This is a genomic window from Candidatus Melainabacteria bacterium (assembly GCA_003963305.1).
GTDB lineage: Bacteria > Cyanobacteriota > Vampirovibrionia > Obscuribacterales > Obscuribacteraceae > PALSA-1081.
Genome location: RXJR01000015.1, coordinates 173,015 through 230,685 on the forward strand (window position 1 = coordinate 173,015; position 57,671 = coordinate 230,685).

Consider the following 57,671-nt stretch of genomic DNA (forward strand, 5'->3'; position numbering starts at 1 on the left):
AGAGCTACTCTGCCAGCTTAAGTTGCTCAACGATCAAAAAAACGGATCTTACTTCCGTCACGATCAAAGAATGTTTCTCGAAGAGCATGAAAATGCCATCAAATACGCCTGCCCTGGAGTCATTCTCGCACTATCAAGACAAGTGCCGACACTGTCGGAAATCGCCGAAATTCGCCAGGGTCTAGCTACGTCTGACAACGAGCGCTTTATCAAAAAAATCGACGATGTTCCTGCGGAGCTAATCGGCAGCACCTGGGTCCCATACGTAAAAGGTGCTGGTGCAGATCGGTGGTTCAGCCCGGTCGTGCATGTGGTGAACTGGGAAAATGACGGCAGAGAGATCAAAGAAGCAGTGAGCGCAGCGTATCCATACTTAAATGGAAACATCAAATGGGTCGTAAAAAATGAACAGTTTTATTTCCGCTCCGGACTCTGTTTTTCTTTTGTAAATACAGGTAATCTGGCGGTGCGAAAACTGCCTGCCGGCTGTATCTTCGACGTAGGCGCCTCTGCTGTCTTCGTAAATGAAGGCGTTGACGAAGACTTTCTTCTTGCTTACCTGAATTCTTCACTGATTGCGGCGATTGCCAAATCAATCAATCCCACAATCAACTTTCAAGTAGGCGACCTTAAGCGGTTGCCTTTATTTCCGCTCGATCTGGAGCAGCGGCAAAAACTGTCTGACATTTCAAAAGAATGCCAACGATTAGCCAGACGATTGCATGATAAATTACAAGCAGATCCGGTGACGGCTGGGCGCACGCACCAGGCGCAGCAATATGTCGCACCGGACAGGGGCGAAGCACAATTGACTGATTTGGAAAAGCAGAACGACGAAATCGTCTTGAGCGCATTCGTGAAAGCTTTCGCATTGACCTCAGACCAACAAGCAGAAGTAGAGTCATGGGTGCGCCGTGTTACCGGCAAGACAAAATAATCTGTTCGTCTGACACACCTTTGACATAACTTTGCAGTAAGTTCATCTAGTCCACCCCAATTACTAGAAATAAGGCAGTCCTACATCCGCAGATTCGGAACACGATGTCCAGCTGGGTCAACCAGCTGTGCAAATCGGCGCGTTCAATAGATCTGGTCTAATCGACGTGATCATATCGACGTGTTCATATCAACGTTGTTCTGCATGCGCGGGATGATAGCGCGCTGCCTTGATTCTAATAACCCGAGATAACCTATGAAGAAAATTCCGCGCAAGATTCTATTTATATGCAGGCAGGAACAATTACCAATCCATGCTGTTCTAAACCATGCAGCGACCTTACTCATCATCGCTTTATCAACTTTCTACTCCCCAGCCCTGGCCGCCACTTCATCAATCAACGATACTGAGAGCCTCTGCCCAAAGACTGACAACAGTATCCGCGTGCTCATAGCAAATTCACTACCAATGCAAGCAGTGGCTGAAAGTGATGATGTTGTGAATGGAAACAATAATTCCATCGATGCAGCCGATACATCAGATACATCAGATACAGCGGATACCTCAGATACAGTCGACACTGTCGGTACCGTTAGTCCTGTAGCTCCTGGGGTGCAAGGCAATACCGGAGCCAGAGCTCGTATTGCTTCTTCACTACCAATTACGGCAACACCGAAAATTGACATGACAGCGAGACAGAACGTAGTTCGGCCCGACTTCATTCCAATTTCAGCCTTTACTAATGATGAAATGGTGGCACCTTACCACGAACTCACAAGTAGCGCGACCGCGTCTCAAGAATTACCGAAGCGCATCAAACTGGATCCGAAAGTGGCGCGACACTGGACCGGCACGAAAGTGGAGCCATTCTGGGTCACAACCACTCCTGACAAAAGTCACCCGGGCACGTATTCATTTTGCAGCGAGACGGAAGGTGGACCCAGAGGTTGGTTGCAGCACACTGGTGAATGCAGCGCCTGGGGACATCCGGAATACAGATACTGGTTCGATCCAGGCTAAGTCAGAACCTTCAGCGCCCCTTCCACCATAAAAGGACCAGTTGTCGAGGTGCATATGATTTGCCAGACGCCTTAAAATGGAATGGTAAACGTAACGGCGCCTGAAAGTGAACCGAATTAGACAGAAAACACAAACCAAAATCGTCCTGGCGGTGGCAGTTTTTGCAACACTAACAGGCACGTTGTCGGCAGAGGGCGCACCCCCATCTAAAGCAGACAATCAGGCAGCGATTCGACAAATAATTGCTCAATATGCCAATGATGCAAATCAGGATATTGAGGATCCTCTTCACACACCAGATCCCAAAAGTCGTTCTAGAGAACTTGTGAAGTTGGGATGGGAGTTTTTAAAAGTTGGAGACGTTAAAAGTGCCATGAAGAAATTTCTTCTGGCTGTGAAGATGGACGAAGATAACGCCTCGGCATATTTTGCCGCCGGTTTCGAGTGCAGCATCGAAGATTGTCTGGATGAGGCAATCACTTTCTACCGGCTGGCCTTAAAACGCGACAACACCTCTGCTCCGACGTACGCAAACTTAGCCAAAGCACTACTACTGCAAGATAAATATTCGAAAGAGGCTCCACAACTTTTAGACGCGGCAATACAAGCTGACCCAAAGTATCCGGAATCATACGTTACTTATGCACGCTATCTTGCGGATCGTGATGACTGGACCGACGCCGGCTCAAAAATGGAACAAGCTATTGCGTTGGGTCATCAAGTTGATTCATCGGTTAGAAAGGACTTCAAAAAGCACGGCATCTATCTGAGCGGCAGCCACTAGATGGCCTTGTCTCATCAATAGTCGGCGAACTTGAAGCTTAGCCGAAGAGTGTATATATTGTTCAACCATGGAAACATTTTTCGACGGCGTTTTGATCATCGGCGGCAGCCTCGCCCTTGCGCTGGGAGGCATGTGGATTGTCAGGACCAAAATAGCTCGCGAGAGTTTATTGGAAAACCACGAAGTAGCCGGTTACATGCTGTCGATCGTGGGAACCCTATACGCCATTCTTCTGGGCTTGATTGTAGTCAACGTGCAAACAAAGTTTGAAGTTGCGAACCAGATGGCGGTCACGGAAGCAAACTGTCTGTCAGATTTAGCCCATCTCGCCGCTCTTTACTCAGAATCGACACGCAAACAAATTCACAAACATCTTTACGATTATGCATCCGCCGCACGAGACCAGGACTGGTCTGCAGTTTCCACCGGCAAAGCAAAGGAAGCGACAATTCCCTCTTACCGGGCACTATGGAAAACAATCAACAAGATGGAGTTGTCGGGAAACAAACAGGAAAGCGGCTTTTCCAATATTCTCACTACAATGGCGCAACTTTCCGATGCCCGCCGATTCCGCATGGTGGCAAGCCAGAACGGATTGTCTCCGATACTATGGGCGGTGCTGATTATCGGAGAGGTCTTGATCGTCTGGTTCACCTATTTCTTTTTCGTAGAAAACATCAAAGCCCAGGTGATTATGACAAGTTTCGTCGTCGTGTTTTTGTCACTCAACTTGCTTTTGGTTTTTCTCTACGACAATCCCTATAGAAGCGAATTAGGGGCACGAAATGCCGGTGTGACGTTTCATCCCGAATGGTTTCTAGAAAATCCGGAACCAGCAAAAGCTGGCGGAGACACTTTACCCTCGGCTGAACACACAAAATCTGACGTCGACTCCAGGCCAACGGATGAACCATCAAGATAGGCAAGCTAAGAATCTTGAATTCCAACAAAGGCATAACTAATATGAGACTAAATATGCAGAAAGAAGTTTTCGCAATTGCACTTTCTACGGTATTGATGATGGCGCTGCAGGGAACGCCGAGCCTCGCGCAAGCGCAAACACTTGCGCCAACGGCTACGCCAGATTCGGTGCCTGGTCCCACGCCAGCAACTGACGCAGAGTCACTTGCAATCGCTAAGTCCGTCGACCAACTCGTGCTGAGCGAACTGAGTCAACAGAATATTCCCGGATATGCGCTTGCCGTAATCAAAGACGGCAAATTGATTGTACACCGCGGCTATGGCGTCATGGACCTGCAAACGCAACAACCAGTGACACCGCAGACGGTGTTCGGATTAGCGTCTCTGACCAAAACCTTTACAGCATTAACTCTGCTCACCCTTGTTGACCAGGGTAAAGTGGGTCTTGATGATACGCTCGATATGTACGTCTCTGACCTGACCAAGCCGTATCAAAAGCTGACGATACGCCAGTTAGCTTCAATGACGGCCGGAGTGCCAAAAGAACTCGCACAAGAAGTCGAATGGAAAAACCAATTGCCGATTCTGGTTAACACTCCGCTGGTATCCGAACCGGGTACGGCATTTTTATATTCCAATTTCAGCTACAGACTGCTGGGCGATGTAATCCAGAAAGCCTCGAGCAGGCCGTATTTCGAGTTGGTTCGAGAACGAATCTTTACCCCGTTGCAAATGACTTCAAGCGGCACCACGGTGGAGTTTCAATCAAGCGGTTTGCTTGCCTCACCATATGGCGACAATAATGGGCAAGCACAGGTGCACCCTGTTCAATACAAGAGCCCGGCAATTTCTTTTTCAGCAGGAATGCTTGCCAGCACTGTCGATGATTTACTCAAATATTCACAAGCATTATTGAGCAGGCAGTTACTTTCACCAGCATCCTATCAAACCCTCTGGTATCAACGTCCTCCCCTACCAGGAGGCGCACCATCGCCCTGGGCCTTCGGCTGGTCATCGAAAGTCGATCCTAAGTACGGCACTCGCATAGTAGCAATGAATGGTGGCACGCCCGGTGTCGCATCGACAATAATTCTATTGCCCGAAAAAAATTGTGCAGTGGTTTCGCTGTGTAATTTGAGAAAGCCAGCGGTGCCAGCCATTGCAAGAAAAGTAGCGAGTCTCGTATTTTCGGTGGAGCCCGCATCGAGCACCTCCCAAACACCACCATCAGAAGAACAAACTGGCGAATAAAGACCTGCCATATCACTTCATTTGATTAGATATTACTTCTCAGTTTATCTATCACAGTGTGGTCGAAAGCCCACATGCCTGACCAACAAATCATTATCCGAAAGCTCTATCATATTCATGAGCGTGTATAGTGGATACATGGTCGATCGGTTATTGGAGAAATTATGCCGAGCAGTTTCCAGGACGACAAAATCAAGTTAGCAGAAGAAGCAAAATCCAGTCTGGACATGGCTAGAGAACTAGCGGATTCTGGCAAGTACTATGAGACTCTTGAATGTTATCTATTTGCCTTCGACAATAGCTGGGCGGTCGATGAATGGGATGGAGCCAGGCTTTCAATAATCCCAGCCGAGATCATGTTATTGAGTGAGCACTTCCCCGCTGCGCGTCGAGCACTGCAAATCAGACGAGACGCAACGGAAAATCAAATCAGAAACGGTAATCGAGATGAAGCTGTAGTAGCAGAGTGGTCTTCACTAAACCACCATCTAGAAGAACAAGAGCGCGAGATCGCCCTTTTAAATGAACTAGAAGATAAGAGCACCGAAACAGAAGCACTCAAGAAGACTATCGTCAGATCAAACTATGACAAGCTTCTGGACGAAGAAAACTACGCGATTCTATCTGAACATTTTGACGAACTCAGGCATCGCTTAGAATCCACAATATCGCATTACCAAACGCTTCTTCAAAAGCCACCTTATTGGGCATCTCAGCATGAAATGTGGAGAGCTACAATGTGCGCACAAGGTTCAAAATTGTACCAGGTGGCACTATCGACAAACCGACAAGCGCAAGCGGAAGAAATCTGTGAGCAAGTGTTCCGGTACTGCAATAATGCGCTCGCATTCAATCTGTTTATCACAGCCGCTCTCAAGGTCGGAAATCAGAGTAAAGCAGCCGAATTACAGCAACAAGCGAAAAAATCACTCAGCACCGACGAGGCGAGTAAAGTGGTCTGCTAGTTCTGTGCTATCCGTGTGCTAGTGGTCTGCTAGTTCTGTGCTATCTGTGTGCTAGTGATGTGCGAACCACTGTGCTAGTAGCTGTGTTGAATTCGCTCGTAGTCGTTTTTCACCCAGTTGTAGCCTGGTTTGATGTCTGTAGCAGCGACATAGTCCGCTTCAAAACTAACGCTTTGCCTCTCTGACTGGCCTGGGAAAGTGAGTCCTGGATTGCCGTTCAAGGCATTAACTGCGGCGAGTAATCCACGGTCAAATTCATAATTACCGCTGGAACGAACCATGCGTGGTGTAATCTGATGATCGCGAGTAACAGTGATACTCAAAGTAGCTTCACCAGGCACAGAGGCAATATTGCTCCAGGTTTGATAAATTGCAGCACTGAGCTGTTTATGCCAGGCTTCCCAGGCTAGTGTCAATTCTTTCGAACCTCGCTCAGCACCCAGGTCGAATTTCGAATTTGGAATGCTGCCGAATTGCGCTGGTTGAAGAAGTCCCAGCTTTCCATCGCTTCTAACAGCTGAACCAATCAGCGGTTTGAACGCTGAGGTGTCAACAAGACCTGTAATTGTCTTCCCACGGAAATCAGGCGCCGGCATTGGGCGAACTAAACGCAATGGAGCGGTATTCGAAACTCCGCCCGACTGGGAATTGTCCGGGCGACCCAGTCGCAAAATCTCATCGTCTTTAGAGGCGGAGCCATGCAACAATTCGCACTCGCCCGGAACAGCGACGTTAGAGACGATGAACAATACAACAGCAAACAGACTGGTGCTCACAGACTTTCTTTTTACCGTGCCCATAGTCTTCACCCCGACTCTAATATCCGCCCATGAATAATCCCAGTGCAGCTCCCATCAAGGCGCCTTTCATTGCCGAACTTTTCATATTGCCACTGTGCCCCATGCCACTGTACATGGCACCAGCGGCGGCACCAGCCAGTCCACCGATCGCAGCACGTTTGATTCTGGTGCTGGAGCCTCCGTAACGTCCACCGTACATTGAGTTGTAGCCACTGTAGCGAACGCCGCCGCCAAGCATCGAGCCCATGGAACCAGCTCCCAGCAAACCAATGCCCAGCCCGCCGAGACTACCAAGCCCACCGAGTCCGCCCAGACCTCCTAACATGCTGGAGCTTCCCGTCGAACTTATGTTGCCATACTGGATGCCACCAGGAGTGTTGTTGCTGAACTCATCGTCAAAGTTGGTGCTCTGACCGTTGGCAATGCCGGAAAATGGAGTCAACTGTCCGGCAGAATTTCCATTGCCTGAGCTTGCGCCCGAGTTTCCACTATTGCTGCCGTAGGAACCAGTGCCACCACTATTGTTGCCGTAGGATGATCCGGAACTTGCTCCGCCTGTAAATCCAGTCAGCTGCCCGGCACGTCCACGATGGCGATCGGGCGCGGCGGCAGGAAAACCGTCATCAGAAGAATTTTGACTCGAGCCGCTATTCGCAATCTGATTTAAACTTGCCAGCGCATCTTTGTAGAGAGAATTGCCTGGGTCGCTCGCAATCGCATTATTGTATGCAGCTCGTGCTCTTGCGTAGTCCCCCTTCCCTTTATAGGCTTGACCAAGAGCGTACAGTACGTCACCGTCATTTGGTGCTTGCTGCGAAACATATTGTAAATTGGAAATTGCCCTGTCGTAATCATGATTCTTGTAAGCCGTTGCAGCACTGTCAATCATTTGCTTCAAGCTTGCTTGCTTGCGTTGTTCTTGTTGTTCGAGAGCAGCTTGTTGGGCGACCTGCTGCTGACGCTGTTGTGCGCTGGCTTTGTCTTGCAACTTAGTTTCAATGCTTGAAATCGCACTGGCGAGGTCGGTGTCTGAGGGATTGATACGCGCAGCCGCTTTATAGTTACTCAACGCGGATTGCAAGTCACCCCGCCCCTCAGCTATTACGGCCAGGTTGTAATAGGCATCTGCACTGTTTTTATTGATACTGAGCGCTTTGCGAAATTGTTTTTCTGCTTCGTCAGTTTTTCCTTGAGAATATAAACGCATGGCATTACGGAGAGTCTCTTTCTCTGCATCACCAGCGGCGGTGATAGACGGTGCATCACTGCTATAAGAATCAGGCGCAGGAGAAGGAGAAGAATCAGCTCGCCTCCCGTTGGAAGTATCTAGTTGTGGAGCCATGGCGGGCAAAAGCAAATTGTCATTTTTGGAACCACCCAGAGCTTTCGAAATCTCAGACTCACGGTAAGCGGTGCTGCCTGAATGCACCTTTCCAAACAAATTCATCTCCAGGTCTTTCAAGCGGGCGTTTTCGCTCAGCTTCGGATGTGTCTCGCCGAACACCACCTTTTCGAAGTTATCCAAGGAGCTATTGCCCTGGGCAGCGGCATAGACCATCGTCACATTACCGGCCAAAAGCAGCAAGCTTTGTGAAAGACAGATTACAGATCGACTGAAGCGACTTCGAAAGTTCATTCCTACCTGCCCGTAGTAGCGGCCATTGCCATGGGCACACAGCCCGGCGCCGATAAATTTTGAGACGCTACGGCCGATGCGATGTTCCGCTGGCAGAGGCTGAAGACAGAACTAGCGGGTTGTGAGCACTTCCTGGCGCTTTTCATCAGTTGGTTGGGTTTCCGGAGAAGGCGGGACAGGAAAAACGATTCTCACACTCGCACCGTGACCACCGGGTCCTTCACCAACGATGACTTCGGCACGATGAATATTGGCAATTTCTCGTACGATAGCTAGACCAAGACCGCTACCGCTCGCACTGGCACTACGATCGCTCAAACGATAAAACCGCTCGAAGACTCTTTCACGCTCATCAGCGGGGATACCTGGTCCATCGTCTTCAATAATGAGTTCTGGATTTCTCTTCTCGCCATTCTCACGACGAGGCTCGATTCGCACAGTAACATGACCGCCGGGCGGAGTGTAAAGCACAGCATTGTCAATCAAATTCGCAGCCAGTTCGTGCAAGCTCGATTGATCGCCAAGAACGTGTAGAGGTTGTGAAGTCCCTTCAAACCCTAAATCAATGTTTTTGCGAATTGCCTCAGGAACAAACTCTTTAGTGGCATTGCGCGCAATAACATTTAGGTCCACCGGCTGAAACATCTCAAGGTTTGCTGCGCCCGGCTCAGACCGAGCCAGAGCAAGTAATTGATTCGCCAGGCGAGCAGCTCGTTCAGCCCCCGTGCGAATCAATGCAAGCGCATGCTGAACATCAGCCGGGTCAGTCTGTCGCAGCGCCAACTCGGTTTGCGTTTTCAGCCCGGCAATTGGCGTGCGCAACTGATGCGCAGCATTTGCTACGAAACGGCGCTGCGCCTGCATGTCATCTTGCAGGCGTTGAAGTAACTCGTTGATAGCTGTTACTAGCGGTCGAACCTCTTTAGGCACATCTTCGACAGCAATTGGTCCGAGGTCGACAGGCGTTCGGCTAGCGACAGCGTCTCTCAATTTGTTCAGCGGTCGCAAACCACGACGCACACCGAGCAGCACAACCAGACCCGAAAGCGTGACAATTACAAACTGGGTGGTGAGAGTGCCAATCAAAATTTCGTCAGCAATTTGCTCTCTACCATGCAGCGTTTCAGCGACTTGAATGTAGAGATAGGTTCCCGGGTTTGCCGGCAGTTGATACCTGATGCTGGCGACACGAATCGGCTCTCCTTCGATCGTGGCATCGCGATAGTCAGCGGAATGATCGTTTTCATCGGCTTCTTCGAAGTTGGGCAGCGGCAGGTTCGCGTCGCCCGCAACGATGCGATGGTGCTCGTCCAAAACCTGGTACATAACCCGGTCTTTCATGTTGTCTTTGAGAATTGCCAGAGCTGCAGGAGGAATATCTACAGTTAAACGTCCGTCCTGCTTCTTAACGCATCCCGCGATTGAATAAACCGAGTCGAGCAAGGCTTTGTCGTAAGCATCTGTGGCCATGCGGATTGCCAACCCATATGTCAACGCCGCACCAACCAACAAAAGCACCAGAATTGGTACCACAAGCCAGGCGAGAAGCTGGGTCCGAATAGAAGGGTTCAATCGCCGTGTGTATAGCTTCATGACTGACTTTCCAACAAATATCCGAGACCACGAATAGTTCGTATGTTGACACCGGCAGGTTCCAACTTCTTGCGCAATCGATGCACATTTACTTCCATCGCATTATGACTGACTTCTTCGTCCCAGCCGTACATGTGCTCGATCAACTGCTCTTTGCTGACAATGCTGCCGCCACGTTGCAATAAAACTTCCAGGACGGCAAGCTCACGTGCCGATAGTTCAATTTGTTGATCGCCCACAGTGACACGGCGTCCAACCGTATCAAAGCGCAAAGGACCGTACACGACCTCAACGTTTTGATTAGTCCGTCCCCGTCTGAGCAGGGCTCTCACACGCGCTTCCAATTCCGGCAAATCGAACGGTTTAGTCATATAGTCGTCGGCGCCGAAGTCCAGACCGGTGACACGGTCTTCCAGGCGGTCGCGAGCGGTGAGAATCAAAACCGGAAGCATCTGATTTCGTGCTCTCAGACGACGCAAGACCTCCAGTCCATCGACTCGCGGAAGACCGAGGTCGAGAATGAGTAAATCGAAAGCAATCGTTTCCAACGCATGATCTGCATCTAATCCCGAACTGGTGTGATCTAGAGCATAGCCAGCCAGCCGCATTGCCCGAGCAATGCCGTCTGACAAAATCTCATCGTCTTCAACTAAAAGAATGCGCATGTCGAAAAATCCAGAATCGGCGCCAGAACAAAGGTATCACGCCGTTCTTTACAAGTGTCATTCATAAGGAGATCTTATCGATCAATGTTACCAGGCAGGCGACAACCCAGCCACCAGATACATTCACGGTAAGGCAGGAGTAAGTTTAGCTCGTACAATGATATTCGGCGCTGCCCACAACCGGAAACACATGACTGATTCCAATTCAACAGACGATCAAACTCTCGCCCCAAGCTTGAAAACGGGCGTTTTGCTGTTGCATGGGCTGACCGGGATGCCGTCTGAGATGCGCCCGATTGAGAAACATTTGACTCAGCAGGGGTGCATCGTATCCTGTCCGATGCTGGCTGGACATGGCGGCGACCACAACGAACTACTGGCAACCGGCTGGAAAGATTGGCTTGCCAGCGCAAAAACGGCACTTGACGAGCTTTTGAAACAATGCGACCACGTCGTTGTCGGCGGTCTTTCAATGGGTGCGCTGCTGTCGCTTATGCTGGCGATTGATGAACCGCGTGTAAGCGGGATAGTCATGCTTTCTACGACTATTAGTTACGACGGCATGACCTCAACACGTTTTAAAATATTTCTTCCTTTTGTCGATTTGATTCCATGGCTGGGACGCAACTGCTACTGGACGGAGTCACCGCCGTATGGATTGAAAGATCTGCGCCTGCAAAAACAAATTACCAAACAAGTAGAAGCGGCGAAGCGCGGCGAAAGCACCACATTTGGTTTATTCCGTACTTATGCAGGATCTCTGCGTCAAATGGATCATCTCGTGGCGCAGGTAAAAAAGCAGGCGAAAAAAGTACGCTGCCCTGCTCTCGTAATTCACGCGCTGGAAGACACGATCACCACAACAAAAAACGCCGAAACCATTTGTAAGTTGATGGTGGCTAACGACAAGACTCTCGTTCTGCTCGGTGGATGCGACCATGTGTTAACGCTGGATCTGAGACGGAAAGATGTTGCTGCTTACATAGCCAGATTTGCCGCAAAAGCAAGTTGGGAATTCAGCAAGAGCAATGCAGACAGAGTAGTCGCTGTGCGAAGCTGACAAGATCGGGTCAACTGGTGCTGGTATGAAAAAATCCATATGAAGAAACCAGCAACAGGATTGAAGTTCTAACGCGCGGCTATTGCAAGACTGAAACTAAACCGACGTTTTTTCTTTTTCAGTCAACTTCGCAGCGCTCTTGATTGTTCGAGCATTGAGTGGGTTGCCGTCGGCGAAAGCTTCCTCAGGATGAGCTTCGATGTACACTTTCAAGTCATCATCCAGAGTTGACCATGTCACGTCGCGCGTCGCAATTGTGTAGAGCTTATGCATAATCGGGTTACTGTGCTTGCAATAGTTGGTCAGCGGAACAAGCGAATGTCCTACATCGATCTTGGCTCGATAGCCAGTCTGTCCGCTCTGAAATTCGCTTGCACCCGTCGTTAAAACCCAGTCAAGCGCGCCTTCCCAGAGCCTGAAATAAAGTAACCATTCAGATGGTAGGTGGTAGTTGAAACCGATGAATTTATTAATTACACGTTTACCAAGCTGGAAACAAAGCATGAAAGCTACCAATTCCTGGTTATCAGCCTTGCGAATCAAGATAAAGTAAGACTCGTCTAGGTCGGCTATCAAAGAGAAGAATTTGCGATTCAATTTCTCGAATTTCGTTTTGCCTTTCTCATATGTTTGCCAGAAAAGAGCAAAGGCATCATCAAGCGTTTTCGAATCAGGACGATTAACAACTTCAGTAGTCAACTCAATGAGCTGCTTGCTCTTCTTCAACTTCTTCTTCAAGTTGTGACGGCGAGAACTCTTCAAATTTGCGAAATAAGTTTCCTTCTTATTATCGTGCAACTCAATCATGGTGCCGGGAAAACTTACCAGTTCAAACATATTTTGCTGCTTTGCGAGCCTTGAAAGAGCATTGCGATAGCTGTCAGGGAAATCCTTCCAGACAATGAATGGTGCCTTCACCTGCCTCGCCCGGCGCTCGAATGCTGCTTGTAAAAATGGTGCCACCTCTTCGATCGTGGTTTCAGAAAGAAGCCCGACGGTTCCTTCATCAGTGCAAGGCGAACCGATAAACAGGGTGCGCTGATAAAGAAGTGACGGAACAATCTTGCCAATCACCTTCAGAATCGGCACTACTTCCGGTGGCGCTACTAATTCAATCGGAACATCCATCAAAAACGTGGGAGCTATACCAACATCTTTTCCATCTTTGACAATGATGGCATACGCAAATTTGAACTGATCTTGGATATCACAATTTTCCAGGGTTCGATACCACCAGCGACCTTCCACCGGTGGCGCAAAACAAGCCGTCCAGAGATGATCGTCGATTTGAGCCTCGCTATCGACCCAACGAATAGACACCCCGGACGTCATGAGTGTTGTCCTGTTGAATTCAGTCCCAGCAACACGGTCCCGCACAGAATTAGCACTACCCCTATCCATCGTTCTCTTTGCACACGCTCCTTGAGAAATACACGAGACATCAACAGCACCATTACGAAACTCAAGCTGCCCATCGGATAAGCAATGCTTACATTCAGATTCTGCAGCACAACCGTCCAGACAACAGCTTCAATCGACATACAGGCAATTCCACCGGCAAGCCAGAGGCGGCTGCCCAGGTCGCCATCTTCGCTTCGCGTGGACTTCTTCTTGAAACACAGTTGTCCACCCGCTTCAATAGTAGTGGCACATACAACAAGAAGAATGGCGACCAATTGATTCATAAAATGGCACCACTTTTTGATTGTGCATCAGCACCGATGGCACCATTGACGGTGTTGTGATCGGTTTTACTTATAAACCAAACCCCGACAAGTACCAGCGAAATTCCTAGTATTTGCAGAAGAGTAATCTGCTCATGCAAGATCGCTGCAGAAAGAATGCCCACTGAGATGTAACTAAGCGACGTGATCGGTTGCGAGTAACTCAGGTCAGCATGTTCGAGCACTTTGAGCCAATTAGCAAGTTGCAACAGAAACAGAGTGACAACCAGCCAGAAGAGCGGATGTTCAAACGTAGCAATCAAAGGGGAAGGTGCATGCTCAGTCGCTTGAACAGCCATCTTCCAAAACACCTGAACGCCGGTATCCAAAATAATTGCAATCGAGAGCCCCAGACAGATATGCAACGGCACTCGCTTGAACAACGGCAGCGATTCAACTTGCTGGTATAAAGGCAGTTTTCGAAGTTTCTGCAGAAGACTCATTGTCGTACTCTACAAAACCGAAGTTCGTTTCGCCCAGACATATCGCTTCAGCAACGGAGCTGGTCTGAATCGCTCTCCATAGACTTGATTGAGGTTTTCGATCTTCTTCAAACATTCCGCCAGACCGATCTCGCTAGCCAGTGCCAGAGGTCCGCGCCTCATTCCCAGCCCGGCCATCATGGCAGGGTCGAGATCTTGCACATCGCAGACTTTTTCTTGCAGCACGAGAAAAGCTTCGTTGATCATTGGTAAGAAGAGCCGCTCGGCATTGAACGGCGGCGCATTCTCTTTGACTCCACCAATCTTCACCAGAATCTCGGCAATTTTTGCTGAGTTTGGACCGGTGCGCTTACGAGTATTCTCGTCGTATTTGTAAAAGCCTTCTCGCGTTTTTTGCCCCAATAGATTCAACTTGACCATTTCTTCCAAAATAGGAGCGGGCAAGAATCTATCGCCGTATTCCTGGAAATTGAATCGCGCAACAGCCAGCCCGACGTCAGATCCATTCATGTCACGCAGGGCCAGCGGTCCTATTGGCATGACGTAATCGCAGGCAGCTTTATCGATCTCCTCGACCGGTGCCACTCCTTCTTGCAAACAGTAGAGCGATTCATTGATGTAACGACCCAACAAACGATTTACCAGGAAAGAGGCGCACTCCTCGACACGCACGGCGAGTTTTCCCAGGGAAACGCCTAAATCAATAGCGCTGTTCACGGTGTCATGCGAAGTTTCCAAACCAGGAATGACTTCCACTAGCTTCATTAGATGTGCAGGATTGAAGAAGTGCAAACCGACGACTTTATCGGGGCGGCGGGTGAACGCACCGATTTGTGTGATGGATAAGCTGGATGTGTTGCTGCCGAAGATTGCATCGACGTTGCACCATTCGTCCAGGTCCTGGAAAACCTTCTTTTTCAATTCAATAGATTCAGGCACAGCCTCGATTACAAAATCGACATCGGCGAACGTTCCGTAATCCGTGGTCGGCAAGATCAAGGCGCGCTGGGCTTCAGCTTCTTTGGGGCTGAGACCTTTGTCGACCCTGGATTTCAAGAGTCGGTCGATATTGTTCAAACCAGCCTGGACACTCTTGTCATCTATGTCTTTCAGAATAGTTGGATATCCGCGCGAGATCAAAGCAACAGCTATGGACGAACCCATCGTTCCAGCGCCCACGACTGCGACCTTATTAACTTGCATGCCCCTGCTCCTCTCAGTACGCCCATAGGGTATCAACCGTGCGCACCGTCTGCCAGTTCAACATCTTCATATGGAAGACGTCGTCTGGCCGGCGAAATCAAAAAACGAAAGGACTTTGTCGCAGGAGAGAAAAATTCGTTCTTCTGAAGCTGTTTAAAACGCTTTTGAGCGGCGAAAACTGCGCTGAACGCTTTACCACTCATTTCCTTCAAATACACCTTTCCAGTTGGTTATTACCTCTTAACCGAAAGGAACGGAACAAACGCGCCAGGCATCAGTCGCATGACAATTCCATGTGCCACCAATTCAATCATTACAGTTGCCAAGTGAAATTATAAAAACAATTAGTGCAATAAGGAAAACACGAGCGCCGCTTGTCAAGCGATCGGAGGCGCAGCCGGTGAGGTTTGTAGCCAGATAGCTGAAAACGCAGTTTTAGACCTCGATAGCGACTTTTAGATTTAATCGCTTGACAATCAGATAATTATTAAAAACCCGTAGCTTTTTTGTAACCTTTCGTTAGAATACTCACAACCTTAAGCAAACATAAATCTGCTGTCGGACTGGAACCCTAATCAAGAGCTCATGGGAGCTCAGGAGGCGGTTGTGTACGCCTATCTAATCATTGGCTTTGAACTTGCGATTCTATATGCAGTTTTCTGGTACGTGTTCATTCGTGAGCCACGTCCATACACACTGAAAGGTGATCTCTGGGGAACTTATTCCCAGTCCTCATTCACCACAGGTGATGACTATGCATCGTCAAGTGCTCGCCAGTGGGAACAGAACATGGAAGTTTTGAGACAGATTCAGAATGGTCGCACCTTGAATCAGATGCACCAATCTAAATTGCCGATGAAACCCATCGAAAACACAAAGCAGTACGGTTGGGTTTTGAACCAACGTGAAGCCGAAGCTGGTGCAGTCGCCAAGTTGTTCGGACGTTTTAGAGATTCCGTCGAAGTTATGAGCGTCAAGGTTCCATAAGAGCTTCCGCTATAATTTGACAGGCTTTTGCTTGCCGCAGCGATATCGCCTCGGCAAGTTCTTTTTTTAGTCCTCTCAACACTTCTGCGGATATCCAGCCAAACCATGACTCAATCAAATACAACAGCTGCGCAGAGCAATTCGGTTGCTACTTCGGTAGCTCAGCCAGAGAGAGAGAAATTGCTGGAAGTGCGAGATTTGAAAAAGCACTTTCCGATTCGAAAAGGATTTTTCAACAAGCAAGTTGGAGCGGTTCGCGCACTTGATGGAGTTAATTTAGATGTTTACGCCGGTGAGACGCTCGGACTCGTAGGCGAGTCAGGCTGCGGGAAATCAACATTAGGTCGCGTCATGTTGCGGTTGCTTCCGGCGACATCTGGATCTGTAGTTTTTAATGGAACCGATGTTATGAATTGCGACACCGCAACCATGAAAAGTCTGCGGCGCGAAATGCAAATTGTCTTTCAAAATCCCTACGCAAGCCTCGATCCGCGTATGACCGTTTCACAAATTGTCGCGGAACCACTGGAAGTTCACAAAGTTGCTTCCGGAAAAGAGCTAAAAGAAAAAGTTTATTCACTGGTCGAATTGGTTGGACTGTCACGAGAAATGGCCGACCGTTATCCTCATGAATTTTCCGGCGGGCAACGTCAGCGTGTTGGAATCGCCCGCGCGCTGGCGCTAAGACCGAGATTGATCATTGCTGACGAACCGGTGTCTGCGCTCGACGTAAGTGTGCAAGCTCAAATTCTGAATTTGCTGATTGATTTACGCAAGGAATTTAAACTGACCTACGTTTTTATTGCGCACAACCTGGACGTCGTCCGTTACATAAGTGACCGCATCGCGGTCATGTACCTGGGAAGAATAGTAGAACTCGGAAATTGCGGCGAGGTCTACAGTGCGCCGTTGCATCCGTATACGCAAGCACTGATCAGTGCGGCTCCCGTTCCCGATCCAAATTATGATCGCTCTCATCGAATTTTATTGCAGGGAGATCTTCCCAGCCCGGCTAATCCGCCGCCAGGATGCCCCTTCCACACGCGCTGCCCCATGGCGCAAGACCAGTGCAAAGCGGATGTTCCCGCTTTGCGCGAGGTAATTCCCGAGCATTTTTCAGCCTGCCACTTCGCCGAAACGCTTTTGGAACAGCATAAAGCGTCAGGCAAAATTTGATGAATGAAGATACGTCGATTTGTCTTAAAAGCCGAACATGCGATCGATCGATTGCTAGGCGTCTATAACAATCGATTACCGGCAACGACCTATGCTCCACTGAAAGAGCTAGCTCGCCAGTACGGCTTGGAAATCGTCACTAACGCACGCTCGGAAGATGACGAAATAGAATTCGAACAGCCGTCTGCAACACAGATCAAAATCTATGCCAACTTGCTCGCTTCGGAACTGGCAATTTACCCGACTGAGATTTTTCAGCTCTGCAATATTGAACGATTGGTTCTCTGCGCAAATCTGCGCTCTTTGCACCACAAAGTTTCTGGATTGACCGATATGGGTCTGTTCAAGATAGACACGCTATTTTTAGATTTATCGCACGCCTCAAAGTACTGGGACTTCAGTCGTCGCACGTTTCATCACGAGCTCTTTCACGCCATAGACTTCAGCGACTCACTGGAGGGATTTATCGATACTGAATGGCGCAAACTCAACTCTGGAGATTACAAATACTTTGCTAACGAGGACAACTTTCGCGCCACTGAGATCACGACTGCCGGATTTATAACGGCTTACTCAATGCGTTCGGCCATCGAAGACAAGGCAGAATTGTATTCCTACATGGTTATGGCAAGCGAACAAGTTAACACCAGGTGTGCAAGCGATCCGGTTCTCGCACGCAAAGTCGAACGAATGAAGACACTGTTGCTCAAATTCAGTCCAGCATATGACGAGTCGTTTTGGTCAAAAATGCAAAACAGAGCCGATCAAATCGCACGTATCAAGGGCACTAAGAATTAATCAAGTCCTTTACTCGTTCTTAAACGAACAGCTTCTATATTTAAAGCATGAAAATAGAAAACAGAAGAAAGTTAAAAGCGTCACGCAAGCAGACAGAAACAAGAAATAAAAACGTCATGCAAGCACACAGGGGCGAACAGGAAATGGACATGACAGACATAAAAACAGGCGTCATCAGCCAGGAGGTTCTCTAGACCGTTGACAATAAAACATACGGTCTGGATGAGAACCGCGACAGCAGGCTAAAAGAAGAGCAAGAAAAGCTGCTTTCGACACCGAGAAGATTTAGAAAATCAGAAAAACTAAAAGCGCTGTGGGCTATGCAACTATTTCTGCTCCCACATGTGGTGGCGGGTCCTGCCATTATCGGATTTGCGCTGCTTCTGGCTACTATACTTTTAACAGGAAGCACCGTATATGGAACCATCAGCAGAATGGATGAAAAGCCTGGCTCAGAAAGCGGAACCGATTACATTTTGCACTATGACTACAGCGTCAGCGGTCAACAATTTCATGCCAGCGGCAGCACAAGCAAGAGAACATACCAGCACCTGAAGCCGGGTGATTCTTTAACCCTGAAAGTCCTGCCCATATGCCCGGGACTTGCACCGCAAGTCATGGATGGCAATTCACACGCATCCATAGTGGCTTTTACCCTTGGTTTCGGTGTGCTGTGGTCTTTACTCATGTTTCTGCCAGGCTACGATATCTTTATAGGACCGCATAAACGAACGAAAGTAATGACACACGGCAAGGTTCTGACCGGCACAATTACAGAAAAAATTATTTCGGGCGAAGACAATGATCGCTTCTCCTTGCGCTTCCAATACGAGCCGACTCCTGGAAAGCTTCAAACAACGCAGAGAGTGGTCACCAGAGAGCAGTTCACGCAAGCTCAAACTGGCGAAAGAGTCAGTGTTCTGTACGATGCCTCGTGCCCGGCAGAAAGTTTGATCTATCGTTATAGCGATTACGAACTGACTTCCTTGTTATAAGCTGCATAAAAACAAGCTCTGACAAGCCCTAGCAGCTCTACAGCTCTACAGCTCTAACAAGCTCTACAGCTCTAACAAGCTCTACAGCTCTGACAAGCCCCAGCAGCTCTACAGCTCTGACAAGCTCTACAGCTCTAACAGGGCATACAGCCCTAACCAGCTCTAAAACCTCACCTGGTCAATGCAAAGACTGGTGAGCCAGAGCAAGTTTTTCACGATAAGGAGACGATTTGAAAGTCTCTACGAGTTTCGCTTGCCATATTCTGGCGCCAGCCGCATTGAGATGGGCGACATCTCCGTAATCGCTATCTTTGAACTCCGGAGAGTTAAAATCCAGCAGCGAAGCCCCGTATCTGGTGGCAAGCCTGGCAACATCCTTCGAGTAAGAAGCCAAAAGCTCTTTCGGCATAATGGCGACATGCTCTCGCTTCAATGGCATTTCAACGACAACTACTTGCACTCCGATATTTTCCAGGTGTGCTAGAAGCAACTCGAGGAACACGACTTGTCGATTGTATCGCTCGGAGCAATAGGGATTGTAGCGAAAAATAGTGACACCCTTGGAAATTTGCTGCAACAATTCGAAAGCGGCAATCTTCTTCGCCATGGGGTCTGTAGGTTTAACAGCAGCCAGTTGCGCAGGCGTAAAATGATCAACTCTCTTTGGCTTATCACCTGGCTTATCAGGAGCCATAAGTTGCGCCTGTGCCTGCGCAATCTTCTCTTGCTCAGACGCCCTCTCTGATTTGCGGATCGGTCCGGCTGGCACCATATTCGATATCAAAGTCACAGCAGTATCATTTGCAGCTTTTGAAAAGACATTCTTTCTATCGACAAGAAAGGAAACTTGCTTCAACATGCAATTGACGCGATCATCAATAGAAGTGAACGCATCGCCAGGCAAACCAAGCACAGAGTCTAAACTACTCAGATAACGAAAAATATCTGTGCTGACAGGAGATTTGACATTGTTATCGAGCAAATCGCGGGGCGCTATGCCATAAATGAGAAGCTTCGGCTTTTTCTCTTTTGACATCAGACGCTGCGCAATCATGTAAGAATCGGAGGCATTTTCGCCGCCCAGCGCCCAGGAGAATGACGGCGATTCGTTCAAAAAAGTGGGCGAAGAATCTTTCAGTGCGCATTGCATCAAGGACGAGCCCATGAAACAAATTTCCGGAGCTTGAGGTGCAGCCTTCCAGGCCCGCACAAGGTCTGCCAGTAAGGTCTTTTCGCGTGGTTCATATTGCTCTAACATCGCTGAAGGGCAAAGCAGTTTCGCGGTCACATCGAAAACGACAAAACCAAGAAAAGCAACAACTGCTCGACTCGCCCAGAAGCGAAGATCCATTGCGATGGTCCAATTGCGGTGGTCCAACAGCATCGGTCAAGGGATACCCCAATCACCTTTTCCGAATCAGCGCCTAGCGGGCTGACTCCGGCATTGTGCCTTAGTCAGCCCGCAATTGTCATTAGGCTCAGCTTAGTTTGCCCTAACCAGCCTTGAGATCGTAACGGTCGTTATTCATGACTTTGGTCCAGGCATTCACAAAATCACGAATGAATTTTTCTTGCGAATCGTCCGAACCATAGACCTCAGCGACTGCACGCAACTCCGAACTTGAACCGAAAATCAAATCAACCGGACTCGCTGTCCATCTCAACTTGTCAGTCTTGCGGTCATGTCCCTCATAAACGCCCTCGGTTGTGGATTTAGACCACTTCGTAGACATGTCGAGCAAATTGACGAAGAAATCGTTGCTCAACGTGCCCGGGCGACTTGTAAACACTCCCAGCTGGGAATGCCCCTCATTGGCGTCGAGTGCTCTCATTCCGCCGACCAGTACGGTCATCTCAGGAACAGTCAAACGAAGCAAATCAGCTCGCTCAACCAACAATTCTGCTGGAGAACGCTCATTGCCTTTGCCGTAGTAGTTACGGAAGCCATCAAAAGTCGGCTCTAGAACCGCAAAAGAAGTCTCATCAGTCTGCGCTTGCGAGGCATCAGTGCGACCGGGAGCAAATGGTACAGTCACATTCGAACCCGCTTTCTTTGCAGCTTGCTCAACGGCTGCATTGCCACCCAGCACAATCAAATCGGCAAGAGAAACCTTCTTACCGTCAGCTGAATGCTGGCTGTTGAATTCACTTTGAATGCCTTCCAGAGTTTTCAAAACTTTCGCCAGCGATTCAGGGTCATTTACAGCCCAGTCTTTCTGCGGCGCAAGGCGAATGCGTGCACCATTTGCACCACCTCTCTTGTCAGTGCCACGGAAAGTAGCAGCTGAAGCCCACGCAGTTTTGACCAGTTCTGAGGAGGAAATTCCAGATGCGAGAATCTTTGCTTTCAATGCTGAGGCATCAGAATCATCGATCAATTTGTAATCAACTGCCGGAACTGGATCTTGCCAGATCAGCGCTTCCTTAGGCACCTCAGATCCCAGATAACGAGACAGTGGACCCATATCGCGATGAGTCAACTTGTACCAGGCTTTCGCAAATGCAAGTTTGAATTCTTCTGGATTGTCGCGGAAACGTTTTACGATTGGAGCGTAGACCGGATCGAACTTCAAGCCGAGATCAGTTGTGAACATCATCGGAGCATGTCGTTTGGAAGAGTCGTGCGCATCGGGTACCGGTTTCACCTTTGCCGGATCTTTCGGAGTCCACTGGATTGCACCAGCCGGACTCTTTGTCTGCACCCAATCGTTATCAAGCAAATTGTTCAAATACTGCATCGTAAAGAAGATTGGTGAGGACGACCAGGCACCTTCCAAGCCACTAGTGATGGTGTCAGCGCCTTTGCCGGTGCCATACTTGTTTGCCCAGCCGAATCCCTGTTGCTCGATTGGTGACCCTGCTGGTGCGGGACCGAGGTTCGACCCAGCAGCAGCTCCATGAGCCTTACCGAAAGTATGACCGCCGGCAATCAAAGCGACAGTCTCTTCGTCATTCATCGCCATTCGTCCAAAAGCTTCACGCGTATCCTTTGCAGCCAGCAAGGGATCTGGATTGCCGTTGGGTCCCTCTGGATTTACATAAATCAAACCCATTTGAGTTGCAGCGAGCGGTTTCTCTAAGGTTCCGCCTTTGCTGCGATTGTCTGACATAAACTTCGCGCCTGGTCCCCAGTAAACCAGGTCCGACTGCCAGTCGTCAGATCGTCCACCACCGAATCCATAAGGTTTGAAACCCATCGATTCCAATGAAACGTTGCCAGTCAATACCATCAAATCGCCCCACGATAGCTTGCGACCGTATTTCTTCTTGACCGGCCACAACAATCTTCGCGCCTTATCAAGGTTGGCGTTATCGGGCCAGCTGTTGAGTGGCTCGAACCTCTGTTGTGCACCAGCGGCGCCACCACGTCCGTCGAATATTCTGTAAGTACCTGCGCCATGCCACGCCATGCGAATGAAGAACGGAGCATAACTGCCAAAATCTGCAGGCCACCAATCTTGCGAAGTACTCAAAACAGTTTTGATATCTTGCTTAACCGCATTGAGATCAAGGGTCTGAAACTCTTTGCCGTAATTGAACTCATTACCAAACGGATTTGACTCAATGTCGTGTGCTCGCAAAGGCGATAGGTCAAGTCGATCCGGCCACCAGAACTGATTTGGGCGAGCAGCACCATCTGCCCAGGCTGGAATAGCCTGTGCAAGTAAGGAAATCACAACGGACTGGACTATTAAGGCGGCGGTTGTTCGTTTCGTCATCATTGAATCCTTTAATCAGAGGGCACCTTTTGAGATCGCTTCGAGCCACGGCTACACAAAAGAAGCCGATTAGACTTATAATAAGTTTAGACTAACTCTAAACACCACCACTGTCAAGGCTGTCGTTCTCAGCAAGAGCGATGTATATTCTGGCAGCTTTTACCAGAAAATATCGACAGAAGTGACGAGTGATTTTTGCCAATTCTGGGCGATTACAAGGTGAGTTCGTTGCCTGATAGAGCGACCCGAAAAACGTAGCCTATCGGATACGTCCGGTCCGCAGACATCCCTAATGCTGAGTTCGTCAACAGCCGTCGTCAAATCGGTGCTCGCGTCAACACGATCGAACTTCGATATCCCGTTGACTCTGCAATCGCGCGCACTTGTACCTTACAGCGGTCGCCATCTTTGGTCTGGGCCATGAGCATGGTTGGAGATTTGAGAATAATCTTCCATCCCTGCCCTTCGATTTGATCCACATACCAGTCCATGATCTTTTTTGGAACCTGCTGAGAGTAGTATGTTTCACTGGCTGCATTATGCTCGTGAAAACATCCGTCTTTAAAAACGGCACCACTATAAACAGGAATATTTCGCAAGTTGATCGGACCCGCTAATGTAGTCAACGGTACCGTCGGTTTGACTGTCTGCCTCGCGCCTCGGTACTGCGCAAAAGAGGCAGCCGGAGTAAGACCGAGCAGCACCAAACACGCCACCATACATTTGAATTTTAGATCTTGATTCATTTCGCTAATTGATATGAGAGAAGGTTGTACCACTCGCCAGACCAGTTTCTCTGAAAGTCAACCGACCCAGCGTTCTGAGGGCTCCCGAACCCGGCCACCAGAGAGCGCGATCGGTCGCGGTCATTCCAGTTGGAGGGTCCATATCTACATAAGGTGCGATGTGAACATACTCATCGCCCTGGCTCGCGCCTTGATCGATCGTATCGACCAATGTGCTCTGCAGATCGTATTGCACCGTCATGCAGCTGTCGCTGAAGTTGGGTGCTGTACCGTCTGGATCGACAATGGTTGCACTGGCGCCCGGAGGTGGTCCAGCATCGATTTGGAGAGGCTTGCTCAGATCATTGTTCGGCAAATAGATGTACAACTTATTCGCCGTCTGATCTGACGCCTTTGTGGTGGGTGATGTATTAAACGCAGCCATCGGAAATGGCTTATTCAACAGGGCATCAACTTCCGCAGGAGTTGTTCTTGGCTGGATCTGTTGGCAACGAACCAGAATGTCGTGCTTAATGTCATTAAGACATTTTTGACCCATCGTCTGTTGCATCATCTGCCAGATCGTGCCGACATCCTCCAGGGGCAAAGTGTAGCCTTGGTTTGGAACAGGCATGTTGTTCGGTGGATTTGTGATCCGCTGTCCACGCGCACCGTAATCTTTATATACGCCCAAACCGGAATCATCCGTGGCATACATATTGATCGTCACACCGTTATTGATACTCTGTCCATTCAAATCACCCTGGTTATGATTGATCGTCTGCGACGTGACCGACCCAGTTGCAGGGTTATGTGTGACAAATCCATTAGGACCACCCTTTCCCTGGAATGCCACAATCACCGTCGCCTTTGCCCAATCAACTTGTGAAAAGTTTTGACTGGAATTAGCCGTACCAGTTTGAGGAACCGTTCGCTGAAAAGTTGACTGCATGGCTCCGAAACCGGATACACAGGGACCAGTCAAACCATAATTTGGTCCGGTTGCAACTTGCAATCCACAGTCGTTGATTACATTTGGATTGCTCTGATACATCGCATAAATTGCCTTCAGCGTATTTTGAGCTGCCGCCGGAGGAAGATTTCCAGCGTTATATCCCGGCTTCAAATCCGCACCTTTGGCACCGACGAAGATTGTTCCCTGCGGAGGAGTGCCGGTGCCACCATCGTTAGCCCACTTACACCAGGCTGCCAGCAAATTTGCGCTGCCAAAACCAGTAGTAGCATTAGACATGAATGCAACATTCTGAATTGTATTTACGTTGCTTGTGTCCCCGGCGATCCAGGTACTATAAATGCCACCGGGTCCACCGCCGATCTCCTCGTTGAAGATGTTGTCACCGTTGAGAGCATTGGGATCGTAACCAGGAGGCGTCGGATTTGCACGCCAGTTGAGAAACTCAATATAACCATTGGGAATTGCTGCCGGGAACTCGAAACCATTTCCCAGAGGACCGTTTGTACCACCCTGGTTAATAGCTCCCGCTATCGCACAAGCAAGCGCACCACCAAAGACTGCCGACTTTTGCTCAAAGGAACTAGCATCAGCTTTAAGTGCATTTGGCGGAGCAGATCCAAACTTGGCCTTGTTGGCATTAAAATCAGCCAGCGACACTAGATGCGGTGCCTGCTGAGGCATTATCGGTGTGCCGTATAACTGACCTCCGACAGGAGGGTTAATAGGCTTGTATCCAGCCATGTATTTGCCAGGATTCTGAACTCCTCCCGGCACCTGATTGAGCGGACTGAATTGAGTGGGCGACGTAGGAAGCGCAAACCCATCCAGCGAATCAGTATTGAAGTAAACGTTTGTCGCGCCAGGGTCTTGAGACTTCATGTAAGCAACATCACTAACTGCGCCGTTGACACCATGATTGCCCCACATTCTCGTATCATTCTTCAAGTCTGAAAAAGTCGACCCGCTAAGAATCTGAGCAGTCAAAGCGTCGCCCATCTTATTAACTTCAGCGATAACCTGAGCGGCTTTGCCCGGAGCACTGCCACCAACTTTTTGGGCATTAATCGAGATCAGAAGCGCTGTCGCGACCGCTCGATTATACGTGAGCAGTGTTATGCCAGTGGCATTCGGAGGATATACGAGACCAGAAAAGTCATATGGGCTAGTCTCCGGCGGCACAGAAATTTTCAACATTTGCTTGGCTGCGTTGAGAGTGCCGGCGTCTGTCGCGTTGGCTACCTCGCGACCGCCGCCCATGATTTTAGAAAGAAAGAAAACCGCGATACCAATGACGATGATTACCAGAACGCAAATGGCTACCAAACCGAGAGTTGACCCTCTTCTACGTCGGCGCATATCTCACCTCTACTGCCTCGATGGCATCGACCGGACACATTAATAGTGCTTAATAAATAGTATACCCGTATTCCTTTTATACGAATCAGTCAAATAGCCCGAAAGTGCCAACCAGGTACCTTGGAGCTCAGAAATTATCGAATGTAAGGACTTCGGGGGTAAGGAGTTTAGAGCAACAAATTTTTGGGATGCCGAATCAGCTTAAGCACTGATTTCAAAAAAGATACTATCTTCTCGACAGGCCAGTTCGCATGGAAAAAGGCGAATTAGAGACGTTTTGCATCGATTTGCACAGTTCCGCAAGCGGCCCGCATTTACATTATCGACGGGTCCAATTGATATATGATGTCGGCATGGCAAACATCCTGATCATCGGCTGCGCCTCACTCGACACAATTCACATCGAAAAGGACGGCTACAGAACGACATACCAAACAGTCGGAGGAGCAGGGCTCTACACCGCACTGGCCGCACGTATGTCGGTTGATGTCACACTCTACGCCCCAAAGCCGAACCCTATGCCGGAAGCATTGGCATTCCTGGATCGGCTGCTCGATTGGCAGGGTCCCAGTTGTCCGCCGGTCGAATTGCCTTGCCTGGAGATAGTGCATCACGGTGGAGGCAAAGCAACGCTTCTCAACGCCAGCTGGGGCGCTGAAGCACTACTGACACCAGACCAACTGCCAGGGCTGCAAGACACGAATATCGTTCACATCGCCGCCCTCAGTTCCGCGCAGGCGCAAAGAAGTTTTCTCGAAAAATGTCGTCAGGCAAAAGCAAAAGCAATCTCGGTTGGCACGTATGCAAAGCTGGTGTATCAACAAACGCAAGAAGTTCATCAGCTATTTAAGGCTGCCGACTATTTTTTCATGAATGCAAACGAAGCAAACGGATTATTGAAAGAAGGCGAATTAGAGTCCTTAACAGGTGCTCCAAAAGTATTCATTACTGATGGTGAGCACGGCGCCACTGTATATGATGGCGCAAACAAATTCCATGTACCTGCCACTAAAGTCAACGAGTTAGATCCGACCGGTGCCGGTGATACTTTTTGTGGTGCCACCCTTGCTCATATTTTGCACGACATGCCGCTCCAAGAAGCAGCCGAAGTAGCGTGCGACATTGCCTCTCGAAACGTTGAACAGATTGGTCCACAATTTGCTATAAGCGCCCTGAAACGCAGAATCAAATCTGAACCAGCCTTGTAGCACAAGCCAGCGTTCCTGGCACCCTGGCACGGGAAACGTAATTCAAAAGCAAACTACAAGGAAACCATCAAAGGAAGTCGAACGATAAATTCTGTTCCACGACCTAGTGAACTAACACAGTCAACTCTTCCTTCCAGTTTTTCAACCAGAGTCTTACATAAGTGAAGCCCGAGCCCTGTGCCCATGGTCGAATAAGGTCCTCTCTTACTTTGCCAGAATTTTTCGAAAATCTGTTTTTGATCCAGTGCACAAATACCATTACCGTTATCTTTGACCTTAATTATGAGATGCTCGACTTCCAGCTCAGCTGACACCGAAACAATCGAGCCTTCCGGGCTAAATTTGATAGCGTTATCGAGAAGATTCGTGATGATGCGCGCCAATATTTGCTTGTCTGTCAGCACGGGCGGCATTTCGGTCTGAAGTTGTAAATCCAATCCTATGTGGTTGATCGCAATCGAACTCGCCAACTGCTTACTGCATTCTCTGATCAGTTCCGGCACATCAACCGCTTCCAGCCTTAGAAGCAGTGACGACTCTTTTGCTCGATAAGCTTCCAGAATATTCCAAAGAGTGCGCAACATCGATTGATGCGAATCAGTCAAACTATCTAGAAGCTGGCGGTAAGTGGCGTCGGAGATACCTTTCTTGAGCACTTCGAATATTCGAAGTCCGCCTGTAAGAGAGCTCTTCAAATCATGCGCAACAGCAGCCAGAAATTCTTCATTTCTTATAGCCTGCTCTCGTAGTTCTTGATTTTCCTTTTGAAGCTGCGCACACTTAAGCTCTAATTCTCTGATTCTCGTTTTAAGATGTAATTTCTTTCGGTAGTCACGATCGATAGAATCAATTTGCTTGAGGTCAGAGGCGCCGGAATCACTTGAAACGAGCAAGTCGGAGGGATTGATTATGTTTAGAGCATCCCGGCACCCGTCACTAATTACTAATTCAGACGGAATTATTACTTCAATCGCCCTTTCAAGGTCGTGCTCGATATGGTTTTCGTTAGTCCGCTGCATACACTTCACCACATAAGAATTTCGAAGTACGAGAGACCACCGGATTAGCTAGAGAACAATCGAAATTTCATCACAATCAAGATCAGCAAATTGATCGAAATACGCTTTGGATAGAGCTAATTTGAGCTGCATCGGCGTTTGAAACCTGGCGTCAGGGTTCTTGTCGAGCAGCTTAAAAACTATCTCCTCAATGCTGTCGGGCAGGTGCAACTCCGGAGCGACACTGGCAAAAGACGCTGGCATCTCCTGCAAGTGCTTCGAGATGCATTCCATTGCACTGAGACCAGACGCGGCTTGATGCCCAGTAAGTGCCTCATACATGACACAACCAAGAGAGTACAAATCGCTTCGCAGATCCAGGCGTCCGCCTCTGCACTGTTCAGGACTCATATAGGCAGGACTTCCACACAAGTCGAAGCTATCCGTCAGCTGCATCTGAATAGAAGCTTGCGGCGGTGGCAAGATTTTAGCCAAACCAAAATCAATTAGCTTGGTGGTCATTTGCCCATCGTTAGTGCCTAGCAAAACTATGTTGCCGGGCTTAATATCGCAATGGATTACATCTTTAGAGTGCGCGGCAACAAGAGCATTACAAACCTGGTCGAAGATATTATGAAATTCCGGCAGTGTCAGCCGACCCTTTTGCCGCAAAAGAGTTTCCAGGGTCGTTCCCTCGATGTAATCCATCACTATAAAGGATTGCCCCTTTTGGGTGATGCCAAAATCAAAAACTTGAACTGTATTCGGATGCACTAACGCTGCGGCAGCACGTGCTTCGTCTTGAAACAACCGAACGACACGACGATCTGCGGCGAACTGGGGGAGTAAGACTTTGATGGCGACAATCTTCTCTGTATGAATATGCTTGGCTTTATATACTCGCCCCATGCCTCCGCGACCAACATGGGAAAGGATCAGATATTTATCAGCAAAAATCTCTCCAATAGTAAGTATGGATGACTGATGAGTATCTACTGATACATCGGCGATCTTGGCAGCAAACTGCTTCCGAAGCTGTTTGCTACGCTCATTTTTGTCACCCGTCAAGAAGAGCGCCTCCACCGCATCACGCATCATGACCCGCAATTGTTCAGTTGTGGCACCCATTTCCGAGGCAATTTCTTCATTGCTGAGCCCCTGCTCTACGTAACACAACAGATCAAGCATATCGGCATCCAGACTCTTTGACTCAGGCTGTTGATCATAAGATCCCATACGGGTTTGTTGCAGCCGCTCGGCAATTCTCGAATCCAGCCACATTCCATTGTTGTGCACGGTTACAATCGCCTCAGACAGCTGCTCGATTGGGACATCCTTCAAGCAAAATCCATCAGCGCCACTGCCCAGAGCAGCGAGGATGTCTTTGTCTGTGTCATGAGACGTGAGCATTATCACCCGAGTCTGAGGGCATCTACTCTTGATTTGATAGCTTGCTTCGATTCCATCCATGGTGGGCAGAGCGATGTCCATCAAAACAATATCCGGCTTCAGCTCAATCACTTTATCCACAGCCACACGACCATCGGATGCCTCTCCAACCACCAAAAACTTTTCCAAACTCTGGAGCAGTACACGCAGCCCGATACGAACAATTTGGTGATCTTCTACGATCAATATCTTTATCAGTTCAGTCATGGGAGATTCCATTCCTTTGCACCCAACCAGGCAGGCACGTTAACACAGGAAAACTGCGACGCAGCCTACACTGAGAGTGAGACAAAAATCAGCTGAGTCCATCTTTGTCGGACAAATGGACCATTTAAATAAGCAGGAAATTAAGCCCGATGCTTAAAACGCGATTGATGTATATCTACTATAAGTCACGTTACCAATATTAGTAATCACGCTGTTGAGGTATTAATTGCACCAGCGAAATACAGTCAACTCAACAGTTTATCTAAACTCCATCTCGTCTGTCGACTTGATTTATTCTGCCGACAAAGACTCGAATCGCATACATCCGATTCGCTTAAAACCAACAAAACCCTCTATTATTGAGCGTCTTCACAGACAGCCAACGAAGAAGCAGAAAAAACTCTTCGTGATACCGCCCCGCATCTGTTGTATATAATCGACAATGCCGATGCATTATATTCGGCTGAGTTGGCAACCGCACGTAACACTATTGAGGGTGAGAAAGCGCGCTCATTATGAAGTTCAGCGAAATTACCTGACGCAGACTGATGGTGCTTTGAGGCGCTGGATCGGGAAGAATCGACTGCGACGAAAGATCTGTATTATTGTCGACGTGACCTATAGTATGCAGAACATGCCCTTTTCCAAAATCGAAAGTTAGAGCAAGTACTCCTAGACCGACCGTGTCTTGATTGCTCAAGGCGCGACTGCGCGCCAGCACCTGCAGACTTCTGCGTGCACCGGGCTTGACTAACTGACTTTTGTCATCGAGTTTCCATGGGCCCGTTGGGCTGGCTCCTTTAACAAGTGGCGAATCAGGAATGACCACGACGCCATCAATGATTTCACTTGTTGAGTAGGCACCATCCCAATAAACATAGCCTGGACAAATCTTTTGCAGACAACCACTCAAAGACCAATCTGTTGTGAGCAAACAACCACCAGCCTCGACAAATTTTCGCACGACTTCAACACTGCTGTCCGAGAGTTCCCCTGGACAATTGATTATAAGTAAACGCGCCCGATTCAAGCGGTTTGCCAAATTCGAGTTATCGCCTGTAACGTACGGAATTTTGCAGGCATCTAGAACATGCTCGGCATGATCATATCGCCCTTTGATAACAACGACGTCTGATGGTTTGATAGCAGCCACAGGCAGATCAGGATAGTTGACGTTTATCCACCGCCGAAAAACATCCGAAGCCAGATGCACTTGCTTGACGCGACCAAGAACTGGAGCCTGTTTCAAGAGATCGTTGGCAACATCGCCGGTGCCTCGGTTGACACCGTCGTCTAGATTGTCATCTTCACCAACTCGTCCAGTTAGAACTGTCGGCGCTTTTTGAGGCAAGACATGTTGCACCTGCGTGTGCACCACAGGCGGTTTATATCGGGAATATTTTCCAGTATTCGGAACCTTTTGAACGCGAGTAGTGTAGTAAGTTGTTGCAGGCTGCACTTCAATCACTTCCACACGACTTGTGGAAGATTGTCCAGCGCAAGCAGGTAAGATTTCAGACGAAGCGCAGAAAGTCATCATCGCAATACTAAGGATCATCCTGGCTGATCTGGCTTGCGTAAATGATAGATTCAGCAATTTAAAATCATCCTGGCATTTCAACTTGCAAGCGACCTATTCGAAATCAGAATTACTACTTTCTGATCAGCGTGCCTTTGACTTTGAGATCGGTTCCGGGAGAGTGATTCTTTAGCTTATCCTGCTCTGCAGCAGAAGGCTCTCTGACAATGCGGTATCTATTGCCACCGCCTGTGGTATGAGGTTCAAGCAACATCTTCTCAGGAGTGGCCATCAATTCATCAACAAACGGTTCCGGCTTCTTGACTGCTGCGCTGCGGGGGTCACCATACTGGCGGTTATAATAATTAGTTCCAACTGCCTGCAATGCCGGCGTTCCGCGAAGATGACGAGTATCCATCAATTGACTTCGCAGGTTATCTACATCTGAGATCATCTTGTTGGCATCTTTTGCAACTTCTTCCTTCTTGTAATTCGCCTCCTGCTTTGCTAACAACTGCGCTTCTTTAATACGATTCTCGTAATCACGTTTTATTTGTTCAATTTCTGCAGTGTGATCTAAGTAAATGGGATTTCCTGTAATACTAATTGCGTCTGGCTGAAGAAGATTGCGAATCTTCAGATCGCGTTCCATTTGAAGCTGCTGCACATCGTGAACGCCGCGTGTCAACTTATCTTTCGCATCGGCATCACCATTGCGAATCTTATTGTCTTTCGCGAGTTCACTCTGCCGCTTGATTCGCTCCAGTGATTGAGCGACATCACTACTTTGCCTTGAAACGTCGGTGTTCTGCCTTGAACTATCAGGATTTTGGATCGTTGCTCCAGCCTTCGCAGCATCTCGATTTTGACCAACCCCAATTGGTGAAACATGCTCCATGGCCTGTAGGCAATATTGCTTCATTGTCTGGTCTTTAGACAGGTCGTAAGCCTTCCGGTATTCGGCTATCGCCTTTTCGGTCTGTCCAAGCTTGAGCAGCGAATTGGCTAGATAATAATGTGCAACCGCATCATTTTGATTCTTCGAAAGATGAGCATGCAAGTAGGAAACAGCTCTACTGTGATCAGCGGCGTTATAACTGGCGATTCCCTGTTGAAGTTCGGGATAACTCGTCGCGGCAAGGGTGGCCACAACCGGCGAGCACGAGACCGCCAAACTGAGCCAAATAGAACGCATCTTTCGCGGCATAATCATCGAGCACAACAAGCGATTATCCATAAACTGACGACCGTTGAGCGTCTGTGTTCCTCAGTATAGATCCGCATTGTGGAGTACGGATGAAATAACCAATTAATGCGAATGCAATTTCGCTCCATTGAGCTGGCTTCTCAAAAATGCTCCGACACTATAATCCTGATTCATGAATGTGTAGCGTCCGGGCTCAACATCGGGAACCAAATCCTCGAATTGATAGAAGTAGACTGAAACTTCTCGGCCGAAATCGCCCGGGACCTGAGACTTTAATGAATTCATAGACGGTATCGCGCCGCGAACGAGGGTGATTTCCCGAACCTTGTCCCCTGTTTGCAGCTTCAATTTAACGTGAGAACCGCTTTTACCACGAATTTTGGCGACCATCTCGTCTACGGTTTTATAGTTTTCTGCCGCCACGCCGTCTACTGCCAGAATAGCGTCACCGGCTTGCACATTCGCTCTGGCAGCGGGCATGTCCGGCAACACGACTTCCACCCAGAACCGACCTTTCTCCAAAATGACGACCATTCCTACACCAGCCGGCGGAGGCTCTGTCTGCGTTGCCGGTTGCGCAGCCGGTTCAGACGCGATAGCCGACGCGCAAGCATTGCCAATCGCAAATAAACAAACTATTGCAATGAAACTTTGATACCAGACTTTCAACAAATTGAGCCAGACTCACCTGGTGGTCGCCATCAATGTGACAATCATACAGCAGGTTAATGCGTATCTTTACACAACGTACACGTCGTCACCAATCGCCCCAGCAAAGCTTCTGGAGCGACTGGCAACAACCATGTGTGATGGAGGCGCCTGAATTCTGTGCGATAATCACCTCGCTTAAGTCATCAGCCAAGCTCGGTGCGTACGGTATGAATTTAGAAAACAACCAAGAGGAGCCGAAAGCGCTTGCAAAGCACTATTGCTTTTGCCCGCGACAGTTCATGAAACGGCAGAACCGGTTAACCGCCAGGAAACTTGTTGCGCCGTTAGTGCTGGCGCTAGCGATTGTCAGTGTTCAACCCGGTGTTAGCTCGTCCAACGGAGACCTGTTCCTGCGACTGCAGACGACCAGAGACGCATTGTTGACACAGGAGCGCGACATACGCAAGTCTTATGACGACGTGACGCGTCAAATCGACGAACTCAGACAGAAGCAAGCTTTGCTTGATTCATACCTGACTCAGACACGTAACGCCATTCGAGATGTTGAAAGAGCTATGGGGAGTGCGCAATGAAGACGTCACAAAGTAGCAATCCAGTCAACTGGCTGTGCCTCGGATCACAGCGGATAGTAATTGGTGCAGCGCTCGCGGGTTGTTGCATCTCACTTCCGGCGGCACTGTCGGCAAATGCTGAATCGGCTTCAACAGAACCAACAACAACCGAAACTTCCAAATCGGCTAAGTCTGAATCCACCAGAGCTGAATCGGCCAGAAATAAATCGACAAAGACTGAACCGGGAAAAGCCGACCTGGCTGAATCTGAACCTGTCATAAAAGTCGTTAAACCATATGCCACGCAGGAGACCGAATCATCCAAAAGCGAAGCTCAAGACGTGCTCGACGTTCTGCTAATAATGGGCAAAGCCTATGCTAGCGGCGACATAGCCGGATACATCAAGCATCTCGACGATCACTGCAGTGTATTCGACGAGCATAAAAACCAGATGGTGAACGGTAAAGACGCAGTAATTGCGGCACTGAAAGAGAAGTTCGACAAGCGCTCACAGAAGGCCTCTGAACACATCATCTCTTACACTATCGATCAGCCCTACGTAAAAGTGACCGGAAAGACTGCGGTAGTGACCTATCGCGCCATCGAAGAAGTTGGCGGAGCGCATCCCCGAAAGTTGGAAGGGTCGATGAGCGACGTGTTTGAGAAAGAAGATGGGCACTGGATGAAAGTGCACCAGAGTGCTGTCTGGAAACGCATCAAGTAGTCTTACTCACAGACGAACAAAGACACGACGCGGCATTACTCGGCACTAGTCTTCGGGCTTATTCGTTTCATCGACGCGGTTTCTTTTCCGGCGTGGACGAGCCGACGGCTGTTCGCCTCTGTTCAAATTTTTTCGAGAGAACAAATCAAGCTGCACGTCAGGCGCAGGCTCGTTACTGAGCAAAAGAAGCTGAGAATTCTGCCGCGGCCAGAGATCAGAATCTGTCTGTCCCTGAGTTGCTACCTGATCCAGCTCTTCTTCGGCAGATTCATCGATGAGCATATCCTCAAGGGCTTCCTGATCGGCTGGAACCGGGAAAACCTCGACACCAAGCTCCTCTTCAACAAGCCAGAGCGGGAAGTTTTTCAAAGGTTCAGGCTTTTCAGACTCGCCTTTGTCGATCACCGCGAAATTGAAAGGAGACTCATCGTGCAAGTCTTCGCTTAAGTAATCGGGCAAAGCGACCTCGCTCTCGGACAAGACGTCAGCCAGATTCTCAGGCAAGACGTCCAACATATCCTCGGACAAAATGTCTTCCAGGTTATCAACGGATACTTCGTCCTGCTCCTCGGACAAAACGTCGTCGAGATTCTCAACCGGTGCGTCATCCTCGGACAAAACGTATTTCAAATTCCCAGGCGCATCTTGGGCGGAAAGATCGTCCTGGTTCTCAGGCGCATAATATTCGAGACTTTCATAAGCCTGCTTATTGTCTCGAGCCTGATAAGTCGTTTCTCTAGTGAACAAATTTACAGACGGTTCTGCAGTGGAAGGAAAAGGCAATTCAATAACATTGGTCGGTCGGAAAGTATTTTCGTCGAGTGGAACTTCAACAAACGAGCCAGTTTCGCCATAATGAGAGATAGGTACTTCGCTCTGAACTTCCTTAGTCAACTCGGCAGCTTCCGCTTCAACTTTATTGGGATTCAATCCCCAGAATTCGGCCGCTGTTAGATCGGCGCTTGGAAGCATGTTGGCGCCATCGATGACAGCTTCAAACTCAGTTGCGTAACGTGAGGCTTCCGAACAAAAGAGAGCGAGTGCTGAATCAAGCGCAATCTCGTTGCGGCTGACGATGGGCTGAAGGTCTTCATTCAGCCACACAAAACCACGTTGCAAAGGAAGCGGAAGCGCAACATCAGATGGATATACAACCAGCTTATCTGCGCGCAACGAAAAGCCGTTCCAGGACAAAACTTTTGCCAGTGCTTCCTGGACGATGGCACACTTATACGGCTGCGAAAAGAACAGAAAAAGCTGAACATCTCGAGAGCCGGAAGCCATATAGACTCTAGGTTTCAGCCCCAAACCGCCAAGCAATTCGATCAAATTTCGAAAAGCGCTGATTTCGAGATAAGGCGAGTGATCAGGCAATTCAATTGCCGCATACCTCGTTGTTCGATCGAATGAAACCGCCCTTATAACTGAGGAGCCATCACTGAGAGCCGCCATTATTTCATCGTCAGTAAGCAGATGAAATTGACTCATGCGGCGCCAGGAGCCTGACTCAGCGTTTCGAATCATGCTGTCGCCGCGAGCTGAAAACAGACTCAGAAATTGATGCCTGAACGCAGAATCGGGTTCGACATCAGACATGTCCGGATGGTTTTCAAAAGTATCGATTGGCTGCCGTTCTTTCTAGTTTTTAGTTTGGCACCACTGCCGGTGATGCAACCGCATCTCCACGCTACTAGATCGTAGGGCAAGAATGCGGAATGTTCAAGCTAAATTTAGTCATAGATGACGTTTTCGAGGAATTCTATACGCCGCGCATATACATCAAAGATCTAATACGGGTACTCGAGCTCAGAGTTTATCCGAGAGCTTCGGTCGAAGATCTGTGATACTGCCATCGGTGCGCTGCCAGGTCGATCCGAAAATGCCCCGATCGACCAGCTCTTCGTAAACTGTAAAAACGCACTTCCCAGGACCAACGCCCGCCTCTTCCAGCAAAGGTTGAGTCCACTTGCGTAATGTGGCGATACGAGGAGCACTGCCAGTTACCACCCATATTGGATATCCGGTTTTCAAAAAGGCTTTGATTTTTGGCTCCCAATGCCGCGTCTGCCTAAAGTTACCAGTATCGATCTCCAGCAAAACTTTGATTGGATCCAACCCTGGATATCTAAAAGCTATGGTGGCATCCGCCTGCTCTTCAAGATTAGTGAGATCACCAGACAGTTCCTTCCAGAACTCTCGCCCGGTCGTAAACTCTAAATCAAGCAGAAGATTCTTCCCCTCGGCGTCTTCCATGGCCAGACGCACGTCAACAAGACGCAAAAAATGCTCTTTGTGATATGTGTGCGGTGGACCAGTGGGAATTGATTCCCAGGAGATACCCCGGTTTTGCTCCAGCGCCTTGGCACCGGCTGTAGTCAGAAAGTAAATCAGCTCAGGTCTGCCACGACCTTCCATGCGTCCGCTAGAAGTCGACCCGGTAAATCCGGCTTGTTGAAGACGGCGCAAGCGCTTTCTCGCGGTTTCATAGCTGATATCGGGAAAGCAAAGTTTGGCAAGCTGACTGGAAGCCACGGTGCGGTGAAGATAGAGCTGGACAAGAGCCCAAATGTCACGCTGCATGAGCACCAAACTTTTCTTTTTGGGCTTAGGCTTAGCCAGTTTGTCCATAAAGCAAAGGGTCCCTGAAGATCTTTACGTAGAGGGTCAACATTGACAAGTGAGCCTTGCCGATTTACTACCCCACAATTAAATTGTATGCCAACTAATGACGAACTAACCAACTAATTATTCGAATTAGCGAAAATCTGAAATGGCGACCGATAAAATAGCGAGCTGCTGTAATTTCGCACCACAGGTAATGCCAAACGGACAGGATCTCAAGAGAGCACTGCGCACGAAGACCTTGATACCCGCATAAACAGCACAATGAAACATTTGCCTGGCGTAATCAAGACTCAACAATAACGTCCTATACTTGCACGAAAGCTACTGGGCACCCAGCCAGCATCATCTGCATGGCAGCGGCACTTAGAGCGGAAGCGTAAGTGCAAAGGAAATACCGATGAAAACTCCGAAATTGGCTAAAGCGGCAATAGCACTTCTGGCCTTAGCAACTTGTTTGACGTCCACAAACGCGTTCGCCGCCGAAAGCACGATGCCAATGCCTCCATATACTGACGATGTGAGCCCCGACCTCGCCAAGCTCTATGTCTTTACTCAAGACGGAGACTATACAAAAGCATTGAACATGCCAACTTACGAGTGGCTGCCTGCAGATACGACCCAACCCTTAAAAGCGATAATTCTGGGAGTACACGGGCTCACCCTGCACGGACGCCGCTTCAGAGTGATCGCCCGTTCGCTGGCCATTCACGGCGCTGGTTTCGTGTCGCTCGACATGCGCGGGTTTGGTCGCTGCAAATTTGATGACGAGCACAAATTCAGCACCAAAGATGATGACAAAACCCGAGTCGATCACGAGAAAAGCTATCAGGCAATTGTGCAGCTGGCCACTCTAATGAAACAAAAATATCCAGACGTGAAGCTAATCGCGCTGGGTGAAAGTCTCGGCTGTACATTTTGCGTTCGTCTTGCAGCAGAGCACCCTGAGCTGATTAACTCGATTGCAATTTCTGCTCCGGCTGTGAAAGTCAATAAGGACATGTACTACGGAAAAGGTCAGATTAAGCAGGGCGTTAAAGCATTGCTCAACCCCGACCATGAAATCGATCTGAAGCCATTTTTCGCTGATCTCTGCTCCAGTCGTCCAGAGGTTCAAAAGGAAATGATGGACGATCCGTTGATTCGAAAAAAGCTGAGAATCAAAGAACTGCTGTCAACAGACAAATTTGTCGACAAGACTGCGGATTACGGCAAGAATACAAGCCCCGATCTGGGTGTGCTAATTCTGCAAGGCAGTGCAGACGGCTGCGTTTCGCCCAAGCACGTAACAGACTTGATGAATGCCATGCCATCCATTGACCAGACACTTGAATGGCGCGGAAATTATGGACATCTGCAGCTGGAAACAGCGTTTATGCGTGCCCAGACAATTTCAGGCCTAGCCAATTGGCTGATAGCACACGGCAAAGATCAGCAAGCAAAAATTGCCGGATTCCAGAGCGAGATCAAACAGCTCGGCGGAACGCTCTCCAAATAAGACGAGAAGTAGAAGATTTAGAATTCTACGTTTGCGGTCTTACCGCCGCCTCTTTTCGCCTGCTGTGGTTGCTGTTGCGTGTAGCCCAGGCGCGATGGGTCGAGATTGAAGCTCGTCATCGGCTGACGACGTCCGCCTTGCAAGACACTGTTCGGTTGTTCACCGGGAGCTTGATAAGCGTTCCCTGAAAGTGCTTGTTGAGCAGCCTCGGCTATCTGCGCTGGAGTGTGAAATGGAGATTGCTTCCTCGCAGGTGATGACGGACGTTGCGGAATCTCGGCTGTTGCCGGTGGTGCCGCTAGTGCCGGCATTGGAGGTAACTGCGGCTGCCCGACTGCTGCTCCGACCCCCGCTCCAACTGGCTGGGGAGCGTGTTGAGGAGCGGCGATAGTCTGTTGCGCATGGTTCATCACAACGGCAGACGTAGCCAACTCAGCTTGTGGTTGAGGCTGCGGAGCCGCTGACTGAGCGGGTCCAATGAACTGCCCGCATTCGATGCAGAACTTACCCTTACCTGCTGCTTTGCTGCAACTCGGGCAAATGCGCACGCCGTTCACGGTTGTAGCTACCGCTGATGCTGGAGTCGCACCAGGAGCTGGTCCCGGCTGAACGAAGGATGGCATGGCCGGCGGTGCTGCCGGTACCGTGGAAGGGAATGGTGGCAACGCCTGGGCAATTCCGTTTGCCGCTTGTGACGCAGCTGCAGCCAGGTCTGGCATCTCACCCAATTCTGGTGGTGTCATATCAGGCATCGGCTCATTGCCGATTTCCGCACCCGGAGTAGGTTTTCTGCTCGATACGTTGTGCAACAAGTGCAGTCTGGCGATCTCTTCAATTCCGCGCAGGTCGACCATGAGTGGCTTAACTTCACCGAACTCAGGGTCACCGGCAGGAGCCAGATAGACGAGCGCGTGATGTTTTTCCATACGCTTGATTGAGTCTGTGTCGACTCGAGCTACAACTTGTTGTGAGTGAATTCTGTTCCAACTGGTCGGGAAGATACCGAAGCCGGTCGCCATGTAGTGGTCTGAAATACCGGGAACGACTACCGCGTGTTTTCCAATTTCTTGCGAGAAGAATGCCGCCGTGGTTTCGTCTGCGTTGTGCAAGCAAACACGAACCGCACTGTTGGAGAAAATCGTTTTGATTTCCGAACCACCTGCGCCACTGCCGGCCGCATCTTTGCTGCTTCCGCCACCACCGCTTATCTGCGAGATGTTCTGCAGGATAACGGTCAATCCGCCGTTGGCACCACGAACGATAGCTGACAATCTGCCTGCCAGGTCGATATTCAATGTTTGATATTCGTCGAAGAATGCAAACAATGGAAGTACAGATTTCGTACCGTATCTGGTGTGCAATGCTTGTTGGAGCTGATAGACGAAGCAGGCAGCAAGTGACTCTGCGTCTGGACCCATCGATGCAGGAGCACCGAAGATGAGCACTGTCGGGTGGTGCATCGAAGCGCGAATGTCTACGTTGGATTGTTCAGTAACGCGCAGAACGCCTGGGTTCTTGAACATTCTCAAACGACCGCGAACACCCTGAATGTTCTTGTCCCAATCTGAGTCTGTGCGGATGATTGAGGACAACATCTGCGTCAACTCGCTCAACTCGCCAGGATCGATTTCGGGATTGTTCTTCAGGCGACGCAACGACTCAACGATGTTGCGGCGGTTGTTGACGAGACGCATCAGACCGCGCGGGTTGCATGGCAGCGGCGTCACTTCCGAAGCTTGTCCGTTCTCGTCTTCACCTGATACCGAGATAGCACCCCACTTGAGCAATTGAGTCAGACCAAAGATATAACCGTGGTCGCGCTCTGCCCAGTGTTGCTCTTCCGGTGGAAGTGAGTTGACGTCTTGAACGATTGAAGATGCAAATTCAACAGCGCTGAGATCGAGTGGATTCCAGTGAATCGAGCCAGAGTCGAGCGGGTTGAAATAGAGTGTGTCGAAACCGGCGTGTTCAGCTTCCGGCAAAATTGTGTATTTGAAACCTTCGCGCTTTTCGTCGAGATTGGGGTCGTTGGCTTTTGCTTCCAGGGCGATGACAACGCACGGCTTGGCGAGCAAGGCTTTAATCACGGCTCTCATCAAGGTTGTTTTACCTGAACCAGACGGAGCTACGATGAACATGTTCTTGTTTGGAAGTCTGCCCATCGGAATCGTGACGGGAAGGTGGGTGCGCGCAAGGAATCCGAACGGCAAAACGGTACCGTCTTGCTCGGACCAGGTGGCATTAGGATTGCGCTTGCCGAGACGTCCATGTCGACGCAAGTTAGGAGGACATAGATATGAACGCTCGTAGTCGCGTGGATTCATCAAGCCGGATGGCGGATTGAATGTGCGAATTGTCTGCCATGGGAAGAGTCTCTTCTTGTGCGCAGCAGCGATGATCAACGCGAGCAAAACTAGAGTTGGCAGCAAAATTGCAATCGAAGTGGCATCCAAAAATCCGTGACTCGGACGACCAAGCGACATTTGATTGACGTGGTTTGGATTGCCTTCCATACGCAGGTTCTTGCCCTGAATGGCTTGTCCTGCTGTTGGACTGATTCCCACTGTCTGGTTATTCAACGGCGAGGCGCCAGGCGCAGCGAGCGGATTGCTTGCCATCGGGTTGGCTGCCATCGGGTTGGCTGCCATCGGGTTGCCCATCGGGTTGCCTGCAGGCGAGGCTGTGGCTGAGAGCAAGTCGGCTCCGCCGCCAGCAACACTGCGAGCGCCTGGTTGAACCAACGGGTTCGAGCCAGGCTGCTGAGGTAAAGCTTGAGGTGCCATAGGTGCGGGATATCCGCCCATCTGACCGGCTGCACCGGGTACTGGAGCACCAGTCGGGGCCATGCCCATCTGACCTTGAGGGTAGGGGCTCGGCGTTGGCTGATAGCCACCGTAGCTGCCACCCACAGGCATCGCGTATCCACCGGCTGACTGACCAGCACTGAAGCCGGGTGCCATCGACGTTCCGCCCATGCTCGACTGCATCTGCATGCGTCGGTCATATTCCTTGGAACTTATGACTTCATTGGTTTCAGTGTCTTTGTATCGAACGCAAACGCCACGCTCGTCTAACTGTGGTCTCCAACTCATTGGAATGTTGCTCCAGAAGAAACTATTGCACTTTCCCGGTATTGTGCAGAAATTAATATGGGTCGTCTATGGTGGAATGCCCCCAAACTTTCGGTCTCAACTTAATGCTGTGGGAAGCTTACGGCTAGCGCGAATTCGAGCCTGAACGAGGTTCAGGCAGGAAGAGCCCAGAAGGCAAGCAGGATTAGGGTTGCAAGAATCAGCCAGGCTATCGAGATTCGCCTCCCGGCTCCTTGCTCAGAGGAAACAGACTGCTCGGCAGGGAAATTGTCCAAAAATTCCGCCGAGATTTTATCTTCTAATTCCTTATCAATCTCCGCATCAGCGCAGTTAGCTTCTCTTTCGAGCTTCGCTCTTTCGTGCTTCTCCACCATATCTGCAATAGCTCGGCGATCGAGCATGGTTTTGGCGACGTACTTCCTCTTTCTCAAATTTGAGAAGTCAGCTTCGAGAAGTGTTCTTTTGCAATTGGCTTTTACATTGCTCCCGGAAAGCGCTGGCTCACCTGGTCTACCCGGCGGGTTACGCCCTGGCTGCGGTGCTCCGTGCGCTGGTCCCAGGGTTTCCCACTCGGGGATGTGTTGTTCTATCAGTGTTTTCTTGCAAGTAGTTTTTTCGGTGCCCGCGAGACGCGGGCGCGCCAGGTCGTACCTTGCTTCATTCAGCTTATCATCGGTGCCCGCGAGACGCGGGCGCTCCATGTCGTACTTTGCTTCATCGTCGCTGCCTGGACGGCGAGGGCTCTCCATATGAGTCATAATCGGATGCTCCGGCTACAGGCACCGTAAATAAGTGGGGCAACAACTAATCCCGTCCGCCTGTATTCCTATTGTTAGAACAAAGATGTATCAATCGTGTTTATGCCGCAAACCTCTGTGGCGGTACTCCACAGCTTCAATATTTTCTGGCTCTTCCTGACCTACTGCCAGGGCTGAAACATTGGATTAACTGTACTTCGAAGCTCCTAATTACCTCAGGATTGATGTTTCATGAAGTAACGACCCACTCAGGAATGAATAAATGAATTGCCAACACTGTGGATGCTTTATTCAGCAAAACGAGAAAAAGTGTTCCAAATGCATTGGTCATTTTTCTACGTCATTGTTGACTATGGCAAACACAGCTCGACAGACGGAAGAAACAGATTCACTTAAGCGCTCAATTATTGAAAACGACACGAAATTCTCAAAATCGGACAAGGCTTTGCTTGCGGCTCAAACAGCTGCTCTATCAATGACTTTTGAACGGGAGCATGTCACTCATGAGCTTCACTATGCATCATTTGTTGAGCGCGTCTTTTCTGGAGTCATAGATGCAGCGCTCCTGACAGTATCCGAAACTGTATTGATTTGTTCAATAAATTTCCTCTTCCCGCTCGAACGCGACCTCTGGACAATTGCTTTACACACGGCGTTACCGATGCTTATCAGCTTTATGTATTACCCTCTGCTTGAAAGCTCGAACTGGCAAGCAACGTTCGGCAAGAAATTTCTGGGGTTAATGGTGACTGATATAAGAGGCCGCAAACTAACCTTAACGCGAGCACTCTTTAAACAGACCTTACAAGCAGTAACTGCAGCAATTCTTTTTGGATCTATCATTTTCCTGTGCTCTTCCTATTCATTTCACAGCGCGTCGGAGCCAACAGGTCTGCTCTTTGCAGGAGTTTTTGTTGCCAACCTGCTCTACTTCGGCATGCACAGCGCCATCGTTTTCACGGAGAAGAAGCAATCTGTTTTCGACAAGATAACTGGTCGCCTGGTTCACAAGCGCAAACGCATCACTTGAGTCGAAATTGACGCAGGATTGATTTATACGGCGCAACCGTCTAATCTTGCATTACTCAGGCTAGACCCTGGTATTTCCGCTTGGAGGCTTCACTGTGAAAAAGTTCCAACTTTTTATTCTGACTGCACTAACCGCAACGGCAATGTCACCATCTGCGGTGCCAGCTAACGAATTAAAGCCCAGTGCGTCACCACACCCGGTGCAAGGAAATAATTTTGGAGTGATCACGTCTTATGCCTGCGGATCCGGCTCGGCAACATACATGTCGGGACCAGGCAAGGCGGGGTATCTCTTAAAAAACACAAACCATACCTATGGCTGTCAGGGCACGCCCACAGGCGGTGGTGCAGGCGTAAACTATTTCACAGAGAACGTCACCCTGATACCGTTCTCGAACATGTCATTTTCTCTTCGTAATGGCAAAAACGGAACAGTGAATGTTTATTTGATTACGCAAAACGCTCCCTATCCCACCTACTCGGTATCTTTTTCCAACTTGCAGGGCGCCGATTTCACAGTTTCACCGGCTCAATTCAACCCACCGGTAGCCGTCGGTACCCAGGTACTGGGTGTCGTACTGGACGCAAATCCGTGCCAGCAAGTGACAATCAAGAACGTCGCAATAAATGGAACACCCGGCGTTCTGCAAGTGCACGGGGGCACTAGCTGTCCAGTGTTCATTACCTGCCAACAGCCGAATTGACTTCATTCGAATCAGTGCTCTGAGTGTCCATCTTGTTGAACACAAGTCGGACACAACTTGCCTTTAGATTAAGCTGGCTTTCAGTTTCTACGGAGCATACTATGTTTAAAGAGTCGTTCGAAAAATCGGACGGCGGTATCAGTCATGAGCAAAAAACCGCCCTGGCAGCCGACTTTACTAGTAACAACAATGTCCAATTGTTCCGCACCGTCGATCAGAGCTTGAATTTTAGCTCCGACAAAAAGTATCTGGTCTTTGATACAAGATGTATCTATCCAGAGCCAGAACTACCTTCAAGCCCCGAGTTCGACAAACTCAACACTCATCACAGCAGATACGGGGAAGAGTCTCTTTCTCGTCGCGAAATTACAAAAGGTGCATTCGATCTTGTTGTAGCTTCAAACACGAACGGCAACAATAAAGTTGATCTCAACGAATGGCTAAATGTAGCGCCTATGCTCGGATACGACAGACAAGAAGCGATATCAGCCTATGGAGAGGGTGTTAGAGAAGCCAATGAAGGCAAGTCGCTTTACCAAATTACTAAAGACCTTATTACACCAAAGATAATGGATGCCGCTGACATTGATGATGACGGCAGAATCGATCGATATGAATTCGACAACTGGCTAACTGATATTGTCAATCATCGCCACAGACCCTGTCACCCCGAGATTCCAAACTTTCCGCCATCCTATGGACCACCTGAACCGCCGGATTCTCCAGAGCCGTCGGTGCCTCCAATAGACATACCGCCTGTAACTGTTCCCCCCATAGACGTGCCGGTGCCGCCACCAGTTCAAATTCCGATCGAGCCCCCCACAACACCAACCTTACCAACGAACCCGCCTCCCGAGACACCGCCAGTTACTAATCCCAATCCATCACCAAATAAAGGAACAGACCTGTCTTCTCTAATTACAGCGGGTGATTCCGGTGTAACCTCAAATGAACTGCAACACGCTAGAGATATCGCCAACGCAATGCCTGAGGAAATGAAGAAAACACTTCTTGCCAATCGCATAAGACTGAGTGTTCAGAGTGGCTATAGATCAGGCGAAGCTCAAGGTCAGAACTCCGGTATGGATGGAATGTTCTATGCCGACAGCGGTATGGCAGATCAATCCGAAGTACACGAACTCTACGAGATGTATGGTCAACTTACGTCCGGTGGAGCCGGCAGTTGGAGCGATTCCAAGGCTGTTACGCTGGCAGACAACGGCATGAGAGCAGCCGGACCGTCGGTCTACCATGAGGGAGATTTGAACGACACAATCGGAAATTTGACAGGTGACGGCGATCACTTGAGCAATGCTTTCACTGCCGACTTTTTTGCCACTCATCCCGAGCTCTATAAAGATCGCTACGGGCAAGACACACTAGCATTGGTGGCACAAGACGATCCCAATCTCACCGCCTACATCGCCCAGGTAACAGGATTGAGCCAGGCCTAGGTTCCTCCCACACCGGGGGTCTCGGTAATGCCCGCGATTCGGTAGCCCTCGGGCAATTTCTTCACCAGATACTCCATCTTCACAGGTCGGGCTCGCGCTGGTTTGCCAGCCACCTGCAAGATCTGCTCACCTTCGACATAAATTACTACAGAGCCATCAGCCTGATTCTGACCGGCAGAAACCTTCTTCGCGTTGAACGAACTCTGCAAACCAGACTCAACCACTTGCTTTGCGGTATCGGCAGTCCAGATGCTTTGACGATAGGCAGTGGCGCATTCGGGGGTCATGTAAGCAATTGCCTTTTCCTGACTATCTTGCGCAGTGGTTGCACTGAGGTCCCAAACCACCGGTAACCAGGTGGAAACGAGATTGAGAGCCATGTTCGGATCTGCGAGTTCATACTGCTGTCCCGCCGGCGGCTGCCCTGGTTGCGGCGGCACACCAGCAGCGGTGGCGCCATCACCATCGCGTGGCACATAGCCGCTGCGCGGTGCTCGACCATAACCAGCATCAGGGTCTTTAGTCCACGCTGGTCTCTGACGCGCCTTCATAGCACGAGGATCAGGCTGCGGCATAACCAACATTGTGAAGAGCATGCCTGCCATGAGCCCGGCAAATCCAACCATGATCAATGTAAGTTTGTATTTTTCCCCAGCTTGATAGTCGAACATTACCCCGTACCTGACGAATGTTTTCGGTCAATTTCGCGATTAGCTCCTTAACCGAAGGCAAGCTCTTTAGCCTGCTTTTAGAAGATCCGGACTGAACGTCTCCGGTGTTATTCCCTGCCCCAACAAATGGCAGGCCCAACGAGAGTCTCCATTGCACAATTCAATCATACGCGAACGCATAGGTTGATCTGTGTTTGGTTCAGTTGTGGCAACCCAGTACATGAAGCGAGGCACAACCAGCTTTACGACACCTCTCGACAGCTTGTGATAGATAAGGAATGCATCCGAATACTCTCTGTTTTTACGAGTCAAGTGCCCAATCGCTGACATTTCTTGTGGCGTCAAACCGCAAGCATCGCGAATAGCATCGAAGTTGCTCGGGTCGTTACCGAGAATGATCTTCATCGAACTGTTGGTCGCGAGGTTGCGGGCGCGATCGTCTTTCAACAGGTCGCCGAGCTCCTGCGAGATGCCTATGAAAAATAGCCCCAAGTGGCGTGATGTACGTGAAGCGTCTTCAACCAGCGTCTTACCGCCTTCGTAACGAAGCAGTCTCCACAACTCGTCTATACAGAATACAAAACGAGCCGGTTTACCTTGAGCCATCTTTTCAGCCTTATGCTGGGCGGCTCTTCTCAGAACGAAGTCCGAAACGAACAGCGTCACGACACCTTCGAGAGTCTTGTCGTGTGCCAGATCGGAAGTATCGAACACCATCAACTGAGCATCCATTGGAATTGATGTCGGACCGTCGAACAACTTGCCGAAGATTGCGCCTTTGCAGTAGAGACTGAGTCTGTTAGCCAGATCTTCACAGGTCTCAGCGCGTTTACCAGAGTTGGTCATCTGCTCATTTTTGAGCCATGCCACCAGATCCGATTCATAGGGAATACGACCCTGAGCCGCACAACTCTTATAAATTGCCTGAATGCCCTGCATCAAAATCGGCTTTTCGTCTTTTGACATTGACTGCTCGCCGCGCTCTCCCAACATAACCGAGTGGAAGTTGAGAATTTTGATGATGTGCGATTCGGGCGGATTAGCAGGGTCAATCGCCTTGCCGTCATAAGTGGTCAAAGGCAAGTCATAGAGATTTATGCAAACCGAACCATCCGGACCCAAACGAATATAAGCAGTATCGTCATAGACTTCAGTGAGCATGCGATAGCTGCCGGAACGGTCGATAATCACAGTCTTGGCGCCAGCCAGAGTCTTCATTTGAATCAACTGTTGGGCAACCATGGATTTACCTTCCCCTGGTTGACCGAATACGATACAGAGAGCGTTCGGTAATTTTTCATCATAAGCGTTTAAGAAAACCGGTTCTAGAGTCTCTTTCGAGAAGCCCAGCCAGTCTCCCTTTTCCGAACCCAATTTGGCATGAACAAAGGGAAATGAATTTCTTACTGTCGGTGTTCTCACCGCTTTGCCACGGCGGGTGGTGTCAATTCCCAGCCCAGGCAAGCTGCCAATAAAGAGATTCTTTTGCTCGTGATAGCCAACAATGAAGCGAGCACCACGGCATTGTGGTGCGGCAGAACGGACATACTCAGTAGCGCGATTCAATTCTTCGAGCGACTCTCCGTTGAGAGTGAAATAGACAGCGTAATTGAATACTTCCATGTTGGATGTATACAGCTCAGAGCCTATGTTTGCGGCTTCTTGCGCTTTTTCGGCTTCTTCCTGGTTCGGCGCAGAGCGCGGTCCCATGATGCCCTGATAAGTGTTGGCATGAGATTGTGCCTGCTTGCGCTGCATCCTCTTACGGAACAGATCTTTGTCTAGCTTGTGCGCAAAAATATTCATGCGCCATTCGCAATTCAAGCGCAAAAGCGGCTGTAACCAAAGCGGTCCAGTGCGCTCAGGCAGTCTGTTCATGTAGAGCGAACGAATGAACTTAGCTTTCTCTTCCTTGTTCTCGTCGAGTTCGGTCATCTCGGAGATCACGATATAGTCAGGCTTGCTGAAATCATATCGAGACTCGGTCAATTGCTGACGAATCGTAGCCGGCTCCATATCCGGAAAAACGCGACGCAGACCAGGAGGAATTGGTTGTTGCTTCGGTCTCTGCGGAACAGGCAATGTCTCGACAGGATCCGCGCCGGTCTTGGGATTAAGCTCTGCATAAAGCATGCGGAAGTATTCAACGGCACCGATCGGTCGCGCCGTCATCCCGCAGTTACCGAGCTGCGACACATATCCTTGCGCACGTTGAATTAACGTCGTGACGTTCTTGAGGTGACTACCGACTGTCTGTCGCGAGGCCTGGTTTGTGAATACATCAAGTACGTTGCCGACAGCACGGTCGATCCAGCCCTGCTTCGCGGGCTTTTCTTTGGGAGGACGATAACAGAAGGTGACATAGAATTTGAGTTCAGGGATGAAGTTTTTGGAAAGAAGAAACGCTGCATCGTTTTCCACAACTTTTGCGACGTACTTGAGAAACTCATCATTTTCAACAACCTCGACGGGATGACGCTCGAAATACTCTCTTTTACTTATGTTGTGGCAGACGATAGTCAGCTGGACCGATGTATCAATGCCGTTCAAGAAGCCGGTGAAGTGGTTCATCAGAGACACCAGCCGCACTTCATCGAATCCGCTTACATGCACACCATCCAACTCGAAACAGCAACGGTATGTGCCGTCTTTCAAAACTACGACACCGAGCCCTGATTGATCGTCCTGGAACAAGTCCCACAAAGGAATCAGTCCGGGAGCTGATGGGTGCGGTCTGGGCACCGAGAGCGGTGGCAGTTTGGAGAGACCTTCCGCAGAGTATTGCTCTTGCGGCTGTTTCTTAAGGAGGTTAAGTATGCTGCTGGGCTTACGTAAGTTATCAGAGATTGAGGAAACCATGGGGTGATTACTCACTAAAATCGGGGAGTTGTTCATCGAGCAGGAACCTTACCGGATTAGGGTCAGGTCCTGGAATCAGGACTTGAGAGGTCATATAGAAGTTAAGCAAATTTTCCCAGTAACCAGTTGAATGGTTCAGGGTCACCAGTGAATAAACGGGACCGCACAGACCGATGAATATACAGATGTCGAGCCGTAAATCATGGCCGAAGAATGGCGTTTCGTTCATCCAAGAATAAATCTGAGTCGACGCTATCAAGCTAATCAGGATAGCAATGAGTTGATCAAAGCGCATCCCAAAGAGCTTTGGCGAGTCTTCTAAGTTTAGGGGTGTGATATCTTCCATCGACTTATTCTTTCGTTTTTGGATTCTCTGTGGACTGGGTTTCCGGGTTTAGGACTGGTTGGGCTTGGACTGGTTTGGGTTGGGTTGGATGCTTCCTGGGACTCCGTCTATTTAATTTTAGCTGCTTCCGTAGGACACCTGTTCGAATTGACTATGCGGACAAAATTTGCGGAATGTTGATGTAGCCCTCGTACTGCTGGTTTGGCTGGACTCCGCCTGGTCTTGCCGCTCCGCCGGGAGGAGTTGGCATGCCGGGTCTGGCGTAACTTTGAGGCTGGTTGTTGCCATAATTCTGCGGTGGAGTCGGCTGAGCAGGCTGAGCCGGTTGCGGAGGAATCTCATATTTAGTGTATGTCGGTTGCTGAACCGGTTTGGGCAGAAAAATTTCTTCCACCAGATGCGGTGGCAGGGTGACAATCTGTGCCTGGTGGGCAGCCGCCATCTGTTTTTGATGTTCGACGAGTTGCTTTGGCAGCAACGAACGGCGGTCGACAACGTTGAAATAACCAAGAGCCGCATCGAACTCACCCAACTGGCGGAGAATTTCGCCCATTATGTACGAGTAGCGATTACGGTTGCCTGTCCACGATTCATCAAGCAGAGCCTCTTGAAGCTCCTGCGCAGCCAACGTCAGCCAGCGAGTATTATCAGCCTGATACTCAGCAGAACCTGTGGTACCGGCAAGGACGTGACACTCACGGGCACACCAGGCGCCATTAAGAGCCAGATTGGCTCGGTCAAGGCTGTGAGAGCCGTTGTTTCGACCGGTCAAGACGGCATGGGCAAACTTTTTGGAGAGCTCGATATCCGGCGTGTCAGGCACCAGCTCAGGCAATATGTAATGCGATGAGAAAGCGCTGAACCACCAGGCATAGATGCAGGAGGGACAAACCGCTACAAAGGAAGCGCGGATAATCGGGTCGGGAAGAACTCTGTGCAGATCGGCTTCGACCTGGCTATCGCGAGTCATATTGGGCAACCGAGTCACATTCGGGGTGGCGAAAACTGTGTTGCACGCGGGGCAAATCACTGACTCAGGACGTAGAACGAAATTTTCAATAACAAGCATGGTGATACTTCTCGACAGCAATCCGATGCCTATAGATTAGGCGGTACTCAGGCACGGGTAAATCGGGGAAAGTCCCATGATCGGCTGAAATTTATCTTCCAGCATGGGGAAAATACGGCGATCTGTAACGGTTGTCGTTACTGACAGCCAGGTTGTTTTGAAGGTAGTAAGGCAGGATTCCATTTTTTAGAAACGATCTCTTCCAAATCACCCGATGGGCGATGAGCAAAAATGATCCATATATGCTTTAGTTTACCCGCGAATCAAGATCTTTGGGAGCCAAGCGTCTTATAAGATTTCATATTAATTCTGAAAGTCAAAAATTCAGGTTGACGAAATCCCGTTGTGGGTCAGCCAAATTGACCGAAAAGAACTTCAGCTCCAGGTTGCTTGCCGTGCTCAAATCAGCTTCAGCATCGCTGGACCGGCCCAGGTCTTTATAAACAGCCGCACGCTTTTCAAAGACCGGCTTGAATTCGGACAACTTTTCACACGCAAAATTGAGGTTCACTAGAGCAGCATCCAGGTCACCCTGTGCGTGCTGGGCATATGCTCGGCAGAATTCAGAGGCACCCTTCGATGCGCCAAACCAGTCATCGAAGCGCTGAGCATCCTCTAACGCCTCCGCATACCGACCAAGTTCAGTCAGACAAATAGACCGGTAAAACAAGAACACTTTCGAGGCTCTGTGCGAAAGCAAAAAATTGAGGTCGTCGAGCGCAAGCTGCCAGGATTGTAAGTTAGCATAGCCGTACGCACGATAGACCAGAGCCTCATAGCCGTCAGGATCACAATCGAACGCAGAGGTCGCATCTTCGACACAATGATCGAACTGACCGATGGCAAGGTAGCACCCGGCTCTTTGAATATAGGCGTCGAACTTTCCGCCAGTCAGTTCTATGACTCGACTGCAGTCAGGAATTGCTTTCTCTGGGTTACTCTTTCGCTGACAGTAAGCTCTATTGCTGTAAGAGACCCACCGCTCCGGATCAATTTCAATTGCTTTCGTGCACTCGCTGATCGCACTCTCGTTGTCATTCAATCTCTCGAATATTTCGGCGCGACACAAATATCCATCAACATTTTCAGGGTTGTGCTTCAGCGCTTGCTCGACAAACTTGAACGCTCCATCAAAGTCTTTATCGCGGATACTATCATAGGCGCAATCCAGGAGTTTCCGAGCTTGAATTCTGTTGTAAGCTGTGGCCATCATCGTCCCTTTTTCGCCAGTTTGAGCTCTTAGTACACATTTCTAAGTTTACCCTTTGCTGACGATTCTCGAAGGAAGTTAGATCTGGTACATGACGCCACACCACAAAAAACAAAAAAGAAACCCAAGCACTATATTCGATACCAGAATAGATAGTCAGCAAAATTTCGATTCCGAACACCAACTAAATCTTAAACAGCAACCGAAAAGCTCTGCCTGTATACATGCACACGATTTTCGCAAATTCGTGAAATAGAAAAGTATCCAACAAAATTTTATCAATAGTCGAAAGTATCAGATGTGCAAAGCAAAAATTTAAGGCATCACAAATGGTGACATCAATACACAAGCAGATCACTCGAACACAGACTGAGAGCCAGAAAGCAGAATCAGGCTAAAACCAGAAAACAATCACTCAACGATTTCGAAGCAGAGAAATTCAAATTGTATTATTGACATGCGACACAAACATTGCTATGTTCAAGTTGCCCAAAACATAGACCTAGTGCCGAGACATCTGACTCTAAGAGATAGAGTGAGAAATCCATTTCGGCAAGATCAGGAAGGTGCCGAATGTCTCGACCACCCGCAGCTGCTGCGTTGGAACACTGTCAATTACCAATCGAAAATGTTGGTGCACCGCGGTTAGCAGAGCACGTGTACGCGCAGACTGCATCAAACTGGACGCGCGAACGGCCGATTGCACCAGACAATATCGATTGTCTCGATTTCTCACCTTGCATCTATCCACGCGAAGCACCTATCGCTACCGATCAATTGCCTGCTGCAACGCCCGAACAAATACGAAGCTCATTAGACAATGCCACAAGCATTACATTCACCAGCGCAGCAGACAATAATCGAACCGGACAACAGCCAGACTTCTTCCTTGGCGCTGACGGAGTTTTACGTGCTAATCCCAACAAGAAAACACCTAATGCCGATGGCTCCATTAACATTGAATTACAAGCAAAAAACAAGTACGACACTGATGCAAAGAAATTCGCCGATCAGCTGCAGAAAGCAGCCATAAAGGATTTGATCAGCTACTTCAGTAGAAGTAATCCTGGGGCAAAGATTCCACAAGATTGGCTGGATCAACTCAGCAAAGAGCCTGACTTACCACCACCACCGGTGCCCATTGCAATTGACACTCCTGCCCCTTCAGACTTACCAGCGCCCCAACCGCAACAGCAAACACAGGAGCAGCCGCAGCCGATCAATCAGCAGTCTGTACAAAACAATAATTTTGGCGGCGGCGACAACGCTTCGATTAGTAATTCCCAGAGCGGCGGTGGCGGCGGTGGCGGCTACAGCGGAGGAGGCGGCTACAGCGGCGGCGGTGGTGGCGGTGGACACTTCGTTAGTGGCGGTGACAGTGGAAGTGGTTCTTCACACGCCGGTTCGAATGCTGCAAGCGGATCGGACAAACTTAGTAACATCAGAACAATAGTTGAGGTAGCAAAGGAAAAAGGAATCGACCCTGCATTAGCCGTCGCCACTGCCTACATAGAAACGGGTGGCACTTTCGACAACAAAATAGTTGGAGACAATGGACATAGCATCGGACTTTTCCAGCTCAACGACCAGGGCGAAGGCTATAACATCCCTCTGGCAGCCAAGGAAGATCCACGGCAGAATGCCGAAATTGCACTCGGTGTGATGTCGCAATATCTAAACAAGGCAACCGACTATAACGGCGATGGCACCATAAGCGGTGGCGAGATAGCAGCATCAGCACAGCGTCCTGCAGATCAAGCAGGCTATGCGCAGAAAGTCGACGCTGCTATTCCACAAGCGAAAGCACTGATAGACGAGGCGGAAAAAGCACCACAGATCGTCGATATGCCGGTCGGAGCATGGGGTGGTTATTCCAATGGTCAAATCCCAACCTCGGCTCTTGAAAGTGTTTATGGATTCAAAGTTGCGCCAGGAGTTGCAGATAATCTAACGGCGCTCTTAAATGCCGCTCAGCAGGCAGGAGTGTGGGACCCTAGCGAAAAATATGCAACAGGCACCTACCGCACCTACGATCAGCAGGTGAGCCTCTATGCTCAAAAAGGACCAGACTGGGCAGCTACTCCCGGAAAGTCAATGCACGGATGGGGCGAAGCCATAGACTTCACGATGAACAATCCGCAACTGATCAGCTGGCTAAAAGATAACGCCGAAAAATACGGATTCAAAAATCATACGAAAGAGCCGTGGCACTACAGCACCAGTGGAAATTGAAACGTGCCATATAGTCGACACTACGACTTCTCACTGTAAAGGAGCGGATGTAGAATAGACTGAATAGTGTCTCGTAGATCCGCATGAACGAAAAGATACAAGATTCAGACATAGTGCTTAAAAACACGGATGAGTTCGCAACAGAACCATCCGAAACTCAGCTACCCGGCTTCCATGACTTAAGGTTAATCGCAAACGGCACATCCGGCTACGTTTACTCTGCGCGGCGTGACATCGACAACAAAGCCCTCGCCGTCAAAGTCTACGAGAAGTCGCTCATACCAGACGCAGATGCGGTCAGACGCTTCGAACATGAAGTGAGTACTCTTCAACAGTTATCACATCCGAATATAGTCAAAATTTTCGGCTACGGCACGACCGAGTCAGGACAGCCATACATCGTCATGGAGAACGTCGAAGGGAAAAACCTTCGCAAACTACTCAGCGAAAACGGTGCGCTCGAAACAAATCGTGCGGCCACGGCTGCCAGAGAAGTTTGTCGAGCACTGATCGCAGCACACGAACGGGGCATCATCCACAGAGATTTGAAGCCAACCAACATTATTCTGGACGACAGAAACATAGCAAAAGTCGTTGATTTCGGCATAGCCAAAGCAGTCGGTTCTGCAAATGATACCATTACCGAATATGGTGCCATCATAGGCACCCCGGCTTACATGAGCCCTGAGCAATGCTTAAATCAGCGTACTGACGAAAGGTCAGATATCTATTCTCTCGGTTGTACTTTATTTGAGTTGCTGACAAATGAGAAAGCATTCGAGGCGGAAACAGCCATCACTGCGCTGGCAAAACAAATCAACAAAGATCGCAGTCACCTCAAACCAGTTCTTGACAGACATAAAATTCCTCCTGAGCTTCAACAGATAGTGCTGAAGTGCCTCGAAAGGAATCCTGAGAATCGGTACAACACCGCTCTGGAACTTGATCATGCTCTAAGCGGATATCTGTTGCAGGTCGAACAAACGCCAGCAATCAGTGCCAAAATGAGCACAAGCACTCAAACTATTCTCTGTGTCTGTGCTTTGATTGCTGTCCTGGTTGTATTTGAAACGGCGTTATTCCACGCCCGAGAGACGATAGAAGCAGATCCAGGACACCCTATGCCGACGTCAAATGTAAGTGTAGTAGGCACGACCAACGGATCAGAGCTGAAAACAGTCGAAATCAAAAATCGTCTTACAGGCGCGGTGATCTTTTCAGAATCTGCTGTCGGATTGAACATTAAAAGGGCTGTCAAAGATGCAGCCAGCAAAGGGGTTTCGCTAGCATATGCCGATCTGAAGAATGCAGACCTGACTCAGGTGGAGTTGAATGACGCAAATTTGCACTTGGCTGACTTGACCGACGCAAAGCTTATACAAGCCCGGCTCTCGGACGACAAGTTCGACGGAGCCATTTTGACTGGAGCCAACTTGAGCCAGGCAAATCTAAACAGATGCACTTTTCGCGATAGCAAAATGAGTTCCGTAGACCTTGTCCAAACACAAGCTCCATTCACGGATTTCCGGGACGCGGATCTGACTAATGCAAAACTGGTACAAGCGAACTTAACCAACTGTGACTTGAGAAACGCAGATCTAACCGAAGCAAAATTTTCGCAGGCTCGATTTGCAGGATCAAACATTACCAATGCAAAGATGGCTTCCAACGATCAGTTTAACAAACCTGACATTAAAGGCAGCACTATAAATGGTGTCACTATTAGATAGGCGTACTCGGAATGAGCACACAACAACAGAGGAACAAAATATTCGTAGAGCAACTCTGACTCAACCGACTATGAAGGAATTCAGCGCCAACTCAAATGCAGGAAAGCCCAATGGGAAATGACGACGATAAAGAACTCCAATCAGACCAAAACAAATTCAAGCAAAAACAAGAAGAACACGTCAATCTCAAGATCAGCGACCCGGTTCAGACATCTTTGAAGATTGCAACTGAATGCGCAGCTCCGGTCCAGGGATTTCATGACTTTGAACAACTTGCAGAAGGAGCCACTGGCGTCGTCTATTCAGCAAAATCAGATGAAGACGAATCCAAAGTGGCAATCAAGATATACAAACGTGAACTTATTTCGGACAGTGATTCGGCCAAACGATTTGAGCGCGAAGTAAAAGCACTTGGACAGATCAATCATCCGAACATCGCACAAATCATCACGTCTGGTCAGACGACTTCCGGTCAGGCTTACATTGTCATGGAACTGGTCGACGGGGCCAGCATTCGAACCCTTCTCGAAACAGAAGGCGTCTTCGAACCAATACGCGCAGTCAAAGTAACACGCGAAATCTGTCGCGCCCTGGAGGCGCTGCATGCTCAAGAAATCGTTCATCGAGATCTCAAGCCAAACAATATTATTCTGGATTCGAATAACATCGCAAAAATAGTCGACTTCGGAATCGCCAAACTTCTCAATTCCAGCGGAGACACAATCACTCAATATGGCTCGATACTTGGAACGCCAGCCTACATGAGCCCAGAACAATGCCTGGGTCAAAGAGTGGATGAAAGATCAGATGTCTATTCTGTAGGTTGTACACTCTTCGAAATGCTAACCGGAATGAAAGCATTCGAGTCTCAGACAGCAATGGAAGCTCTTGCTAAACAGATAGACGAAGATCGAAGTCATCTGGAAAAGCCACTCGCCGCCGCGGGAGCCCCCAAAGACCTGCGAGCCATCATTCTCAAGTGTCTCCAGAGAGAGCCTGATGGACGCTACAAGAACGTTGCTGAGTTATCGCATGACCTTGGTGCTTTCCAGCTGGGTCATCCGCTCACGTTCGCGCACAAAAACAAATCTGCCGGTTCGGTGCACGATTTCAAAAAACTGAATCTGGAGAAAATTCGTCCATACTGGCAAATCATCGCATGCTGCGCGGCCTTTCTCCTTGCGGCCTCTGTCATTCGGTTCAATCTGGAATCGCTAAAGCAAGACCATTCTTATTCACCAGAGGTGAATCATCGAAACGAGACGCCTTTTGTAATCCGCAACAGAAAGACGCTGGAGCCGCTTTATTCAGACCCGAAGTGCTTCACCCCCAAAGATACCCTGGTCAGTGCTCTAAAGCGTCATGCGGACCTGCAATACGCCGATCTTTCAGGGAGAGAATTATCCAACTGCAATCTCGACGGCATTAATCTAGCGAATGCCGACCTGTCACGCGCCAATCTCAGCTACAGCAGCCTTCAGAATGCTGACCTGCACGGAGCATTTTTGCGGTATACAAATTTCGAGCAGGCTAATTTAAGAAGAGCAGACTTATCAGCTTCGATACTTGATGGAGCAAACTTGCGCCAAGCATCAGCAAGATATGCAAGTTTTATGGGCGCCGATTTGTCGCGAGCAGATTTGAGCGATGGAAATTTCCAGGAGACAAATTTTCGCAACTCAAATATGTACGTTACCCAACTTCGCGGAGCCACATTGATGGGCGCAGATTTCAGTTATGCAGACTGCAACTACACTCACTGGAAAAGCCGTTCGTCGCCTGCTGAAAGCAAGTTTGAAGGCACGAAGAATCTGAATTTCAATTTATGATTTGCCTGATGCAAAAGTGAGCCTATCGAATCATCTAGACAGTGACAACAATCTTTCCGAATTGCTGATTGTCCTCGAGATAGCGGTGAGCTTCTGCAATCTGATCGAGTGAAAATTTCTTTGCATCTATGCACGGCACGAGACTGCCATTCTTCAAACCATCAGCTACAAAGTCAATACCAACTTTCAATTTCGCCGGATCACCTGTCGTGGTCATAAGCAGTGAACCTGTGATGACTGGGCGCTTTCCAATCACATCAAGCAATGAAATCGCAGTCGGTTCCTTGCTCAATGCACC

At 49.2% G+C, this 57,671-nt stretch carries 48 protein-coding genes (2 of these 48 running past the window's edge); 21 read left to right on the forward strand and 27 right to left on the reverse strand.

The window, feature by feature from the left end; genetic code table 11:
* From EKK48_15840 to EKK48_15865, 6 genes are all read left to right on the forward strand, one after another.
* Positions 1-937: the final stretch of a hypothetical protein gene (locus tag EKK48_15840; protein RTL40728.1), read on the forward strand. The gene continues 1,388 nt to the left of window position 1, outside the view; 937 of the gene's 2,325 nt are visible here — the last part of the coding sequence; the start codon falls outside the window, past its left edge; its stop codon occupies positions 935-937.
* 255 nt (positions 938-1,192) lie between these two features.
* Entirely contained in the window at positions 1,193-1,957 is a 765-nt protein-coding gene (locus EKK48_15845; GenBank protein ID RTL40729.1) for a hypothetical protein, read from the forward strand.
* Between the two features lie 106 nt (positions 1,958-2,063).
* The gene (locus EKK48_15850) at positions 2,064-2,741 is read left to right on the forward strand and encodes a hypothetical protein (protein ID RTL40730.1); all 678 of its coding nucleotides are present in this window, start codon (positions 2,064-2,066) and stop codon (positions 2,739-2,741) included.
* Between the two features lie 67 nt (positions 2,742-2,808).
* Entirely contained in the window at positions 2,809-3,663 is an 855-nt protein-coding gene (locus EKK48_15855) for a DUF4239 domain-containing protein (protein RTL40731.1), read from the forward strand.
* 14 nt (positions 3,664-3,677) lie between these two features.
* On the forward strand, positions 3,678-4,913 hold the full coding sequence (locus EKK48_15860; GenBank protein ID RTL40732.1) for a class A beta-lactamase-related serine hydrolase: 1,236 nt from the start codon (positions 3,678-3,680) through the stop codon (positions 4,911-4,913).
* Between the two features lie 164 nt (positions 4,914-5,077).
* Positions 5,078-5,878, forward strand: coding sequence for a hypothetical protein (locus tag EKK48_15865; protein ID RTL40733.1), 801 nt, complete (start codon positions 5,078-5,080; stop codon positions 5,876-5,878).
* A 74-nt stretch (positions 5,879-5,952) separates the two neighbouring features.
* On the opposite strand, the gene EKK48_15870 is transcribed toward EKK48_15865, so the two are convergent.
* The 4 genes from EKK48_15870 to EKK48_15885 form a co-directional block, all read right to left on the reverse strand.
* A complete protein-coding gene (locus tag EKK48_15870; protein ID RTL40734.1) occupies positions 5,953-6,678 on the reverse strand; it encodes a hypothetical protein in 726 nt (241 codons plus the stop codon).
* Between the two features lie 16 nt (positions 6,679-6,694).
* Complete coding sequence (locus EKK48_15875; GenBank protein ID RTL40735.1) at positions 6,695-8,314, reverse strand: tetratricopeptide repeat protein; 1,620 nt, start codon at positions 8,312-8,314, stop codon at positions 6,695-6,697.
* Between the two features lie 111 nt (positions 8,315-8,425).
* Positions 8,426-9,907, reverse strand: coding sequence for a sensor histidine kinase (locus tag EKK48_15880; GenBank protein RTL40736.1), 1,482 nt, complete (start codon positions 9,905-9,907; stop codon positions 8,426-8,428).
* Entirely contained in the window at positions 9,904-10,572 is a 669-nt protein-coding gene (locus EKK48_15885) for a response regulator transcription factor (protein RTL40737.1), read from the reverse strand. The genes EKK48_15880 and EKK48_15885 overlap by 4 nt, the downstream gene beginning before the upstream one ends.
* Positions 10,573-10,729: 157 nt before the next feature.
* Between EKK48_15885 and EKK48_15890 the strand changes: the two genes are divergently transcribed.
* Complete coding sequence (locus tag EKK48_15890; GenBank protein ID RTL40738.1) at positions 10,730-11,632, forward strand: alpha/beta fold hydrolase; 903 nt, start codon at positions 10,730-10,732, stop codon at positions 11,630-11,632.
* A 96-nt stretch (positions 11,633-11,728) separates the two neighbouring features.
* Here the strand turns inward: EKK48_15890 and EKK48_15895 are convergent, their stop codons facing one another.
* From EKK48_15895 to EKK48_15910, 4 genes are read right to left on the reverse strand one after another with little or no spacing between them, the layout of a single operon-like run.
* Entirely contained in the window at positions 11,729-13,033 is a 1,305-nt protein-coding gene (locus tag EKK48_15895) for a GNAT family N-acetyltransferase (GenBank protein RTL40739.1), read from the reverse strand.
* The gene (locus EKK48_15900; GenBank protein RTL40740.1) at positions 12,961-13,317 is read right to left on the reverse strand and encodes a 4-amino-4-deoxy-L-arabinose-phospho-UDP flippase; all 357 of its coding nucleotides are present in this window, start codon (positions 13,315-13,317) and stop codon (positions 12,961-12,963) included. Before EKK48_15900 ends, EKK48_15895 begins: the two co-directional genes overlap by 73 nt.
* On the reverse strand, positions 13,314-13,799 hold the full coding sequence (locus tag EKK48_15905; protein RTL40741.1) for a hypothetical protein: 486 nt from the start codon (positions 13,797-13,799) through the stop codon (positions 13,314-13,316). The genes EKK48_15900 and EKK48_15905 overlap by 4 nt, the downstream gene beginning before the upstream one ends.
* 9 nt (positions 13,800-13,808) lie before the next feature.
* Positions 13,809-15,002, reverse strand: coding sequence for a 3-hydroxyacyl-CoA dehydrogenase (locus tag EKK48_15910; protein ID RTL40742.1), 1,194 nt, complete (start codon positions 15,000-15,002; stop codon positions 13,809-13,811).
* A 606-nt stretch (positions 15,003-15,608) separates the two neighbouring features.
* Between EKK48_15910 and EKK48_15915 the strand changes: the two genes are divergently transcribed.
* The 4 genes from EKK48_15915 (at position 15,609) to EKK48_15930 (ending at position 18,958) form a co-directional block, all read left to right on the forward strand.
* The gene (locus EKK48_15915) at positions 15,609-15,989 is read left to right on the forward strand and encodes a hypothetical protein (GenBank protein RTL40743.1); all 381 of its coding nucleotides are present in this window, start codon (positions 15,609-15,611) and stop codon (positions 15,987-15,989) included.
* 105 nt (positions 15,990-16,094) lie between these two features.
* Positions 16,095-17,165, forward strand: a complete 1,071-nt coding sequence (locus tag EKK48_15920; protein RTL40744.1) for a dipeptide ABC transporter ATP-binding protein — start codon at positions 16,095-16,097, stop codon at positions 17,163-17,165.
* Between the two features lie 3 nt (positions 17,166-17,168).
* Complete coding sequence (locus tag EKK48_15925) at positions 17,169-17,963, forward strand: hypothetical protein (protein RTL40745.1); 795 nt, start codon at positions 17,169-17,171, stop codon at positions 17,961-17,963.
* Between the two features lie 320 nt (positions 17,964-18,283).
* Positions 18,284-18,958 carry a hypothetical protein gene (locus EKK48_15930; GenBank protein ID RTL40746.1) on the forward strand — a complete coding sequence of 225 codons (675 nt, stop codon included), beginning with the start codon at positions 18,284-18,286 and terminating at the stop codon, positions 18,956-18,958.
* A 178-nt stretch (positions 18,959-19,136) separates the two neighbouring features.
* Here the strand turns inward: EKK48_15930 and EKK48_15935 are convergent, their stop codons facing one another.
* The 4 genes from EKK48_15935 to EKK48_15950 all read right to left on the reverse strand — a co-directional run bounded on the left by EKK48_15935 (position 19,137) and on the right by EKK48_15950 (position 25,734).
* A complete protein-coding gene (locus tag EKK48_15935; protein ID RTL40747.1) occupies positions 19,137-20,309 on the reverse strand; it encodes a hypothetical protein in 1,173 nt (390 codons plus the stop codon).
* A 142-nt stretch (positions 20,310-20,451) separates the two neighbouring features.
* Complete coding sequence (gene katG / locus EKK48_15940; protein ID RTL40822.1) at positions 20,452-22,677, reverse strand: catalase/peroxidase HPI; 2,226 nt, start codon at positions 22,675-22,677, stop codon at positions 20,452-20,454.
* A gap of 317 nt (positions 22,678-22,994) precedes the next feature.
* A complete protein-coding gene (locus EKK48_15945) occupies positions 22,995-23,423 on the reverse strand; it encodes a hypothetical protein (GenBank protein ID RTL40748.1) in 429 nt (142 codons plus the stop codon).
* 4 nt (positions 23,424-23,427) lie between these two features.
* Entirely contained in the window at positions 23,428-25,734 is a 2,307-nt protein-coding gene (locus tag EKK48_15950; protein ID RTL40749.1) for a hypothetical protein, read from the reverse strand.
* 251 nt (positions 25,735-25,985) lie between these two features.
* Between EKK48_15950 and EKK48_15955 the strand changes: the two genes are divergently transcribed.
* Complete coding sequence (locus EKK48_15955) at positions 25,986-26,942, forward strand: carbohydrate kinase family protein (GenBank protein ID RTL40750.1); 957 nt, start codon at positions 25,986-25,988, stop codon at positions 26,940-26,942.
* A 53-nt stretch (positions 26,943-26,995) separates the two neighbouring features.
* Here the strand turns inward: EKK48_15955 and EKK48_15960 are convergent, their stop codons facing one another.
* The 5 genes from EKK48_15960 to EKK48_15980 form a co-directional block, all read right to left on the reverse strand.
* Positions 26,996-27,961, reverse strand: a complete 966-nt coding sequence (locus EKK48_15960) for a HAMP domain-containing histidine kinase (protein ID RTL40751.1) — start codon at positions 27,959-27,961, stop codon at positions 26,996-26,998.
* Positions 27,962-28,009: 48 nt separating this feature from the next.
* The gene (locus EKK48_15965; protein ID RTL40752.1) at positions 28,010-29,608 is read right to left on the reverse strand and encodes a response regulator; all 1,599 of its coding nucleotides are present in this window, start codon (positions 29,606-29,608) and stop codon (positions 28,010-28,012) included.
* A 475-nt stretch (positions 29,609-30,083) separates the two neighbouring features.
* Positions 30,084-31,154, reverse strand: coding sequence for a hypothetical protein (locus EKK48_15970; GenBank protein ID RTL40753.1), 1,071 nt, complete (start codon positions 31,152-31,154; stop codon positions 30,084-30,086).
* A 94-nt stretch (positions 31,155-31,248) separates the two neighbouring features.
* Positions 31,249-32,352, reverse strand: a complete 1,104-nt coding sequence (locus EKK48_15975) for a hypothetical protein (GenBank protein ID RTL40754.1) — start codon at positions 32,350-32,352, stop codon at positions 31,249-31,251.
* Positions 32,353-32,424: 72 nt separating this feature from the next.
* On the reverse strand, positions 32,425-32,856 hold the full coding sequence (locus EKK48_15980; protein RTL40755.1) for a PDZ domain-containing protein: 432 nt from the start codon (positions 32,854-32,856) through the stop codon (positions 32,425-32,427).
* A gap of 194 nt (positions 32,857-33,050) precedes the next feature.
* Here EKK48_15980 and EKK48_15985 point away from each other — a divergent pair, with 194 nt between their 5' ends.
* On the forward strand, positions 33,051-33,566 hold the full coding sequence (locus EKK48_15985; protein ID RTL40756.1) for a hypothetical protein: 516 nt from the start codon (positions 33,051-33,053) through the stop codon (positions 33,564-33,566).
* Positions 33,563-34,270, forward strand: a complete 708-nt coding sequence (locus EKK48_15990; GenBank protein RTL40757.1) for a nuclear transport factor 2 family protein — start codon at positions 33,563-33,565, stop codon at positions 34,268-34,270. Before EKK48_15985 ends, EKK48_15990 begins: the two co-directional genes overlap by 4 nt.
* A 45-nt stretch (positions 34,271-34,315) precedes the next feature.
* Here the strand turns inward: EKK48_15990 and EKK48_15995 are convergent, their stop codons facing one another.
* Together EKK48_15995 and EKK48_16000 are read right to left on the reverse strand one after the other, a co-directional pair.
* On the reverse strand, positions 34,316-35,866 hold the full coding sequence (locus tag EKK48_15995; protein ID RTL40758.1) for a hypothetical protein: 1,551 nt from the start codon (positions 35,864-35,866) through the stop codon (positions 34,316-34,318).
* 210 nt (positions 35,867-36,076) lie between these two features.
* Positions 36,077-36,898 (reverse strand): hypothetical protein, encoded by an 822-nt coding sequence (locus tag EKK48_16000; GenBank protein ID RTL40759.1) that lies wholly within the window; start codon positions 36,896-36,898, stop codon positions 36,077-36,079.
* Between the two features lie 394 nt (positions 36,899-37,292).
* Here EKK48_16000 and EKK48_16005 point away from each other — a divergent pair, with 394 nt between their 5' ends.
* The gene (locus tag EKK48_16005) at positions 37,293-38,390 is read left to right on the forward strand and encodes an alpha/beta fold hydrolase (protein ID RTL40760.1); all 1,098 of its coding nucleotides are present in this window, start codon (positions 37,293-37,295) and stop codon (positions 38,388-38,390) included.
* Positions 38,391-38,407: 17 nt separating this feature from the next.
* Here EKK48_16005 and EKK48_16010 read toward each other — a convergent pair whose 3' ends face one another.
* Together EKK48_16010 and EKK48_16015 are read right to left on the reverse strand one after the other, a co-directional pair.
* Positions 38,408-41,482, reverse strand: coding sequence for a hypothetical protein (locus tag EKK48_16010; protein ID RTL40761.1), 3,075 nt, complete (start codon positions 41,480-41,482; stop codon positions 38,408-38,410).
* 152 nt (positions 41,483-41,634) lie between these two features.
* Complete coding sequence (locus EKK48_16015) at positions 41,635-42,240, reverse strand: hypothetical protein (protein RTL40762.1); 606 nt, start codon at positions 42,238-42,240, stop codon at positions 41,635-41,637.
* A gap of 262 nt (positions 42,241-42,502) precedes the next feature.
* On the opposite strand from EKK48_16015, the gene EKK48_16020 reads away from it, so the two are divergent.
* The 3 genes from EKK48_16020 to EKK48_16030 all read left to right on the forward strand — a co-directional run bounded on the left by EKK48_16020 (position 42,503) and on the right by EKK48_16030 (position 45,427).
* Positions 42,503-43,270, forward strand: a complete 768-nt coding sequence (locus tag EKK48_16020; protein RTL40763.1) for an RDD family protein — start codon at positions 42,503-42,505, stop codon at positions 43,268-43,270.
* Between the two features lie 94 nt (positions 43,271-43,364).
* The gene (locus tag EKK48_16025) at positions 43,365-43,973 is read left to right on the forward strand and encodes a hypothetical protein (GenBank protein ID RTL40764.1); all 609 of its coding nucleotides are present in this window, start codon (positions 43,365-43,367) and stop codon (positions 43,971-43,973) included.
* Positions 43,974-44,074: 101 nt separating this feature from the next.
* On the forward strand, positions 44,075-45,427 hold the full coding sequence (locus EKK48_16030; GenBank protein ID RTL40765.1) for a hypothetical protein: 1,353 nt from the start codon (positions 44,075-44,077) through the stop codon (positions 45,425-45,427).
* Here the strand turns inward: EKK48_16030 and EKK48_16035 are convergent.
* The 5 genes from EKK48_16035 to EKK48_16055 all read right to left on the reverse strand — a co-directional run bounded on the left by EKK48_16035 (position 45,424) and on the right by EKK48_16055 (position 51,585).
* Entirely contained in the window at positions 45,424-46,098 is a 675-nt protein-coding gene (locus EKK48_16035) for a hypothetical protein (GenBank protein ID RTL40766.1), read from the reverse strand. The two genes, EKK48_16030 and EKK48_16035, sit on opposite strands and share 4 nt — an antisense overlap.
* A gap of 66 nt (positions 46,099-46,164) precedes the next feature.
* Positions 46,165-48,993, reverse strand: coding sequence for a hypothetical protein (locus tag EKK48_16040; protein ID RTL40767.1), 2,829 nt, complete (start codon positions 48,991-48,993; stop codon positions 46,165-46,167).
* On the reverse strand, positions 48,965-49,303 hold the full coding sequence (locus EKK48_16045) for a hypothetical protein (GenBank protein ID RTL40768.1): 339 nt from the start codon (positions 49,301-49,303) through the stop codon (positions 48,965-48,967). Before EKK48_16045 ends, EKK48_16040 begins: the two co-directional genes overlap by 29 nt.
* A 151-nt stretch (positions 49,304-49,454) precedes the next feature.
* Positions 49,455-50,372 carry a hypothetical protein gene (locus EKK48_16050; protein RTL40769.1) on the reverse strand — a complete coding sequence of 306 codons (918 nt, stop codon included), beginning with the start codon at positions 50,370-50,372 and terminating at the stop codon, positions 49,455-49,457.
* Between the two features lie 316 nt (positions 50,373-50,688).
* Positions 50,689-51,585 (reverse strand): hypothetical protein, encoded by an 897-nt coding sequence (locus EKK48_16055; protein RTL40770.1) that lies wholly within the window; start codon positions 51,583-51,585, stop codon positions 50,689-50,691.
* A gap of 570 nt (positions 51,586-52,155) precedes the next feature.
* On the opposite strand from EKK48_16055, the gene EKK48_16060 reads away from it, so the two are divergent.
* The 3 genes from EKK48_16060 to EKK48_16070 all read left to right on the forward strand — a co-directional run bounded on the left by EKK48_16060 (position 52,156) and on the right by EKK48_16070 (position 57,373).
* Entirely contained in the window at positions 52,156-53,814 is a 1,659-nt protein-coding gene (locus tag EKK48_16060) for a hypothetical protein (protein RTL40771.1), read from the forward strand.
* 83 nt (positions 53,815-53,897) lie between these two features.
* Positions 53,898-55,544 carry a hypothetical protein gene (locus tag EKK48_16065; GenBank protein RTL40772.1) on the forward strand — a complete coding sequence of 549 codons (1,647 nt, stop codon included), beginning with the start codon at positions 53,898-53,900 and terminating at the stop codon, positions 55,542-55,544.
* Positions 55,545-55,639: 95 nt separating this feature from the next.
* Positions 55,640-57,373: a hypothetical protein gene (locus EKK48_16070; protein ID RTL40773.1), complete on the forward strand. Its 1,734-nt coding sequence runs from the start codon at positions 55,640-55,642 to the stop codon at positions 57,371-57,373.
* 34 nt (positions 57,374-57,407) lie between these two features.
* On the opposite strand, the gene EKK48_16075 is transcribed toward EKK48_16070, so the two are convergent.
* Positions 57,408-57,671, reverse strand: partial view of a hypothetical protein gene (locus EKK48_16075; GenBank protein RTL40774.1) — the final stretch only. The gene runs 729 nt beyond the window's last position; 264 of the gene's 993 nt are visible here — the last part of the coding sequence; its start codon lies off the right edge, out of view; the stop codon is at positions 57,408-57,410.

Excerpts from the sequence above, each read along its gene's own strand:
- EKK48_16010 (RTL40761.1), bottom strand. The coding sequence starts at position 41,482 with ATGAGTTGGAGACCACAGTTAGACGAGCGTGGCGTTTGCGTTCGATAC.
- EKK48_15960 (RTL40751.1), bottom strand. The coding sequence starts at position 27,961 with ATGCAGCGGACTAACGAAAACCATATCGAGCACGACCTTGAAAGGGCG.
- EKK48_16015 (RTL40762.1), bottom strand. The coding sequence starts at position 42,240 with ATGACTCATATGGAGAGCCCTCGCCGTCCAGGCAGCGACGATGAAGCA.
- EKK48_15865 (RTL40733.1), top strand. The coding sequence starts at position 5,078 with ATGCCGAGCAGTTTCCAGGACGACAAAATCAAGTTAGCAGAAGAAGCA.
- EKK48_15930 (RTL40746.1), top strand. The coding sequence starts at position 18,284 with ATGCAACTATTTCTGCTCCCACATGTGGTGGCGGGTCCTGCCATTATC.
- EKK48_15955 (RTL40750.1), top strand. The coding sequence starts at position 25,986 with ATGGAAAAAGGCGAATTAGAGACGTTTTGCATCGATTTGCACAGTTCC.
- EKK48_16045 (RTL40768.1), bottom strand. The coding sequence starts at position 49,303 with ATGGAAGATATCACACCCCTAAACTTAGAAGACTCGCCAAAGCTCTTT.
- EKK48_15995 (RTL40758.1), bottom strand. The coding sequence starts at position 35,866 with ATGTCTGATGTCGAACCCGATTCTGCGTTCAGGCATCAATTTCTGAGT.
- EKK48_15970 (RTL40753.1), bottom strand. The coding sequence starts at position 31,154 with ATGATCCTTAGTATTGCGATGATGACTTTCTGCGCTTCGTCTGAAATC.
- EKK48_15985 (RTL40756.1), top strand. The coding sequence starts at position 33,051 with ATGCGTATCTTTACACAACGTACACGTCGTCACCAATCGCCCCAGCAA.
- EKK48_15855 (RTL40731.1), top strand. The coding sequence starts at position 2,809 with ATGGAAACATTTTTCGACGGCGTTTTGATCATCGGCGGCAGCCTCGCC.
- EKK48_15910 (RTL40742.1), bottom strand. The coding sequence starts at position 15,002 with ATGCAAGTTAATAAGGTCGCAGTCGTGGGCGCTGGAACGATGGGTTCG.
- EKK48_15990 (RTL40757.1), top strand. The coding sequence starts at position 33,563 with ATGAAGACGTCACAAAGTAGCAATCCAGTCAACTGGCTGTGCCTCGGA.
- EKK48_16060 (RTL40771.1), top strand. The coding sequence starts at position 52,156 with ATGTCTCGACCACCCGCAGCTGCTGCGTTGGAACACTGTCAATTACCA.
- EKK48_15950 (RTL40749.1), bottom strand. The coding sequence starts at position 25,734 with ATGCGCCGACGTAGAAGAGGGTCAACTCTCGGTTTGGTAGCCATTTGC.
- EKK48_15895 (RTL40739.1), bottom strand. The coding sequence starts at position 13,033 with ATGGATAGGGGTAGTGCTAATTCTGTGCGGGACCGTGTTGCTGGGACT.
- EKK48_16040 (RTL40767.1), bottom strand. The coding sequence starts at position 48,993 with ATGAACAACTCCCCGATTTTAGTGAGTAATCACCCCATGGTTTCCTCA.
- EKK48_16035 (RTL40766.1), bottom strand. The coding sequence starts at position 46,098 with ATGTTCGACTATCAAGCTGGGGAAAAATACAAACTTACATTGATCATG.
- EKK48_16065 (RTL40772.1), top strand. The coding sequence starts at position 53,898 with ATGAACGAAAAGATACAAGATTCAGACATAGTGCTTAAAAACACGGAT.
- EKK48_15945 (RTL40748.1), bottom strand. The coding sequence starts at position 23,423 with ATGAATCAAGATCTAAAATTCAAATGTATGGTGGCGTGTTTGGTGCTG.
- EKK48_16030 (RTL40765.1), top strand. The coding sequence starts at position 44,075 with ATGTTTAAAGAGTCGTTCGAAAAATCGGACGGCGGTATCAGTCATGAG.
- EKK48_15880 (RTL40736.1), bottom strand. The coding sequence starts at position 9,907 with ATGAAGCTATACACACGGCGATTGAACCCTTCTATTCGGACCCAGCTT.
- katG (RTL40822.1), bottom strand. The coding sequence starts at position 22,677 with ATGACGAAACGAACAACCGCCGCCTTAATAGTCCAGTCCGTTGTGATT.
- EKK48_15935 (RTL40747.1), bottom strand. The coding sequence starts at position 20,309 with ATGGATCTTCGCTTCTGGGCGAGTCGAGCAGTTGTTGCTTTTCTTGGT.
- EKK48_15925 (RTL40745.1), top strand. The coding sequence starts at position 17,169 with ATGAAGATACGTCGATTTGTCTTAAAAGCCGAACATGCGATCGATCGA.
- EKK48_16055 (RTL40770.1), bottom strand. The coding sequence starts at position 51,585 with ATGATGGCCACAGCTTACAACAGAATTCAAGCTCGGAAACTCCTGGAT.
- EKK48_15975 (RTL40754.1), bottom strand. The coding sequence starts at position 32,352 with ATGGATAATCGCTTGTTGTGCTCGATGATTATGCCGCGAAAGATGCGT.
- EKK48_15980 (RTL40755.1), bottom strand. The coding sequence starts at position 32,856 with ATGGTCGTCATTTTGGAGAAAGGTCGGTTCTGGGTGGAAGTCGTGTTG.
- EKK48_15885 (RTL40737.1), bottom strand. The coding sequence starts at position 10,572 with ATGCGCATTCTTTTAGTTGAAGACGATGAGATTTTGTCAGACGGCATT.
- EKK48_15875 (RTL40735.1), bottom strand. The coding sequence starts at position 8,314 with ATGAACTTTCGAAGTCGCTTCAGTCGATCTGTAATCTGTCTTTCACAA.
- EKK48_15900 (RTL40740.1), bottom strand. The coding sequence starts at position 13,317 with ATGAATCAATTGGTCGCCATTCTTCTTGTTGTATGTGCCACTACTATT.
- EKK48_15870 (RTL40734.1), bottom strand. The coding sequence starts at position 6,678 with ATGGGCACGGTAAAAAGAAAGTCTGTGAGCACCAGTCTGTTTGCTGTT.
- EKK48_16000 (RTL40759.1), bottom strand. The coding sequence starts at position 36,898 with ATGGACAAACTGGCTAAGCCTAAGCCCAAAAAGAAAAGTTTGGTGCTC.
- EKK48_15905 (RTL40741.1), bottom strand. The coding sequence starts at position 13,799 with ATGAGTCTTCTGCAGAAACTTCGAAAACTGCCTTTATACCAGCAAGTT.
- EKK48_15845 (RTL40729.1), top strand. The coding sequence starts at position 1,193 with ATGAAGAAAATTCCGCGCAAGATTCTATTTATATGCAGGCAGGAACAA.
- EKK48_15920 (RTL40744.1), top strand. The coding sequence starts at position 16,095 with ATGACTCAATCAAATACAACAGCTGCGCAGAGCAATTCGGTTGCTACT.
- EKK48_15965 (RTL40752.1), bottom strand. The coding sequence starts at position 29,608 with ATGGAATCTCCCATGACTGAACTGATAAAGATATTGATCGTAGAAGAT.
- EKK48_16020 (RTL40763.1), top strand. The coding sequence starts at position 42,503 with ATGAATTGCCAACACTGTGGATGCTTTATTCAGCAAAACGAGAAAAAG.
- EKK48_15890 (RTL40738.1), top strand. The coding sequence starts at position 10,730 with ATGATATTCGGCGCTGCCCACAACCGGAAACACATGACTGATTCCAAT.
- EKK48_16050 (RTL40769.1), bottom strand. The coding sequence starts at position 50,372 with ATGCTTGTTATTGAAAATTTCGTTCTACGTCCTGAGTCAGTGATTTGC.
- EKK48_16005 (RTL40760.1), top strand. The coding sequence starts at position 37,293 with ATGAAAACTCCGAAATTGGCTAAAGCGGCAATAGCACTTCTGGCCTTA.
- EKK48_16070 (RTL40773.1), top strand. The coding sequence starts at position 55,640 with ATGCAGGAAAGCCCAATGGGAAATGACGACGATAAAGAACTCCAATCA.